The 57,671-nt window shown below is 62.6% G+C and carries 39 protein-coding genes and 2 tRNA genes (1 of these 41 running past the window's edge); 11 read left to right on the top strand and 30 right to left on the bottom strand.

Annotation, left to right across the window (positions count from 1 at the left end; translation table 11 throughout):
- The 11 genes from AB1792_00455 to AB1792_00405 form a co-directional block, all read right to left on the bottom strand.
- Positions 1-6: the beginning of a CBS domain-containing protein gene (locus AB1792_00455; protein ID MEW5700691.1), read on the bottom strand. It extends 552 nt beyond the left edge of the window; 6 of the gene's 558 nt are visible here — the first part of the coding sequence; the start codon lies at positions 4-6; its stop codon lies off the left edge, out of view.
- A 120-nt stretch (positions 7-126) separates the two neighbouring features.
- Positions 127-203, bottom strand: a tRNA-Met gene (locus tag AB1792_00450).
- A gap of 240 nt (positions 204-443) precedes the next feature.
- Positions 444-1,064 (bottom strand): SprT-like domain-containing protein, encoded by a 621-nt coding sequence (locus AB1792_00445; GenBank protein MEW5700690.1) that lies wholly within the window; start codon positions 1,062-1,064, stop codon positions 444-446.
- A 40-nt stretch (positions 1,065-1,104) separates the two neighbouring features.
- Complete coding sequence (locus tag AB1792_00440; GenBank protein ID MEW5700689.1) at positions 1,105-1,296, bottom strand: zinc ribbon domain-containing protein; 192 nt, start codon at positions 1,294-1,296, stop codon at positions 1,105-1,107.
- Positions 1,297-1,385: 89 nt separating this feature from the next.
- A complete protein-coding gene (locus AB1792_00435; protein ID MEW5700688.1) occupies positions 1,386-2,639 on the bottom strand; it encodes a hemolysin family protein in 1,254 nt (417 codons plus the stop codon).
- Positions 2,632-3,102, bottom strand: a complete 471-nt coding sequence (gene ybeY, locus AB1792_00430) for an rRNA maturation RNase YbeY (GenBank protein MEW5700687.1) — start codon at positions 3,100-3,102, stop codon at positions 2,632-2,634. Before ybeY ends, AB1792_00435 begins: the two co-directional genes overlap by 8 nt.
- Before the next feature lie 250 nt (positions 3,103-3,352).
- Positions 3,353-5,677: an HDIG domain-containing metalloprotein gene (locus tag AB1792_00425; protein ID MEW5700686.1), complete on the bottom strand. Its 2,325-nt coding sequence runs from the start codon at positions 5,675-5,677 to the stop codon at positions 3,353-3,355.
- 121 nt (positions 5,678-5,798) lie between these two features.
- Positions 5,799-6,797: a PhoH family protein gene (locus tag AB1792_00420; GenBank protein ID MEW5700685.1), complete on the bottom strand. Its 999-nt coding sequence runs from the start codon at positions 6,795-6,797 to the stop codon at positions 5,799-5,801.
- Between the two features lie 479 nt (positions 6,798-7,276).
- On the bottom strand, positions 7,277-7,849 hold the full coding sequence (locus tag AB1792_00415; GenBank protein MEW5700684.1) for a transposase: 573 nt from the start codon (positions 7,847-7,849) through the stop codon (positions 7,277-7,279).
- Between the two features lie 77 nt (positions 7,850-7,926).
- On the bottom strand, positions 7,927-9,120 hold the full coding sequence (locus AB1792_00410; GenBank protein ID MEW5700683.1) for a class I SAM-dependent rRNA methyltransferase: 1,194 nt from the start codon (positions 9,118-9,120) through the stop codon (positions 7,927-7,929).
- A gap of 91 nt (positions 9,121-9,211) precedes the next feature.
- On the bottom strand, positions 9,212-10,495 hold the full coding sequence (locus tag AB1792_00405; GenBank protein ID MEW5700682.1) for an alginate export family protein: 1,284 nt from the start codon (positions 10,493-10,495) through the stop codon (positions 9,212-9,214).
- Positions 10,496-10,678: 183 nt separating this feature from the next.
- Between AB1792_00405 and AB1792_00400 the strand changes: the two genes are divergently transcribed.
- A tRNA-Ser gene (locus tag AB1792_00400) sits at positions 10,679-10,763 on the top strand.
- Positions 10,764-10,940: 177 nt separating this feature from the next.
- On the opposite strand, the gene AB1792_00395 is transcribed toward AB1792_00400, so the two are convergent.
- From AB1792_00395 to AB1792_00380, 4 genes are all read right to left on the bottom strand, one after another.
- Entirely contained in the window at positions 10,941-11,141 is a 201-nt protein-coding gene (locus AB1792_00395) for a DUF2892 domain-containing protein (GenBank protein MEW5700681.1), read from the bottom strand.
- 160 nt (positions 11,142-11,301) lie between these two features.
- Positions 11,302-14,610, bottom strand: a complete 3,309-nt coding sequence (locus AB1792_00390; GenBank protein ID MEW5700680.1) for an efflux RND transporter permease subunit — start codon at positions 14,608-14,610, stop codon at positions 11,302-11,304.
- Complete coding sequence (locus tag AB1792_00385) at positions 14,607-15,653, bottom strand: efflux RND transporter periplasmic adaptor subunit (protein ID MEW5700679.1); 1,047 nt, start codon at positions 15,651-15,653, stop codon at positions 14,607-14,609. Before AB1792_00385 ends, AB1792_00390 begins: the two co-directional genes overlap by 4 nt.
- A 174-nt stretch (positions 15,654-15,827) precedes the next feature.
- Positions 15,828-16,562: a metalloregulator ArsR/SmtB family transcription factor gene (locus AB1792_00380; protein MEW5700678.1), complete on the bottom strand. Its 735-nt coding sequence runs from the start codon at positions 16,560-16,562 to the stop codon at positions 15,828-15,830.
- Positions 16,563-17,386: 824 nt separating this feature from the next.
- Here AB1792_00380 and AB1792_00375 point away from each other — a divergent pair.
- Positions 17,387-26,131 (top strand): VWA domain-containing protein, encoded by an 8,745-nt coding sequence (locus AB1792_00375; GenBank protein ID MEW5700677.1) that lies wholly within the window; start codon positions 17,387-17,389, stop codon positions 26,129-26,131.
- A gap of 226 nt (positions 26,132-26,357) precedes the next feature.
- On the opposite strand, the gene gdhA is transcribed toward AB1792_00375, so the two are convergent.
- Positions 26,358-27,713 carry an NADP-specific glutamate dehydrogenase gene (gene gdhA, locus AB1792_00370; GenBank protein MEW5700676.1) on the bottom strand — a complete coding sequence of 452 codons (1,356 nt, stop codon included), beginning with the start codon at positions 27,711-27,713 and terminating at the stop codon, positions 26,358-26,360.
- A 677-nt stretch (positions 27,714-28,390) separates the two neighbouring features.
- On the bottom strand, positions 28,391-30,085 hold the full coding sequence (locus AB1792_00365; protein MEW5700675.1) for a M2 family metallopeptidase: 1,695 nt from the start codon (positions 30,083-30,085) through the stop codon (positions 28,391-28,393).
- 873 nt (positions 30,086-30,958) lie between these two features.
- Here AB1792_00365 and AB1792_00360 point away from each other — a divergent pair.
- Genes AB1792_00360 through AB1792_00350 form a run of 3 tightly spaced genes read left to right on the top strand, consistent with a single transcriptional unit; the run spans position 30,959 to position 35,431 of the window.
- A complete protein-coding gene (locus AB1792_00360; protein MEW5700674.1) occupies positions 30,959-32,617 on the top strand; it encodes an aspartate:alanine exchanger family transporter in 1,659 nt (552 codons plus the stop codon).
- Positions 32,618-32,642: 25 nt separating this feature from the next.
- The gene (locus AB1792_00355; protein MEW5700673.1) at positions 32,643-33,923 is read left to right on the top strand and encodes an oligopeptide:H+ symporter; all 1,281 of its coding nucleotides are present in this window, start codon (positions 32,643-32,645) and stop codon (positions 33,921-33,923) included.
- Positions 33,924-33,940: 17 nt separating this feature from the next.
- Entirely contained in the window at positions 33,941-35,431 is a 1,491-nt protein-coding gene (locus AB1792_00350) for a DEAD/DEAH box helicase (GenBank protein MEW5700672.1), read from the top strand.
- 243 nt (positions 35,432-35,674) lie between these two features.
- On the opposite strand, the gene AB1792_00345 is transcribed toward AB1792_00350, so the two are convergent.
- The 3 genes from AB1792_00345 to AB1792_00335 form a co-directional block, all read right to left on the bottom strand.
- Positions 35,675-36,133, bottom strand: a complete 459-nt coding sequence (locus AB1792_00345) for a T9SS type A sorting domain-containing protein (protein MEW5700671.1) — start codon at positions 36,131-36,133, stop codon at positions 35,675-35,677.
- Between the two features lie 12 nt (positions 36,134-36,145).
- Positions 36,146-37,069 (bottom strand): hypothetical protein, encoded by a 924-nt coding sequence (locus AB1792_00340; GenBank protein MEW5700670.1) that lies wholly within the window; start codon positions 37,067-37,069, stop codon positions 36,146-36,148.
- A 65-nt stretch (positions 37,070-37,134) separates the two neighbouring features.
- Positions 37,135-37,680 carry a hypothetical protein gene (locus tag AB1792_00335; GenBank protein MEW5700669.1) on the bottom strand — a complete coding sequence of 182 codons (546 nt, stop codon included), beginning with the start codon at positions 37,678-37,680 and terminating at the stop codon, positions 37,135-37,137.
- Between the two features lie 162 nt (positions 37,681-37,842).
- Between AB1792_00335 and AB1792_00330 the strand changes: the two genes are divergently transcribed.
- Positions 37,843-38,259, top strand: a complete 417-nt coding sequence (locus tag AB1792_00330) for a hypothetical protein (GenBank protein MEW5700668.1) — start codon at positions 37,843-37,845, stop codon at positions 38,257-38,259.
- 405 nt (positions 38,260-38,664) lie between these two features.
- On the opposite strand, the gene AB1792_00325 is transcribed toward AB1792_00330, so the two are convergent.
- On the bottom strand, positions 38,665-41,265 hold the full coding sequence (locus AB1792_00325) for a hypothetical protein (GenBank protein ID MEW5700667.1): 2,601 nt from the start codon (positions 41,263-41,265) through the stop codon (positions 38,665-38,667).
- Positions 41,266-41,595: 330 nt separating this feature from the next.
- Between AB1792_00325 and AB1792_00320 the strand changes: the two genes are divergently transcribed.
- The 3 genes from AB1792_00320 to AB1792_00310 all read left to right on the top strand — a co-directional run bounded on the left by AB1792_00320 (position 41,596) and on the right by AB1792_00310 (position 43,295).
- Positions 41,596-41,934, top strand: coding sequence for a hypothetical protein (locus AB1792_00320; GenBank protein MEW5700666.1), 339 nt, complete (start codon positions 41,596-41,598; stop codon positions 41,932-41,934).
- A gap of 216 nt (positions 41,935-42,150) precedes the next feature.
- On the top strand, positions 42,151-43,137 hold the full coding sequence (locus tag AB1792_00315; protein MEW5700665.1) for a cytochrome c3 family protein: 987 nt from the start codon (positions 42,151-42,153) through the stop codon (positions 43,135-43,137).
- Positions 43,029-43,295: a cytochrome c3 family protein gene (locus AB1792_00310; protein MEW5700664.1), complete on the top strand. Its 267-nt coding sequence runs from the start codon at positions 43,029-43,031 to the stop codon at positions 43,293-43,295. Before AB1792_00315 ends, AB1792_00310 begins: the two co-directional genes overlap by 109 nt.
- A gap of 329 nt (positions 43,296-43,624) precedes the next feature.
- Here the strand turns inward: AB1792_00310 and AB1792_00305 are convergent, their stop codons facing one another.
- From AB1792_00305 to malQ, 7 genes are all read right to left on the bottom strand, one after another.
- A complete protein-coding gene (locus tag AB1792_00305) occupies positions 43,625-43,954 on the bottom strand; it encodes a hypothetical protein (protein MEW5700663.1) in 330 nt (109 codons plus the stop codon).
- 70 nt (positions 43,955-44,024) lie between these two features.
- Positions 44,025-45,017 (bottom strand): inorganic phosphate transporter, encoded by a 993-nt coding sequence (locus AB1792_00300; protein ID MEW5700662.1) that lies wholly within the window; start codon positions 45,015-45,017, stop codon positions 44,025-44,027.
- A 7-nt stretch (positions 45,018-45,024) separates the two neighbouring features.
- On the bottom strand, positions 45,025-45,657 hold the full coding sequence (locus AB1792_00295; protein MEW5700661.1) for a DUF47 family protein: 633 nt from the start codon (positions 45,655-45,657) through the stop codon (positions 45,025-45,027).
- Between the two features lie 22 nt (positions 45,658-45,679).
- Positions 45,680-46,303 (bottom strand): DUF1579 domain-containing protein, encoded by a 624-nt coding sequence (locus AB1792_00290; GenBank protein ID MEW5700660.1) that lies wholly within the window; start codon positions 46,301-46,303, stop codon positions 45,680-45,682.
- A gap of 342 nt (positions 46,304-46,645) precedes the next feature.
- The gene (locus AB1792_00285) at positions 46,646-49,084 is read right to left on the bottom strand and encodes a DUF3536 domain-containing protein (GenBank protein MEW5700659.1); all 2,439 of its coding nucleotides are present in this window, start codon (positions 49,082-49,084) and stop codon (positions 46,646-46,648) included.
- Positions 49,085-49,234: 150 nt separating this feature from the next.
- Complete coding sequence (gene glgB, locus AB1792_00280; protein MEW5700658.1) at positions 49,235-51,181, bottom strand: 1,4-alpha-glucan branching protein GlgB; 1,947 nt, start codon at positions 51,179-51,181, stop codon at positions 49,235-49,237.
- A gap of 16 nt (positions 51,182-51,197) precedes the next feature.
- Positions 51,198-53,345: a 4-alpha-glucanotransferase gene (gene malQ, locus AB1792_00275; protein MEW5700657.1), complete on the bottom strand. Its 2,148-nt coding sequence runs from the start codon at positions 53,343-53,345 to the stop codon at positions 51,198-51,200.
- 341 nt (positions 53,346-53,686) lie between these two features.
- Here malQ and AB1792_00270 point away from each other — a divergent pair, with 341 nt between their 5' ends.
- Positions 53,687-55,204: a carboxypeptidase M32 gene (locus tag AB1792_00270; protein MEW5700656.1), complete on the top strand. Its 1,518-nt coding sequence runs from the start codon at positions 53,687-53,689 to the stop codon at positions 55,202-55,204.
- 255 nt (positions 55,205-55,459) lie between these two features.
- The gene (locus tag AB1792_00265) at positions 55,460-55,822 is read left to right on the top strand and encodes a carboxymuconolactone decarboxylase family protein (protein MEW5700655.1); all 363 of its coding nucleotides are present in this window, start codon (positions 55,460-55,462) and stop codon (positions 55,820-55,822) included.
- Between the two features lie 196 nt (positions 55,823-56,018).
- On the opposite strand, the gene AB1792_00260 is transcribed toward AB1792_00265, so the two are convergent.
- Entirely contained in the window at positions 56,019-56,924 is a 906-nt protein-coding gene (locus AB1792_00260; protein ID MEW5700654.1) for a hypothetical protein, read from the bottom strand.
- A gap of 438 nt (positions 56,925-57,362) precedes the next feature.
- Positions 57,363-57,671: hypothetical protein (locus AB1792_00255; protein ID MEW5700653.1), on the bottom strand; the 309-nt coding region annotated here is incomplete at its 5' end.

Genomic DNA, 57,671 nt, shown 5'->3' with positions numbered 1-57,671 from the left:
TCCCATCGCGCCCTCTCAGGTTTTGATCTTACTCCACGGCATGAATTTGACGCAAACCAAGGTCAACCTTGGAAGAGTATCTATGACCGCTTGTCAAAAAGACAGGTGCCGGGGGTCTTGACGAGATGGTAGCGGTGCAGGGATTCGAACCCCGGACACGCGGATTATGATTCCGCTGCTCTGACCAGCTGAGCTACACCGCCCCGAACGGGAAAATTACCCCGCACCGTCACCGGAGTCAAGGATCGGCCCACCAGGGACGGAAGGGCCTGTTGAGAAAGGCGCGTTGGAAGGACCTCCGGCTTGCATAGCCGACTTCCTGATTAGAAGCGACCACGCCAAACGACGGTGGCGCAGGCATTCTTGCCTGCGCATGATCGTGGGCAGACAGGAATGTCTGCCCCACCGACGTCTCTTTCAACAGCACCGGAAGCCCCTTCTCCTCATCGTGGCAGTGAAGCGACGCCCGATGCGAACAAGTCGCCTAGCGCGGACTGTCGCGGCCGCCCGGGCCGACGGGAATGGGTGGCCGTCGCGGAGTGCCTCGATTTCTTGGCCGCCTTGGCCGCCTTTTGACCACGGGCCGCAGGCCGCAGGACCAGCATGAAGCGCTCGTCGAGCCGCGTTCGTGCACAGCGTCCGCAGAAGAGCCGCTCGTGGCGCACACGATGGTACACGGTTCGGCAATGCGGGCAGATGTAGGTGAGGCGGGCGCGGGGATGAAGCCCCGGGTATTCGCGGCAATGCACGCTGGCGCCGATACGCTCCGCCTCGGCCCGGAAGGCCGCGTCGTGACCGGCGTGCATCAGGTGGATCATCTCGTGTTTGAGCGTGTCGTTGACGTCGCCGGGGAACTGCTCATGATAGGCGCGCGACAGCCGAATCACCCGGTGCCGCCGGTCACAGGTCCCCGCAATCCTCATCCGGTTCGACCAGCCGACCTGCGCAGCCGGCAATTCAGAGGCAAAGAAGTCGGCATTGAACACGGTGAAGCGCCGCTGCAACTCCGCCTCATCCGGCAGGGCCGCTGTGGCGCCGTCGAACAGCTCGACCTGAGTCGTCATAGAAGCCGCACAACCGCCGGTTGTGTCAACGGGCGAGACGTCACCCGCCGTCGCCGGCACAGGAGCGATCCGGGCAGCCGGAAGCGACCGTCGTGGCGAAGGGGGACAACTGACGTACGATCTGTTCCGATCGGCAACGCGGACATCTCAGGGCCGCTTCCGCGGCCGCCGAGAACACCAACTCCTCAAAGCGATGGCCGCAGCGGGCGCACTGGTAGACATAGATCGGCATGGGGTCACAGGCCTCCTGACGTCGTCGATCCCACGATGACCTCGGTGTGCATAACGTAATCTGCCCGCGACCGGTTCCCGATGGCGCGTCTATCGCGCCGCACGCCGAATGCGCACCCGCCGGATGCGCTGACCGTCCATCTGCTCGATGGTGATCGCCAGCCCGTGCTCGGCGAACGACTGTCCGACTTTCGGAACGCCGCCGACACGATCATAGATGAGGCCGCCGATCGTCTCGAATCGTTCATCGGGCAATTCGATATCGAAGGCCGCGGCGATCTGGTCCAGCGATACAACGCCATCGGCGTGCAGGCTGCCGTCGGTATCGTGCTCGATCTGACGACGGCCAAGGTCGTGTTCATCCTCGATCTCGCCGACGATTTCCTCGAGGATGTCCTCCAGTGTCACCAACCCGGCGGTGCCGCCGAACTCATCCAGGACGATCGCGATGTGGACGCGCTCGCGTTTGAACTCCTCCAGAAGATCGTCGACCCGTTTCGTCTCCGGCACCACATACGCGCGCCGCACCAACGCTCCCAGGTCTATGGTCCCGCCCAACTGGGCACAGAACAAGTCCTTCACGTAGAGAATGCCGACGATCGAATCGAGGTCGCCGTCGAAGACCGGCAGACGTGAGTGACCGAACTCGGTCGTGCGGCGCCGGACATCCTCCACGGTGGCGTGGACGTCGACGGCCACGATGTCCACCCGCGGCACCATGACTTCACGAACCTCGGTCCCTTCGAGACCGATGACACCCTCGATCATGGCACGCTCATCGGGCTCAATCACCGGCTCATCCATCCCGGCCGATTCGGCCAACGTGTCGATGGCCCGTTCGACGATTTCCTCTCGCTCCGCCGGAGGTCGCTTTCCGACGCGCGCCCGGGTGATCCACCCCGCCAGCCACAACAGGGGACGAAACACCCAGTAGATCAGAGCCAAGCCCGCCAGACGTGAACGGTCCGATGAGTCCGCCGGCTCAATCGCCCGACGCTTCGGCAGAACGTCACCCAACAAAACCCGCAGCAGCCAGACGGCCAGAAGCGCGATGATCAGTGCCGGCAAAGTCGGCCAGGCCCGCTCCTGCCACAAACGGGAGAGCGACCAGATGACGACCGCCGTGATGGCGACAAAGACCAGCGAGTTGAGCAGCTCCGCCGCCAACAGCAGTTCGCGCGGGTCCTTGCTGAAGGCATCGAGGAACCGTTGGCGCGCCGTCCTCTTTCGCTCATCGGCAGCCGGACCCGATATCGTGAACACGCGCATCGCCGCGACGCTGACGCCGTAAATGATCGCGAACAACACCGCGACGACGGCCAGACTCAGGAAGAACTCAGTCACGGCCGGCTCTTCCTCCCCGTCGCGATGGCTGTGCCGACACCCGGCGCCCACGGAGGTCGACCAGCCCGGCCGCCGCCAGGCAGCGATTCTCGGCGGCGATCATCCGTCGCCGCTGGCCGACGGTGTGATGATCGTACCCAAGCAGGTGCAGGTATCCGTGCACCGCCAGCCGGATGAGCTCCGCGGCCACCGTGCCGCCGTGCTCCGATCGCCAGCGACGGGCATGATCGTAGTTGCAGTATATTTCGCCCCACGGACCGCCGTCGATTGCCCCCATCCCGTCGGCCAACGGAAACGCCAGCACGTCGGTCGGGCGGTCACGCCGCCGGAACCGTCGGTTCAGCGCGTGCATGTGCGGATCGTCGACGACGATGACGTGCACTGCGCCGCGGTGCGCCTCACGGCGTCCGATACGATTCAGGGCGCGCACGATGTCCCTGGCGGGGAGACGTACCCGGCTCACACCGCGCCACACTTTCACACGCAGACGACCCGATTTTCGGGGAGGATCGTCGTCCGGTGACGCGGGGCTGGTCGCGGCACAAATCATGACACAACAAAGCAGATCGACGCCGACGGCGTCAAGCGCGGAACCACTCCACAAGGCGTGTTGAAAGCGCGGGTGGCCACACAGGGCCGCCCCGATGAACACGTTGCGGTTCCATCGTAGGGGCAGACCTGTGTGTCTGCCCAAGGTGGTTCTTCAACACGTCCTACACGGGCGGACGCGATGCCCTGCGCCCCCGCGCCCCCTTGGCACCGTTCGCCAAGCCGCCGTTGGGAGTCGGTACCGTATCCTCTTCCTCTTCGCGCGTGACGGCGGACGGATAGTCGATCCGCTGGTGGAAGACACCCAGGAGGGTTTTCTGAAAACTCTCTTCGATCTTGTGGATGTCGCGCAGTGTGAGGTTGCATTCTTCCAGTTGACCGGCGAGGAACTTGTCCGCGATCACCTTCTTGATGGCGCTCTGCAACCGTCCCGGTTTGGGATCGTCCAAAGTCCGCGTGACCGCCTCGGTCGAGTCGGCCAGCATCACGATGGCGGTCTCCCGCGTCTGCGGCTTCGGACCGGGGTAGCGGAACTCCTCCTCAGGCACCGGCTCATCGGGACTCTGCTGCTGCGCCTTGTGATAGAAGAACTGCATCGTCGTCGTGCCGTGATGCTGTTCGATGAAGTCGATCACCGGGTCGGGGAGGTTGTACTCCAGCGCCAGTTCCCGGCCCCCCTTGACGTGCGATTCGAGTATAAGCGCGCTCATCGTCGGCGAAAGCTTGTCGTGCTTGCTCTTGATGTGACGCATGTTTTCCACGAAGTACTCCGGCTTCTCCATCTTGCCGATGTCGTGGAAGTAGGCGCCGACCCGCGCCAGGAGTGGATTGGCGCCGATCGCCTCCGCCGCCCCCTCGGCCAGATTGCCGATCACGAGCGAGTGATGATAGGTCCCGGGCGCCTCCAGCGACAGTCGCTTCAACAGCGGATGGTTGAGGTTCGACAGTTCCAGAAGCGTCAGATCGGTCGTGAAACCGAACAGCGACTCGAACACCGGGAGCACGCCGACCGCCAGCACCGCGCCGCCGATGGCATTGACCAGCCCATACCCCGCCGCCGCCAACATCCGGTGCGATTCCGTGCCGCGCAGCGATTCCAACAACACGATCGCCAGCAGATAGACCAGCGACCCGTACAGCGCGGGACGATAGAAATCATACCGTCGACGCACCACACGAAGACTGACCGCCGATACCAGACCGGCGGAGAGCCCGACCAAGAGGACGGTGTAGTCGAATCCGGTGACGATTCCGATCAGCAACGACAGGAAGACCGTCGCGATCAGACCGGTCGTCAGATCGACCAGGACCGTGACCAGAATCGCCGCCAACGGGATGGGAATCAGATACATCGCCGGCCAACCGGCGCTGTGCGCGAAACGCGTCGGGATCAGAACGATGGTCCAGACAACAGCCAAAAGCAGGATGACGGCGGTGCGCCTCAGGTAGGCGCGCCGAAAATAGCGGAAGTAGGCCCACATGCCGGAGACACAGAATCCGGCCAGAACCGCCCGCGCGACGATGGGAATCCAGCGCAGGAGTGGATTGCCGTACTCCTGCGATTCGGCCCGCACGCGTGCCAGCGCCGCCAGACGTTCCGCATGCACCGCGGAGACCCGCTCGTCCTTCGCCACGATCCGCTCGCCGCGAAAGATGCGCACTTTGTAGGGGCGAATCTCCGCCAGACGCGCCTGCCGTCGCTGCTCCGTGGTCTCATGATCATAGGTCAAGTTCGGCGCCAGCATGGTGCCGATCACGTGCACCAGCCCGGCCCGTTCGAGCGAATCGACACCGGGCACTTCGGCCAACTCGGCATCGAGACGGCTGCGGGCCGCGTCGACATCGAGAATCTGCTCGCGTTGGAGCGGCAGATCGCCGGCGCCAGGACGGCGCACCAGCACAAAGGGACTCTCGGAGGTGGGGAGGAAATGCCGGTCCGGAAAGAGCCCGGCGGAATATTCGCGCCGGATGACATCTTGCACCGCAAAACGCAGGGCCAGCCACCCACCTCCGATGCGCGGCGCGATCAGGCCGTCCAAGTCCAGCCAGGGAAACTCCTGCTCCAGCCGCTCCAGACGCAGCTTGGCGGAGATCGGCGCCGCCGCCACACGCTCGGCCCGATCAAAGAGAAAACCGATCGTCCGCTCCACCGAGTCGGCAATCGCCAGATCGTATGCCAAGACCGGCGGCGTGGCGCGTTCCACCTGACGCGCCTCGGCGTCGAGCTCCTCCGGAGTCTTCAGCACCGGGAAATCGAAGGGCGCGATAATGTCAGCCGCGGCGATGTCGCCTTCCCGCGGGAAATCGGGCGAATAGTACAACTCCTGCCGGGGGAACAACACGATCGACAGCGCGACAATCACGAGCGCCAGAAAGACATGGAACGCGGTCTGCACCCGGCGATAGCGCCGCGATTTCGACCAACGCTCCAGCCGCGCCCGCGACTTGGCGGCCAGCGACCGTTTGACCTTCAGCAGGAGTTGGAACATATGGACTGGCTCTGGTTAGGTGGCTGAATGGCCTCGCACATTGCGATATCCTGCACCGCACATGTCATCCTGAGCGCAGCGAAGGATCTGCTGTTTCTCCTGCTGAATCCAACAGCTGCGACTACGCTCTCGCCCCGCTATTCCCCGCATCCGCCCGCTTGTCGTTCTGTTCATGCGCCTCAAACGCCCGGATGATCGCGGCGACCAGTTTGTGCCGCACGACGTCGCGCTCGGTCAACTGCACAAAGCCGATTCCTTTGATCCCGCGCAGGATCTTCTCCGCCAGAAGCAATCCCGACGACGCCGGCTTGACCAGGTCGATCTGCGTGACATCGCCGGTCACCACCGCTTTGGAACGCTCGCCGAGACGCGTGAGAAACATCTTCATCTGGCCGACCGTGGTGTTTTGCGCCTCATCGAGAATCACAAAGGCGTTGTTCAAGGTCCGTCCGCGCATGAACGCCAACGGCACAATCTCGATCGTCCCGTTTTCCATCAGCCGGTGCATCTTCTCCATCGGCATCATGTCATAGAGCGCATCGTACACCGGGCGCAAATACGGATCGACCTTGGCACGGATATCGCCGGGGAGAAATCCGAGCGACTCCCCCGCCTCGACCGCCGGACGGGCCAGGATGATCCGGCTGACCAGCTTCGCCTTCCATTCGGCGACCGCCATCGCCACCGCCAGGTAGGTCTTCCCAGTCCCGGCGGGGCCGATGCAGATCGTGATGTCGTAGTTCTCAATGGAATCGAGATACTCCTTTTGTCCCAGCGTCTTGGGGGCAATGCGCTGCCTCGAGCCATTGGTGCCACCCGCGGCCTCCAACTGCGCCGCTGGGCCCTCGCCGCCTTCCATGACCACGGTGATGGCATAATGCAGGTAACGCTCCGAAAGTTCCCCAGTCTTGTCGATATGCGCCAACAGGTCGGCAAAGAGACGCGCCACGATATCCAACTTCTCCGGCTCGCCGACCGCAATCACCTCATCACCGCGCGCCGTGAGCGACACCCCCAGCCGCGCCTCCATCAAACTCAGGTAGACGCTGTGCCGCCCAAAGAGCACCCGCGGATCGGTCCCCTCGATCGATATGATTCTCTGGCTGCGCCGGTCAGTCATTCCCGTTGCCTAACCTGTAGCCCCGGTAAACAAGGGGCTTCAGCCCCTTGCACCTCAAGGTCCGCCATGCTGCCTACACCCTATCCGAACAACCCATCGCGGACAAGGGGCTTCAGCCCCTTGCACATCAACCCTCGCGGACAGGGGGTTTCTAACCCCCTGCGCTGTCGCCTCGCGCTGTCCCTGGGATTGCCTGTGCTCAACACGTGGCTGATGGGGTCTGACTCACCTCATCGATCCCCTGATCGGGGCGCCGGAACACTCCCTGTGGAACCGAGAGTGCCCTTGGCATCGTTTCCCCTTATATCGGTCGCCCCGCAGTGGCAATGATTGCATGCCAACACGATCAACAGGCAGCCGATGTCCGGGTGGGGAGAATATACTGCCGGGCGGACATTGTCGCGGCCCAATCTTCGCCCATCCTGTTAACCCTATTTCCCCAAATGCCTTATGCCTGGCTGGCGTGGCCCTGACCTTGGTCAGGGTATACGAAGGTCGCTGCCCGTTCCCGAGAACGCTGACTCAAGTGAGTCCACATGCAACGGCGCGTGCTTGTCCCCCTGACGCGCGCGAGCGCTTGACCATGTCCACTCTCCCGGTTCCTTAACGTACCCGCGGCGGACAGGATTGTACTCGATGTATTCGACAGCGCGACGAACCGCGCCCATGTCGGTCAGATTGCGATCGAATCCGCCTCCTGCCTGCCAGAAGCGATGAACCTCGCGGTTGCCGAAGGACGCCTTCAGAAGATCGAGTTTCTTCGGAGCAGTCTCGCGCCAGAGGGTCACAACACGGCGGGTGGAGGGTTCCTTGATGCGTCGGAGAATGCTGGGAATCGAGTGTTCCGCCCGCCTCGGATGAAGCAGCAGGTGCACATGATCCGGCATGAACACGTACGCCCAGAGGTCGAATTGCTCTATCTCCCGGGCGGCGTCAAGAGTCTCGACCAGGAAGTGCCGCACAGTGTCGTTGGTGAGGAGTTGCTGATTGCGGTGACAGGAGAATGTGAGGAAATGCGCGTGGCCGGGATCGTTGTAGGCATGGCGGCGCATCGCGTTTCTCTGGTGTCCTTGGTACACCCTGACCAAGGTCAGGGCCACCGGTCAGGGCCACCGGTCCGGGCAACGAATCACACCGCCCGACACAACAGCCCCTTCAGATACTCCGACTCGGGGAATGAGACGAGGATCGGATGATCGGCGGCTTGCGAAAGGCGACGGAGGATTTGCACGCTGCGGGCGGCATCGGTTGCCGCCCAGGCGATCATTTCCTGGAAGGCGGCGACACTCACCGCGCCCGAGCAGGAGAAGGTGGCGAGGATGCCACCGGGACGCAGCAGCTTCATCGCCAAGAGATTCAGGTCCTTGTAGGCGCGCAGTGCCTTCTCCAACTGGGATCGATTGGCCGCCAGCTTGGGCGGATCGAGAATCACCATGTCGAACGACCGCCCCTGATCGCGGAACTTGCGGAGAACCTCGAAGGCATTCCCCTCGATGGTCGACACGCGGTCGACGGCGATGTCATTGAGCGCCACATTCTGCGCAAGCAGCGCCAGCGCCGGCGCCGATGAATCGACACAGGTCACCGCACGCGCCCCGGATGCCAATGCATACACCGTGAAACCACCTGTGTACGCGAAACAATCGAGGACTTCGCGATCACGGGCATGCGTTGCGACGAGCGCGCGGTTGGCCCGCTGATCGAGATAGAATCCGGTCTTCTGCCCTTCATTCAGATCGACGACGAAGCGATGCCCGTTCTCGACGATCTCCACAGTCGGCGGCACGGAACCCGACACAACGCCGCGCGCCTCAGCCAATCCCTCCAATTCACGTGCCGAGCCCTCACTGCGTTCGATGATCCCTCCCGGATGCAGTTGCGCGTTCAGCTCGTCGACGAGAACCGCTTTCACCGCATCGATCCCGGCGGCCTGCGATTGGATCACGAGGCAGTCGCCATACTTGTCGACGATCAATGCGGGTAGGCCATCGGCCTCGGCATGGACCAAACGGAAGGCGTTGGTCTGTGGATCGGCGAAGAGATCGCGCCGGGCGGCGATCGCATCCCTCAGTCTCCCACGCCACCATGACTCATCGACCGAAACCGCCTCATTCCATTCCAGAAGACGGATCGCAATCTGGGAACGGGGATTGTAATATCCGTGGGCAAGGAACGCCCCATCGGCTGTCATGACCCGGACAATTTCCCCCGAGCCTGGCCTGACATCGCCGTCGATCCGCGCAATGGCACCGGAAAAGACCCAGGGGTGCCGATGGCGTGCGGCCTTGTCTTTGCCGGGTTTGAGGATGATGCGCGGTAGCATAGGGCCATGGTGGGCAGAGCCCACCCTACAAGGGACAACTTCGACAATATCGTAGGGTGGGCTCCGCCCACCAAGTCACTCCACATTGAAATCAAGCATCGAATAGAACCAATTCCCCGCGGTCTCGCCGCCCTTCACGCTTGAGCGCCTCGGTCGGCACCACATGCGCGTAACCGGCCGACAAGGCGACGCTCTTCATCAGCGGAAATGTTGCTCCGATGTCGATTTCCATCCCCAACGCCTTGTCGCGTTTCTCATCCGGCTGCGCAAACCAGAAATAGTGCAGATCGCATTGCCCGGACACCGGGCCGATGTTTCTGATGGTTATCTTGAGTGCCAAATCCTGGAGGCCGCGTTGCCTGGTGTCGTTCGGGATGTCCTCAAAATAGTCGGCCCAGCCGTAGAACTCGTGATTGGACGGATACGGTGCATCGAATGCTCTGTAGGCAGAGGAGTCAGAACGGTTGCCCGAGAGATAGTCGTACCACAGCCCGAGCTTGACTGCGCCCAAGTCGTAAGTGACAGATGAGGCAACCATGAAGGCGTTGACATCGAGGGTATCGGCGATCGAAGGACCCGGGTAGTACCATGTGCTCCTTTTCAGGCGCCCCAGTTGCCAATGAGCTTCTAGCCGGAGCCCGAATCTCTCAAGCGCAGATTCAAAACGCGGACCGAAAGAGAACCGCGACGTGTATCCCAACATGTCCCGCATTTCCCAATCGTGGTCGTACAGGAGGAAGAAGCTCTCTTTCCATCTTCTTGTCTGATGTGAAATCCACCACATCGCCAGACTCTTGTAGTCCCAATTGCCGTTCTCAATGTAGATGCTGTAATCTGATGTCAACGGCTGGCCCGACTCATTGTGCGCCCACGCGGTCTGACCCGTCCAATGTCCCCTCTGCCATTGCAGACATATGGCATCATGAGCCCTGGCCTGCTGCAGCCAATCCGAGCTACCCATGATGCGCTCTTCCTCGCACGTGAGCTCCTGCCTACCGCACCGGAGAGACCAGTGTCTCCATCTCAACTCAATGAAAGCGCGGTACGTATCCAAGAGGGCTACTGACGAGCGAGTTCCCCACGCTTGACTCCCTTCATCTCCCCACGTGCGGGCATCCTGGAACTGAACAAATGCGGTCACTTGGGGATTGACTATGCAACGGATCCCAAGCCGGGTGCGTTGCGAAAGAAGGAGCACTGGGCCCTCATCCCTCATCAGCGGCCGTCGATAGCCATCGCGAATCTCCAGCCGCGGACGGACTTGGGCACTGAACTCCCAACGTATGTCCTCGGCCGGAACGGGTCTGGCAATTCCGAAGATGGTCGCCGCGAGGGCAATTGCAGCGAGAAGATCGTATGGCCGACGCACAGGCATTCCTCTTGCTGGGCATGGTAGACCAAGCGTCCGTCCAATCTGTGCTTGTGAAACACGAGAGGCAAGGAGTTTGCTGCGCCGGCATGGTCATGAACACACCGCATCACCCCGGTTGACAAGGGGGCGACGGCGTCCAATCTTGGCATCGGATACGACAGCCGGGCGGACATCCGGCGTGTTCACGGAGGGGTAGACCTAACTGGTAAGGCAGCGGTCTTGAAAACCGCCGGGCCAAAAGCCCATCGGGGTTCGAGTCCCCGCCCCTCCGCTGATCCGCCGCCAGGAACCGATGTGCCACAGGTCTTCAGACCTGTGTTACCTGTTGCCAACGAGATTCACGGGTCTGAAGACCCGTGGCACACCCGCCCACCCCTTTGTTCGGCACGCACAGCCACGGGAGCGACTCGCCCCGCCGCCGAACCGAGCTTGCGACCGTCAATCGCCCTCACGCCGTCTGACGGCGCGCAAAGACCGTCTTCCTGAGGATGTCCTCCATCAGGCACCACTTCGTGAACGCCGACTGCAGGAGATTGGCGCCGACGAAGGCGGTGAACAGAAACCAGTACGGGCTGACAAACCAGCCCAGCGCCACGCTGGCGAGAACGAATGTCCCGGCGATGGCGCGAATGGTGTGTTCCAGTGACATGATGCGTTTCCTCCTTGTGTCTGAATCCATCTACAAGTCAAGAAACGGTGGGCGGAGCCCACCCTACAAAGCACGAGTTCGGATATCAAGGGTGGGCTCTGCCCACCAAGTTCGCAGATCAGGTACCCTGCGCACCTGATGACATCCGCGGACAAGGGGCTTAAGCCCCTTGTTGGCCCATCGAGCTTGCCGACGACGTCGATTGCGCAACCGCCTGGTGCCTTCTCCGGTTCCCGGCATAGTACAGAATGGGCACGGCGACCCGGCTGATCAAAAGGGACGCCACTTCGCCCGCCATCAGCGAAATCGCCAGCCCCTGAAAGATCGGATCGAAGAGAATCACGCCGGCGCCGACGATCACCGCCCCCGCGGTCAACAACATCGGCCGGAAGCGGATCGCCCCGGCGTCGATCACCGCCTCGGCCAACGGCATCCCTTGATGCAACCGCAGTTCGATGAAATCGACGAGGATGATCGAATTGCGGATCACGATCCCGGCGCCCGCCATGAACCCGATCATCGAGGTGGCGGTGAAAAACGCACCCAACAGGCCGTGCGCCGGGAGAATCCCGATCAGCGAAAACGGTATGGCGGCCATGACGACCAGCGGCGTCAACAACGACTGAAACCACCCCACCATCAGAATGTAGATCAGTATGAGGACCGCCGCGAAAGCCATCCCCAGATCCCGGAATACTTCGATCGTGATGTGCCATTCGCCGTCCCATTTCAGCGCCGGTTCCAGCGTCGTGGACGGTTGTGAGGCATTGAGAACCGAAAGCCGCGCCTGGCTGCCGCCGAACCGGGTCATATCCAGTTGCCGCAGCGTCCGGTTCATATCGCCGATGGCATAGACCGGGCTTTCGCGGACACCGGCGACGTCGCCGATCACATAGGTCACCGGCATGAGGTTCTTGCGGTAGATCGTCTTGTCGACGATCCGCTCATCGACACGGACCAACTCGGAGAGCGGCACCAACGCCGGTCGTGCCGGATCGCCTGTCGACCGGGCCAGGGGCGAACGTACCTGCAAGGCCAGAAGGTCGCTCGGCCCCGTCTTGCGACGGCGCGGCAACTCGACGACCAACGCGATGTCTTCCCGTTCGTCGGCGCGATGACCGATGTCGACCTGCAGTCCGGTGACACCCACCTGCAACGTCTGTGCGATCATCCCGGCGCTGATGCCGTGCATGGCGGCTTTCTCATGATCGACGACGAAGGTCAGCTTGCGCTGATCCTCCTCCTCATAGGCGTCGATGTCGACGACTCCCGGCGTGGAAGCGAATATCCCTCGCACGGCGCGCGCCAGTTGTGTTCGTGACGAATCGGTCGGACCGTAGATTTCCGCCACCAGGGTCTGCAAGACCGGCGGGCCCGGTGGGACCTCGGCCAGTGCCACCCGGGCGCGATAGCGACCGGCGATGGCATCGACCCGGGGTCGCACGCGCTTGACGATGTCGTGACTCTGATCCGAACGCTCGCCCTTGGGCAAGAGATTGACCTGGATGTCGGCCACGTGGGCGCCGCGACGCAGAAAGTAGTGCCGCACGAGGCCGTTGAAGTTGAATGGCGCCGACGTCCCGGCATAGATTTGATAGTTTGTCACTTCCGGCTCGACCCGGACCGCGGCGGCGATCTCGCGCGCCGCCTGGGTCGTCCGCTCCAGCGAACTCCCCTCCGGCATATTGATCACAATCTGAAATTCGTTCTTGTTGTCGAAGGGGAGCATCTTGACCTGCACCCATCCGATCGCCACCAATCCCATGGCCCCCATGAGGGCCAGCGTGATCACCAGCAGGAACATCTGCCGCGCCCGCGTTCGGTGGATCAATCGCCCCATCAGCTTGCGATAGACGCGGGTCGTCCATGCTTCCCGGTCGCCTCCATGCCCGCCGAGGGGGGACTTGCCGGATTTCCAGCGCAACACCCGCACCGCCGCCCAAGGGGTCACGATAAAGGCCACAATCAGTGAAAAGAGCATCGCCGCGGTCGCGCCGATCGGAATCGGCCGCATGTACGGCCCCATCAATCCACCCACGAAGGCCATCGGGAAGACGGCGGCGATCACCGCCCAAGTCGCCAGGATCGTGGGATTGCCGACCTCCGACACCGCCTCGACCGCGATCGCTCCCCATGACCGGCGCTGCTCGGCCGGCAGATGCAGATGGCGCGTGATGTTCTCGACCACGACGATGGCGTCGTCCACGAGAATTCCGATCGAGAAGATCAGGGCAAAGAGCGTGATCCGATTCAGCGTGAAGCCGGTGAGGTAGAAGACCAGAAGTGTCAGGGCCAGCGTCGACGGGATCGCCAACGCGATGATGATCGCCTCCCGCCATCCCAGACTCAGCCAGATCAGCACCGCGACGCTGACGACGGCGATCATCATGTGCCACAACAGTTCGTTGGACTTCTCGTCGGCGGTCTCGCCGTAGTGGCGGGTGATCGTCATCGTGACATCAGACGGGACCACCCGGCCGCGCAGATGCTCGATCTTGGCGAGAACGCGGTGAGCCACCTGAATGGCGTTGGTCCCCGGACGCTTGGCGATCGACAGCGTCACCGCGGCTTCTTCCTCCTGCGCAGGACCGTCGGCCGCGCCCCTGCCGAAGAGAACGACCTGCGCCAACTCCTCGGCACCATCGACCACCTGCGCCACGTCGCGCAGGTAGACCGGGGACCCGTTGGACACGCCGAGAACCACCTGCTCCAGATCGGCCGCCTCGCGGAGGAAACCACCGGTCTCGACCACGATTTCCGCATCCGAACGAATCAGCGCCCCGGCCTTCGACTGCCGATTGGCCTGCTGCAAAATCGGGATCACCGCTACAGCGTCGAGGTTCCGCGCCGCCAATGCCCCAGGGTCGAGTTGCACGCGGAACTGCCGCCGCAGGCCGCCGATGATGACCGTCTCGGAGACATCCTTCACCTGTTTGACTTGATCCTCGATCTCCGCCACCACTCGTCGCAACGCGTAGTGATCCGCCGTGGCGCTGTGGAACGTCAACGCCAGGATCGGCACATCATCGATCGACCGCGGCTTGAGCAGCGGGAACGACACGCCCGGCGGAATCCGATCGAAGTTTGACTGCAGCTTCTGGTTCAGCTTGACCAGACTGCGTTCCACGTCCTGGCCCACCAGATAGCGAACGATGACCAGCGACTGTTCCGGTTGCGAGATCGAGTAGACATACTCGACGCCGGGGATTTCCCAGATCAGCTTTTCCATCGGGGCGGTGACACGGTCGGCCACTTCCCCGGCGGAGAATCCGGGCACCCGGACGAGCACGTCGATCATCGGCACGCGGATCTGCGGCTCCTCCTCGCGGGGCAAAAGCACAACCGCGAGCGCCCCGAGAAGAACCGAGGCGATGATCAGAAGCGGCGTCAGCTTCGAATCGATGAACGTCCGCGCGAAGGCGCCGGCCAACCCCTGTGACTCCCGGGAACGGGAATGGCGCGACGTCACGATGGCTCCTCAATCGCGTCGCCGTCGGACAGACCGGCGGGGGGGTTCACGATCACGCGTTCCCCGTCCCGCAATCCGGCGAGCACTTCGATCTGATCCGTCGATCGCCGACCGGTGCGAACAAATCGTAGTCCGGCCCGATGTTCGTCGCTCGCCACGTACACGAGTTCCAATTGCCCGCGACGCACGAGCGCCGACAGCGGGATCGACGCCACCGCTTCCTCGCCCGTGGGGAGGAGCAGATGCCCGTACTGTCCGGCCCGCAGACCGGACGGATCGGGAAGCGCCAGCTTGACCACGAACGTCCGGCTGCCGGGATCGGCACTCGGCGACAACTCGTCGACAACCGCCGAGTACTCGACGGCGGCGACGGGCACGGAGACGCGAAGCGATTCGCCGAGATTGACGCGTCCGCGATATGCCTCCGGCACGGCGGCGACAAACTGCAGCGACGCCCCATCTTCCAGGGTGAAGAGCGGGCGACCGGGCACGGCCAGGTCGCCGACATTGACCGCGCGGTCTATGATGGTGCCGGAGAACGGAGCCGTGATCTGCGCATAACTCAACATCGCCTCGGCCTCCGCCCAAGAGGCCTCCGCGACCTCCTGGCGCGCCTTGACGCCGTCATACTCCTGCCGGGTGACGGCACCACCGGCCAGTAGAGTCTCGTAGCGCGCGAAATCTTGCGCCGCCTGCTCCCGCAGCGCCTGTGCCTGCGTCAACCGGGCCCGAATCTCGCGCGTGTCCAATTCGGCCAACAGTTCGCCGCGCTGGACCCGCGTGCCGATGGCGACGCCGATTCGCTCCACGCGCGCCTGTACCTTGGTTTCGATGTCGGCGCGATGACGCGCCGCGACCGTTCCCGCCTGCTCCACATGCTGCGTTCGCGGTGATCGACCAACCACGGACACCATAACCTTGCGCGCGGGATGGTCCTGTCCTCCTCCGGCCGAGGGCGTCGAGTGCCGGCATCCTCCGCCCAGCAACACGGCGGACACGAAGAATGGGAGGAAGAACCGAAGTGAGTAGATTTCTCTCATCATTGTGAAACTCCATCCTTAACCAACTGCATCCACCAATTCGATCAGGTCAACTACAAGTCACTTCCCCTCTCCCCACAGGGGAGAGGGCGGGGTGAGGGGTGCTGCCGCCTCGGATACACCGATGTTCCATCCGGCATCCATCGCCTCTTGCGCTCTGCCGCAGATCTCCGTAGGTCAGAAGCCCTGCGCTCCTGACGGGCGGGCCGATTCCCCCTCTGCGACTTGCGGTCCGTCCTCCGTTCGGTCCGTGGGCCGTCCCGCCGCCCGCCATTCCGGGAGTCCGTCAATCAGACGGCGCGCCCGAATGCCGTGACGACGCAAGAGCTCCACCGCCTCCACCGAGAGAAGACAATAGGGGCCGCGACAGTAGGCGACCACCTCACGATCGCTCGGAACCTCACCGAGACGCTGGGGCAATTCTCCCAGAGGAATCGACAGCGCCCCGGAAATATGACCGGCCTCGTATTCCCACAAGGGACGTACGTCGATGACGACGGCGTCTCCCGACTCGACCCGCTTCACCAACTCATCGTGCTCCACCGATTCGAACGTGTCACGTTCGTCAATGAAAGAACGGACTAACTCGCGCGCCTCGGCCGAGACATCGATGGCCAACGCGCGCAACGCGCGCCAAAAGGCCGCCACCTGCTCGCCCGCAATGGAGTAATGGACATACAGCCCCTCCTTGCGGGACTCCACCAGACCGGCTTCGCGCAAGGCGTGCAGATGCTGGGAGACATTGGAGACTGTCGTCCCGATCTCTCCGGCAAGGAGTTCGACTGTCCGTTCACCTTGTGACAGCAGATCGAGAATCTCCAAGCGGCGGGGATTGGCGACCGCCTGGCCGACGCGGGCGAATTGACGGTAAAGATCCGTCTTGTACCGAGTGGATGATCGGTTGGCGGCCATACTTCATTAGTTAAGCGAATACTGTAATAATCTCAAGCAGAAATACGAGGAGCGCAGAAGGTTGTTTGTTGATTCTTGGGATAATTGTATAATTTATTGTACTGCAATGTCTTAATTGACTACCCCTGCGGTATCCCACGGCCCAGACGTCATCGGTCAGGTGGTTGACAGCAGTGACACGCCCTCAGAATCCTGATTTGACTTTGCAATTCATCATCAGAACCACAATTGCCCCCGATCACGCCGGGAGACGGTCACTCCTCCGTTCGCGACCAGGTCGTCTGCGAATCCGGTCTTGAAAACTCGTTATGGCTCTTGACATTGTGACAGGTCATGGCGTTCATCCGTCGCTCGGGCTCGCGCCACAGCGCCAACCTCATCGTAGCTCTTTGAACCTCCGGCGATTCGGTGCCCGAGTCTCCATGACGAAATGCTCGGCATGGATCCCAATACCGACCCTCAGCACGACCAGAATAGCGTTGATTCTCCCCCCCGCGAGGCATCGCGATGGGGGAATCCTGTCCCGTACAGAGCCTTAACCGGGAAATCACTTGACTTTGGTCAAGGGTCTTATTCATTTGCACGTAGAGGATCCGTTGCGGCTGCCGTCAGCGGCGTATCCGCGCTGATCCCAAGTCATATCACTTGTTCTTCTTGTACGGCAGTTTGTCAGACACAAGACTGGGCTGAGGCGTTGCGTGACGACGCTTGAGGAACGCAAGCCGCGCTCAGACAGGGGGGCAGACACGAACGCTGTTTGTCTCCGTTTCACTGTCAACCGTGGTATGGACATGTAGTATGAGCGAGTGAGAAAGGCCTTTTACATGAAAACGCTGTTCATCTTCCTCGCGCGGGGGCGTGGTCTGTCCCGTCGCGCATGTTGCCTTCGTGCACTGTCCACGGTTCTCCCTCTGCTGCTCGTCATCAACGTTCTCGCGCCTCCGGCGGCGTGGACGGCGGGACCCGGGCGCATCAATCTCGGCACCGACGACGACCCCTATTTCGTCGAGGACAGTCTGACCGCTGAGGCCCTCAAGGCCTCGGCGCTCTCGCCGTCGCCGGCGTCGATCGCCGCCAATGTCGTGCGGTTGGGGAGTTGGACGACCGGCCTGACGCACACCGCGGGTGTCGGCAGCAGTCGGCTTCTGATCTTCGCGGTCGGATACGAGAACGGAAGTGACGTTGGCGTCAACGCCGTCAGTTACGGCGGTCAGTCCCTGACACGCATCGGCGGCGTGGCCGCCGGAACCTCGTCGATTGTCCGCACCGAGTTGTGGTATCTCAAAGAGGCGGGAATCACCGCCGCGGGCACGAACACGTTTACTGTGACCTGGGGCGGCTCGGCGCCGGCGTCGCCGAAGTACGGCGCGTCGACCTACGCCAATGTCAATCAGACGACACCGATCGGCCATTCGGCCGGCACCTCCGTCAACTCCAGTTCCCCGAATCCGATCACCGCGACGCTGAACGTCTTTGCTGGCGGCATGGCGGTCGCCGACGTCTTCTGCGGCAAGACCGGTTCATACACTTGGAACAACGGATACAGCGAAGGTTTCGATCAGTCGGGCAGTTCCAGCAACATGTCGGCGGCCGACCATTCCGAACCGGCCACCGGCACATCGGTTCCCAGCGCCACGCATTCGCCGAGCCCCAATCGGCATGTGCTGTTCGCCGCCTCCCTCGTACCGGAGGAGGCCGCCAGCGCCTTCGATTCGCTGAATATCTCGCAGCTCGACCCAAGCCAGTTCCCGCACATCTGCACCTATGTCGAAGCGCTCGATCAGTTCGGATATCCCGTCGGCGGCCTGACGGCCGACAGCTTCTGCGTGTATCAGGACAACAACCAGATCAACGGGTTCACGGTCCAGCAACTGACGCTCGATTCCTGTCGCACTGCCACTTGCCTGGTGATCGATGTCTCCGGCAGCATGGCCAATGGCGGGAAAATGACGGCGGCCAAGAACGCCGCGGCACAATTCGTGCGCAACATGGACATCTACGACCGCGCCGCGATTGTCAAGTTCTCCACTTGCTACACCGTCGTGCAGAATTTCACCGGGGACACCACGCTGCTGTTGGCCGCGATCAACGGTCTCAGCACGGGCGGATACACGGCGTACTTCGATGGCGTCTGGGCCGGTGTCGGCCTCACCGTGCCCGAGCTGGGCAGCAAGGCGGTCATCCACTTGACCGATGGGATGGAGAACAACAGCCAGAACTGCGGCGGTGGGAGCTCCCCCGATGGCTTGGGGGACGGCTTTGCCGATGATTCGGCGTTGATTGTCAACCTCGCCTTGGGGGCGGGGATTCCGCTTTATGGCATAACATTGGGTGGCAGTTTCGATCCCCAATACGTGCAGAAGCTCTCGTATGCCACCGGCGGCGCCTACTACAATGCTCCGACCGGCGCGCAACTTGATGCGATTTACACGCAGATCAAGACGCGGCTCTGCAGCCGCTATTTGATCTGCTACGACAGCCCCGACACGATCCAAAACGGCGACTGCCATGACGTCATCATCTGCCACCATCTGGGCAGCGGACAGTGCGTCGATTGCGACACCGCCAACTATTGCGAGAAGGCCCCGCCGGTGATCGTGCGCACCCCGGCGACGATCGCGCTCGACAACACCTGCCAGCGCTGGGGCACCACGGTCCAGCTCTGCGCCTACGTCACCGACGAGGACACGCCGCTGAACCAGTTGACGGTGAATCTGTTCTATCGCAACTCCGGCTCGTCGCCGTACACGTCGGTGCCGACCACGCGCACCGACAGCACCTTCTGCGCCTCGGTGCCGGGAAGCCAACTGGTCTGCGGCGGCGACAGCATTCAGTACTACTTCACCGCCTCGGATGGTTCGGTGACCGTGGCCAGCCCGGCGAACGCGCCGACCGGGCATCACGCCTTCCCGATCTGTCCCAACCATGCGCCCGTGTGTAGCGTGCCGAACGATACGACGATCTTCCTGTGCAATCCGACCAGTGTCTGTCTTCCGGTTTCGGGAACAGACCAGGACAACAACCTGGAGGGATGTACCAAGACCGCCGGGCCGGGCACACTGTCCGGTGGCCAGTGGTGCTATACCCCGTCGGGCAGCGAGACCGTCGGCGTGACGATCCGCTGCACCGACTCATGCGGACTGTACTGCGAAGACAGTTTCAATGTCACGTTCACCTTCAACGCCACGCCGGTCTGCAACATTCCGAACGACACTACCATCTTCCAGTGTACGCCGACACAAGTGTGTCTGCCGGTCTCGGCGACCGGCAATAACCCCGTCTGCGCCATCACCAGCGGACCGGGGACCCTCTCCGGCGGCAACTGGTGCTATACGCCGACCGGCGACCAGACCGTAACGGTGACGATTCGCTGCACCGACGCCTGCGGCGCCTACTGCGAGAAGACGTTCCATGTCACCTTCGACATCAACGACGCGCCGGTCTGCAACATCCCCAACGATACCGCGTTCTTCCAGTGCACGCCGACACAGGTTTGTCTCCCGGTCTCGGCCACCGACCCCAACGGCAACCTGACCGGATGTGCCATCACCAGCGGACCGGGGACATTGTCGGGTGGGCAATGGTGCTACACACCGTCCGGCGACGAAACCGTCACCGTGACCATCCGCTGCACGGACGCTTGCAGTCTCTATTGCGAGAAGACGTTCCATGTCACCTTCGACATCAACGACGCACCGGTCTGCAACATCCCGAACGACACCGCGTTCTTCCAGTGCACGCCGACACAGGTCTGTCTCCCGGTCTCGGCCTCCGACCCCAACGGCAACCTGACCGGATGTGCCATCACCAGCGGACCCGGTACCCTCTCCGGCGGCAACTGGTGCTACACACCGTCCGGTGACGAGACGGTCACCGTGACGATCCGCTGCACCGACGCCTGCGGCCTCTATTGCGAGAAGACATTCCATGTGACCTTCGATATCAACGACGCGCCGGTCTGCAACATCCCGAACGACACCTCGTTCTTCCAGTGCACGCCGACCCAGGTGTGTCTCCCGGTCTCGGCCACCGATCCCAACGGCAACCTGACCGGATGTGCCATCACCAGCGGACCGGGAATCCTCTCCGGCGGCAACTGGTGCTACACACCGTCCGGTGACGAGACGGTCACGGTGACCATCCGCTGCACGGACGCTTGCAGTCTCTATTGCGAGAAGACGTTCCATGTCACCTTCAACATCAATGACGCACCGGTCTGCAACATCCCGAACGACACCTCGTTCTTCCAGTGCACGCCGACGCAGGTTTGTCTCCCGTTCTCGGCCACCGATCCCAACGGCAACCTGATCGGATGCGCCATCACCAGCGGACCGGGCACCCTCTCCGGCGGCAACTGGTGTTACACGCCGTCCGGCGATGAGACCGTCACCGTCATCATCCGCTGCACCGACGCCTGCGGCGCCTATTGCGAGAAGACCTTCCATGTGACCTTCGATATCAACGACGCGCCGGTCTGCAACATCCCGAACGATACCTCGTTCTTCCAGTGTACGCCGACACAGGTCTGTCTCCCGGTCTCGGCGACCGGCAACAACCCCGTCTGCGCCATCACCAGCGGACCGGGCACCCTCTCCGGGGGCAACTGGTGCTATACACCGACCGGCGACCAGACCGTAACGGTGACGATTCGCTGCACCGATGCCTGCGGCGCCTACTGCGAGAAGACGTTCCATGTCACCTTCGACATCAACGACGCGCCGGTCTGCAACATCCCCAACGATACCGCGTTCTTCCAGTGCACGCCGACCCAGGTGTGTCTCCCGGTCTCCGCCACCGATGTCAACGGCAATCTGACCGGTTGCACGATTACTGGTGGACCGGGAATCCTCTCCGGCGGCAACTGGTGCTACACGCCGACCGGCGATGAGACAGTCACTGTCACTGTTAGGTGCACGGACGCCTGCGGTCTCTATTGCGAGAAGACGTTCCATGTCACCTTCGACATCAACGATCCGCCCACGATCGCGCTGGGCGACGACATCTCGCTGCCGCAGACCATCCCGCAGAATCCCGTCTGCATCACGTACATCCCGAACGACGTCAACGGCATGGCGGGCCTGATCGAATCGCTGGTGAGCGGACCTGCGGGGACGACGATCGACACGGCGCTGAACCAAATCTGCTTCACACCCCCCGGGACGGGGACCTACACGATCGTGGCCCAAGTCGTGGATCCCTGCGGTGCCGGCGACCGCGACACCGTGATGGTGACCATCTACCAGACCGCGCCGCCGAATTGCTTCATTCCCAACGACACGACGGTCGTGCAGTGCACGGCCGCCCAATTGTGCCTGCCGGTCTACGCCACCAGCCAGCATCCGCCGGTCACCTGTGTGATCGAAAACGGGCCGGGGACGCTGTCGGGCGGGCAGTGGTGCTACACACCCTCGGGCGATGAAACCGTCACCGTCGATATCCGCTGCACCGACACACTCGGCGTCAGTTGTCCCGGATCGTTCACGGTCGTCTTCGACATCAACGATCCGCCGGTCTGCAGTGTCCCGAACGACACCACCATCTTTCAATGCGCGCCGACCCAGGTCTGTCTCCCGGTTTCGGCCACCGATCCCAACGGCAATTTGACCGGATGTGCGATCACGAACGGGCCAGGGACGCTCTCCGGCGGCAACTGGTGCTACACGCCGTCCGGCGACGAAACCGTCACCGTGACCGTCCGTTGCACCGATGCCTGCGGTTCATATTGCGAGAAGACCTTCCATGTCACGTTCGACATCAACGCCGCGCCGGTCTGCACCGTGCCGAACGATACCACGATTTTCCAGTGCTCACCGACGCCGGTCTGTCTCCCGGTCTCGGCGACGGATGCCGACGGCAACCTGACCGGGTGCACGATCGTCTCCGGCCCCGGACAACTCAACGGCAACTGGTGCTACACACCGACCGGCGACGAGACCGTGACAGTGACCGTCCGTTGCAGCGACGCCTGCGGGGCCTTCTGCGAGAAGACCTTCAACGTGACGTTTGTCATCAACGACCCGCCGGTCTGCAACGTCCCGAACGACACCACGATCTTCCAGTGCGCGCCCGCGCAGGTCTGCCTCCCGGTCTCGGCGACCGATCCGGACGGCAACCTCACGGGATGCGTCATGACCGGCGGCCCCGGCATTCTCTCCGGCGGCAACTGGTGCTACACGCCGTCCGGTGCCGGCACGGTGACCGTGACGATCCGCTGCACCGATGCCTGTAATGCCTACTGCGAAGGGACATTCCACGTGACCTTCGTCATAGGCCAGCCGCCGCAGATCACCTGCCCCGGGAATCTGGCCGTCCAATGCATCGCAGAAGTGCCGCCGTGCAACCCGAGCGACGCGACTGTAACGGGCGGCACCGGGACTGTGACAGTCACCTGCTCGAGCACCAACAACGGCGCCGCCGGCTGCCCAGGCAGCCCGTTGGTTTACACGTACACCTACACGGCTACCGATTCCTGCGGAGCAACGGCCCAATGTCAACGGACAATCACCGTCATTGACGACACTCCGCCACACGTCGTAGGCACCTGTCCGCGCGACACGACAATCCAGTGCGGCGATCCCATTCCGCCGCCGGCGACGGTAACCGTGGCTGACAACTGTGATCCGAATGTCACGACGACCTTCCTCGAGCAGCCGAATCTCAACGGCTGCGGCGGCAATACCGGAACGATCACCCGCCGGTGGGTCTCGTACGACGTCTGCGGCAACACCAGCGTGTGCATTCAGGTGATCACGATCGTCGACACGCAGTCGCCGGTGTGCAATCTGCCGACCGAGCCGGTCAACTTCTCCCTCTGCGAGAATACCGACATCTCGGTTCCGGTCTCGGGCACCGACAACTGCGATGCGTCAGTGATGTGCTGGAATACCTCCAGTTACGGTACCGTGGTCAACGGCTCCTGGGTCTACAGAGCTTGGAGGACTGAATCGTTCACAGTCACGATCCGCTGCGCCGACGAGTGCGGCAACACCTGCCAGAGCAGCTTCAATGTCAATATCCAGATGAATGACCCGCCGACCATCGCCTTCGGGTCTGACCAGTCGGTCTTCCAGTGCGCGCCGGAGCAGATCTGCGCGACGTACACGGTGAGTGACCCGAACGGGATGAGCGGGCTGATCGAGGCGCTGGTGTCGGGGCCAGCCGGCGCCACGATTGACACCGCCGCCAACAAGGTCTGCTTCACGCCGTCCGGGACGGGTGCCTACACAATCATCGCGCGCATCACCGACACCTGTGGCGCCGCCGATCAGGACATGATCGTCTATCAGGTGACGATCAACACGCCACCCACGATTTCGTTGGGCAACGATACGACGGTGTCCCAATGCGCCCCCGCGTCGATCTGCAAATCGTACACGGTGGTCGACCCGAACAATGGTCCGTTGTTCGAGTTCTTGGTCGCGGGTCCACCCGGAGCGACGATCAACACCGATGCCAACCTGGTCTGCTTCACTCCGGCCGGCTCCGGCGTGTATACAATCATCGTCAAGGTGACCGATTCCTGCGCCGCCTCGGACTACGACACAGTCAACGTCACGGTCGCGCTGAATACGCCGCCGACGTGCCTGGTCCCCAACGACACGACCGTCTTCCAGTGCTCACCGACGCAGCTTTGCCTGCCGGTCGGCGGCAGCGATCCCGAGGGCGGCCCGGTGACCTGCCAGAAGATCAACGGTCCCGGCCAACTGGCCGGCGGCATGTGGTGCTACACGCCGACGACGGAGCAGACGGTGACCGTGACGGTCCGCTGCACCGACACCTGCGGCGCCTCGTGTGAGAAGTCGTTCAATGTCACCTTCGACGTCAACAGCCCGCCGGTGTGCAATGTCCCCGGCGACATGACGATCCGTCAGAACTGTGTCCCGCAAGAGGTACAACTGCCGGTCGGCGGCAGCGACGTCGACGGCAATTTCACCGGTTGTCAGATCGTCAGCGGCCCCGGGATGTTGAGCAACGGCAAGTGGATCTACACGCCCGCCGGTGACGGCCAGGTTTGCGTCACGATTCGTTGCTCCGATGCCTGCGGTGCCTCATGCGAAAAGTCGTTCTGTGTGACGTTCCTGATCGATGAGGACAACTGCGGCTGCCGCATCATCGTCTCGCTGGGCGACAATGACGGCACGATTCAGACGCTCAACGGCCAGCGCGTCAGCATACCGGTCAACTTCGACAGTCTCTTCACCGACATCGGCGGCTTCGACCTGTTGATCTGCTACGATCCCAGCGTGCTGGTCTTTCTGGGAGCCGACAAGGGGCACGTCATCGACTCCCTCCAGTGGGAGTACTTCACCTATCGCTACGGCGCCCAGGGCAATTGCACCGGCGGATGCCCGTCGGGCTATCTCCGCCTCGTGGGCATCGCCAACCTGGACAACGGCGTTACGCCCCCGGAGGGCGCCTATCATCCGATCGGGGCGATCGCCACGCTCACGTTCGACGTCTCCTCGGATCGCAACCTGATCAACCAATGCGTGCCGATCAACTTCTGCTGGTTTGACTGCACGGACAACGTGATCTCCAGCCGGTCCGGCGACACGACGTTCGTGGAAAGCCACATGGCGATCGACACGTGCCTGTCCAACGCCAAGGAGAATCCCGTCCCGGCCATCTGTTTCATCGGCGGGTGGATCTGTATCATCGAGCCGCCCGATGACCGCGGTGATATGAACCTCAACGGCATCGCCAACGAGGTCGGCGACGCCGTGTTGTTCACCAACTACTTCATCTACGGCGATGGGGTGTGGTCGGACGTCTGCGACGATGACGACCCGCCGAACTGCTACAAAGACGTCCAGATCCTGGCCTCCGACGTCAACGACGACGGCATCGTGTTGACCGTGGCCGACCTGATCTACATGATTCGCATCATCACCGGCGATGCCCAGCCCTATCCACCGGGCGGCCATCCGAAAGCGGCCACCGGCACAGTCGCGGACGTCCGCTATTCGATCGAGAACGGCATGCTCCGGGTGACCACAAACTCTCCGGTTGAGATCGGCGGCGCGCATCTGGTCTTCCACTACTCCGATCTCGATCTCGGCACTCCGACGTTGTCCGGCGCCGCTGCCGCGATGGCCATGAAATCGAACAGCACCGCCGACGAGCTGCGCATCATCGCCTACCCGTGGGAGCGGGGCGTCCACTTGTCCGCCGGCACGCACGAGCTGCTCAGCATCCCGGTGACCGGAGGTGGCCGCATCGATCTCACCACGGCAGAATTGTCGGATGCCTCCGGCGCCGTCTTGCCGGTGCGCATGGCCGCACGGTTCGTGCCGACGGAGTTCGCGCTCCAGCAGAACTACCCGAACCCGTTCAACGCCGGCACGGTGATCACCTTCGATTTGAAGGATGAAGCCGACTGGACTCTGGCGATCTACAACGTCCTCGGTCAGCAGGTCCGCGAGTTCAATGGACACGAGCCTGCCGGACGCGTGGCGGTGACTTGGGACGGAACCGATCGCTCCGGCCATGCGGCGGCTTCCGGCATCTACTTCTACCGGCTGCACGCCGCGTCCTTCACGGCGACGAAGAAGATGATGCTGGTGAAGTAGTCCTCTCTCCAATCGAGACCAACAGCCCCGCCCGGAGGATCTTCCGGGCGGGGCTTTTTCATGCGACCCTGTACGCGAGCTTGTCGAGAGAGGCAATCAATGCCATCGTAGAATCGGCTTCACGATCCCTCAGGTGTGCGGTCGCTCTTGGTCATTGCGCCGGAGGAAGAAGAACCGGGGGGAGTCTTACGACTCCCCCCGCTCACAAACGTGCTGTTCTTGAGCGTCAGACCAGCCCCTGATCCATGATGGCATTCGCCACTTTGATGAAGCCCGCGATGTTGGCGCCGAGCATGTAGTTCTCGGGCTGGCCATACTCCTCGGCGGTCGTCCGACAGGCGTGATGGATCGACTTCATGATACCGTGCAGGCGATTGTCCACTTCCTCGCGCGTCCAGGACAGGCGCATGCTGTTCTGCGACATCTCCAGTCCCGAGGTCGCCACGCCGCCGGCGTTGGCGGCCTTGCCGAGGCCGTACAGCACCCTGTTCTGCTGGAAGACTTCGATGCCCTCGGGCGTCGTCGGCATGTTCGCGCCCTCAGAGACGCAGGTGCACCCGTTCTTCACCAGCATCTTGGCGTCCTCGCCGGAGACCTCGTTCTCCGTGGCGCAGGGCAACGCGATGTCGCATGGGACAAACCACGGGCGCTTGCCTTCATGGTATTCGCATTTGTACTTGTCGGCGTACTCTTTGATGCGTCCCCGCTTCACGTTCTTCAGTTCCATCAGGAACACCCACTTCTCGGCGTCGACGCCGTTCTTGTCATAGACGGTCCCATTGGAGTCCGACAACGTGATCACCCTGGCGCCCAGTTGACGGGCCTTCTCGGCCGCATACTGCGACACGTTGCCCGAACCGGAGATCGCGACGGTCTTGCCCTGGAACGATTGCCCGCGCGTCTTCAGCATCTCTTCGGCGAAGTACACGCAGCCATACCCGGTGGCCTCGGGACGAATCAGCGACCCGCCCCAGTTGAGCCCCTTGCCGGTCAGGACGCCCTCGAAGGAGTGCGTCAGCTTCTTGTACTGTCCGAACAGATAACCGATCTCCCGACCGCCCACGCCGATGTCCCCGGCAGGCACGTCGATGTCGGCGCCGATGTGGCGATAGAGCTCATTCATGAACGCCTGGCAGAACCGCATCACTTCGTAGTCCGACTTCCCCTTGGGATCGAAGTCGCTGCCGCCCTTGCCGCCGCCCATGGGAAGCGTCGTCAGACTGTTCTTCAGTATCTGCTCGAACCCGAGGAATTTCAGCTTGCTGAGATTGACGCTCGGGTGAAAACGCAATCCGCCTTTGTAGGGACCGATGGCGTTGTTGAACTCCACGCGGTAGGCACGGTTGACGTGAATCTCACCCTTGTCATCCTGCCAGGTGACACGGAAGATGAACACGCGATCCGGCTCCGACATGCGTTCGAGGATCTTCGCCTCGAGATACTCGGGATGCCGTTGCAGGCACAACGACAGGGAATCGACCACTTCCCGCACCGCCTGGTGAAACTCCGGCTGGTTCGGATGAGTCGCCGTCAAGTTCGCCATGAACTTGTCGGCAAACTCCTTGGGATTGAACGCGGACATGCAGACCTCCTTGAATCATGACATAATGTGATGTGAAACGACTATCCCATGCAGGCGAACTGGTACAACGGGGCATTGCAGGTCACTGCGCGGACACCAACTCTCTCCGGACAAGTCAACCGACGCCGGGTCGTTCGGATGGCTGGGAGCGTTTCTGTCCGTCATGTGACAGATTTCCCGACCCAAGCCGTCGCCCACCATGTACCGGCCGCCGCCCCAAGTCAAGGCGGATCACCGAACGCGCGTCCATTTTGACACTTATTGATCCTTACATTGCCAAATGGAACAGCGTCCGTAGGTCAGGAGCCCTGTGCTCCTGACGAGCTCTTATTTCATTCATTTGGCAATCCTCAGCAAACGATCTTTTCATGGTCGACGGGCGGCGCGGAACAACCCGCGATGAGACCGTCGACCGACAGAAGACGCGCAATCACATGATGCGCTGTCGGCTGCCGTGTCTTCTACGTTCGTCCTTCGGAGTCCGGATCGAATGTGCCGACAAAAACCGTGTGATACCTGACAAAAACCCACTTGGCACAGACTGGGACACGTGGCCTCGGCGACGACCGCGCCCACCGGCAAACAAGGGGCGTAAGCCCCTTGTTCACCGTCGCTGGAGTGGGATCTATCGATTGCGAAACCGTGCCGATCCTCAAGCAACCCGAGGATACGCGAGTCTACCGGGCGCTGACGAATTGACGGGCGAAGGCGGCCGATGAGAGCTTCGATCCGGTCGCCCGCGCGATCATCTCATTCCAGGGATGGCGGGCCCCCGGACGGTAGACTGTGTCCATGAAGAACCGGCCGATCCGCGGGTCATTCGCGAAGCTCGCACTGTGCGGATCGTTGCGACCCAGCACGTTTTGACGCAACGTCTCGGCGAACTGCGCCGCCAGCAGTTCTCCCATCAGGTAGCTGTGATAGTAGACCGGCGATGTGGCGATGTGAATCTTCGATGCCCAGTCCGGTTGATTCCGTCCCGCCGGACGGGTCAGCAGTTGATACTTCTCGACCAAGTCCCACCACAGCGTGTTGAGGTCCTGCTCCGGATTCCCGTACAACCCGCGCTCGAAATGCAGCATGACCTGCGACCAGCGGCTGAAGATCAGCTTCTCGGCGCGCATCGACTGGGCACACGCCTTGGCCACCCGGTCGACATCCGCCTTCTGCGCGCCGGTCTCATCGATCAACCATTGGGGATTCCCCGCCAGTGAGCCGAAAAAGAGCGCCACCGCCTCGGTGGTCAGCGAATGCGCGGCGTCCCGCAGAAGCCAGGGGAGCGACGGATCATTGTAATACGAGTAGGTCGCATGACCCAGCTCGTGCTGGAGCGTGTTCATCCAGTTGTAATCGGGACGAATGTTGCAGACGATGCGCGCGTCCCCTTCGCGATCGATGTCGGTGCTGTAGGCGTGCTGGTATTTCCCCGGCTTCTCATAGAGATCGCTGTGGGCGAGGATCGTGTCCACCGGCATGCCGATTCCAGCGAAGTACGCCTTGGCGATCGCCACCGGGTCCTTTCCGGTGAAGAACCCATCCAGATTCACATCGTAGACTGACAATGCCTCCTGGAAGAACCGGTTCTGATAATGCCAGGGTCGCAGTTGGTCGCGGGGGATGCCCAGACGAACCGAGAGCACCGAGTCGATCTGGGCCTTCAACTCGATGAAGGCGCCGCGCGTCAGGCTGTCCAACTCAACGAACAGCCGCTCCAGCTCCTCCGGCTCGATCTCGGTGAGCTTCAGTTGCATCTCGTAGAAATCGGCGAAGCCGACCGAACGGGCGGCTTGGTTGCGCAGCCGGGCCAACTGACGCAGATCCGCCTCCACCACCCCACCGATCGCCTTGCTCGCCGTCCAGACCGCTTCCAGCTCACGGGAATCGGTCGACGCGCGCAGGATGCTGTCCACCGTGTTGTCCGAGAGCTTCCGCCCGCCCACGTCGGCGCGATAGGTGTTGAACTTCTGCTCGATGCTGGTCTCCAGCGCCGTGATTTGCTCCAACAACGTCCCAGCGATCTGGTTGCCCATGTACCCGAGGTACAGGAGTTCCAACTGGCGACGCAGCAGGGAATCGGTGACCTGTCCCCCGTCGCGGAACGCCTTGATCCGCGCGAAGGCGGCCGTATCGGAATGCAGGCGACGGTATTCGAGCTCCAGTGCATTGTATCTCTCGTAGGCGCTGTCGGCGCCCGAAGTCGACGCAATGAAGTATGCCAGACTGCTGGCGCGACTCAGCGGGATGGCCTTCGCCTCGTATTCGGCCAGAAACGTCTTGAAATCGTCCTGTGTCACTCCCGTTCCCATGGCGTGGATCGCCGATACGACCACCACAACAACGCCAACTCCTACTGCCAAAGCCACTCGACGCATCTCTCCTCCATTCTCCCCGGCCTGCCTCTCTGGGCAGATACAGCCTATTAATCACACCATATCATCCATCCCGGTCAACCGCAATCGTGCCGCGCCTGACATCATGTTGATTTCCGCAACGCCCCGGCAGCGTTGACTTCCCCAACACTCGGGTGGCACGCACAGGCCCTTCGACGCCGCATGTCGAAGGGCTTGTGCGTGGGATTCCAGCAGGGGCTGTCCCAAAAGGCCCTAACGGGCGACCGACCGCCTTGTCGGTGCGCGCCACCCGCCCTCGGGGGGCGCATGTATGCAAAAAGCTACGCGACGCGGGGGCGCATGGCGTGCACTCTCTAAACTTGGGTCTTTGGAGCGTCTATGAGAATGAGAAGCTCAAGGTACGTCGGGGGTTTCGGCATGTGTAATGCGCCGCTGACGACCCCTCACCCCTTCGACTTCGCTCAGGGCAAGCCTCCCCTCTCCCCAGAGGGGAGAGGGGAAGAATCTGATCCCCCTCTCCCTTCCGGGGAGAGGGATGGGGTGAGGGTCCTGGAATGCTCCGTTCATATTGTTAGGAGGCTGCTGAAAAACTCAGGAAATGCGGATCGACCCCACCATTGTCATCCTGAGCGAAGCGAAGGATCTGCTGTTTCTCCCTATGAGAACAACAGCGGATTCTTCGCCCCGCCAGAGAGCGGCGGGGCTCAGAATGACATGGATTGGCCTTTTTCAGCATCCAATTAGACGCTCTCAAGGCTTGTTGAATACTGCCAGAAGGCACAATCGCCCTCGACATTTCCCGACCCGGTCAACACCCCCTTGCCGCCGCCGTTGATTCTCCGTATCTCTATCTCGACGCCGTGGCCGCCAGGCCCTGTATCCGGACGACCAACGATGTCCCCTCTCCTCGACCTGCTGGCAGCAAACAACCTCCTGCTCTTGTTCACGGTCATTGGGTTGGGATATCTGATCGGCAACATCCGTATTCACGGCTTCAAGCTGGGCGTGGCGGCATTGCTGTTCGTCGGCATCGCTTTCTCCGCCGTCGATCCGCGATTGGTCCTGCCGGAGCACATCTACGTCATCGGTCTGGTGTTGTTTGTCTATGCCATCGGCCTGCAGGCCGGGCCGGGGTTCTTCGCCTCGTTCCAGAAACGCGGGCTCGGCGTCAGCACGATGGCTGTCCTGATCCTACTGGGCGGCGCCGTCGTGGCCGGATTGACCGGCCGCCTCTTGGGATTGTCGGCGGCCGCGACCGCCGGTCTGTTCTGCGGCTCGCTCACCAACACACCGGCGTTGGCCGCCGCGGTGGAGGCGATCAAGAACATGTCCCCGGCGCTGCCGCCGGACCAACTCGATTTGCTGCTGAACAGCCCGGTGGTGACCTATGGCTTGGCCTATCCGCTCGGCGTGTTGGCCGCCATTCTCTGGATGTTCATCTTCGCACGGGTGTTCAAGATCGATTTCGCCCGCGAGACCGCCGAACGCGCCCATGAAGCCGAGGCCGATGCGGTCACCAGCCGCACGTACCGCATCACCAATCCCGCCGTGATCGGACGCACCGCCGATCAATTCCTGGCCGCGCTGGAGAATCCCAATTTCGTCCTCAGCCGGATCAAGAAGGGTGACACCGTCCAAGTCGTCGAGCCGGATACTATTCTGGGGGCGTGTGATTCACTTGTGGTGGTCGGTCCGGCCCGGGCGCTCAAGACCGTCCACCTCTTTCTCGGCGAAGAATCGACGGAGCGTGTCGCCGAACGGCGGGACGACACGGCCTACCGCTGGTACTTCGTCTCCACTCCGGCGGTCGTCGGCACCGCTGTGGGGGAACTGCGACGGCGCCGCGCCTATGTCGGCACGATCACCCGTCTCCGCCGCGGCGACGCCGAATTCGTTCCCTTGCCGGCCACAACACTTGAGATGGGCGACCGCATTCTGGTGGTCTCGCCCCGCCAGGAGGTCGACCGCATCACCGCCTTCTTCGGCGATTCGCTCCGATCCTTGTCCGAGACCGATTATCTATCGTTGTCTTTGGGCATCGTTTTGGGCGTTTTTGTCGGTATGGCGCCGATCCCGCTGCCGAACGGCACCACCTTCCGGCTCGGCTTTGCCGGCGGTCCACTGATCGTCGGCTTGATTCTTGGGCGCCTGGAGCGCACCGGCCCGATCCAATGGGGACTGCCGTTCAATGCCAATCTCGTCTTGCGCCAGATCGGTCTGGTCTTCTTTCTGGCGGCCATCGGCACCAAGGCGGGACGGGGGCTCGGGGCCACGATCCAGACCGGCGCGTTCGGCATGGTGATCGCCGCCGTCCTCATCGCCTCGTTTGTCGCGGTCGGGACCCTGTTGTTCGCCCATCGGCGCCTGAAACTGCCGATGTCCGCGGCGATGGGAATCCTCTCCGGCGTTCAGACCCAGCCGGCCTGTTTGGCCTACGCCAATCAGCAGGCGCAGAACGACCTGCCGAATCTCTGGTATGCCGCCGTGCAACCGGCCTCGATGATCGCCAAGATCATCCTCGCCCAGATCATTGTCACGACACTGTTGTTATAACCATCCAACGCCGAGGTCCGATCACATGACAACCGAGGACAATCGCCATCCCCGCGGGTTCTGGTTCATCTTCTGGGGCGAGCTGGCGGAGCGTGCCTGCTTCTATGGCATGAGGACTCTGCTTCTGCTCTATATGGTCCAGAAGCTGGGCTATAGCGACGCCAACAGCGCCACCGTCGCCTCCCTGTTCACCGCCTCCTGTTACATCCTGCCGCTCGTCGGCGGGTACATCGCCGATCGCTGGCTGGGAAAGTTCAAGACAATCATCTACTTTGCGATCCCCTACCTGATCGGACAGATCATCCTCGGCACCTGGTCGACCGAAGTCGGGCTCTATGTCGCTCTGTTCCTTCTCGCCGGTGGCTCCGGATCGATCAAGCCGAACATCAGCACGCTGATGGGCCTGATGTATCAAGAGCAGGGCAAGAGCCACCTCCTCTCGCAGGCCTTCTCCTGGTTCTACATGGCAATCAACATCGGCGCCGCCTCCACGACCCTGACGTTGCCCTTCATCCGCGATCACTACGGGTACCGCACCGCGTTCATGGCGCCGACGGTGCTCATGGCGGTGGCATTGGCAGTCTTCTACCTCGGCAAGAAACACTACCCGAAAGAAGTGATCCGTCGCGGCGCCCGTGCCGAGAAGACGCCCCAGCAGCGTCATGAGGAGCGCACGACTCTCGTGCGCCTCTCCGGCTTGTTCGTGCTCGTGATCTTCTTCTGGTCGGTGTTCGATCAGTCGTACTCGACCTGGACCTTGTTCGCGCGCGACTACATGGTGCTCGACACGGCCTTCGGCCGCATCGCGCCCGATGCCATCCAGGGGATCAACCCAATCCTGATCATCGCCCTCACCCCGCTGTTCGCCTGGCTCTGGTCCCGGACCGACCGGAGTGAGACGGTCCGGCTGTCGTCGCCGAAGAAGATGCTCATCGGCTTCTTCCTGGTGATCCTCTGCATGGGGACGATGGCGACCGCCGGCTTCATCTCCGCCACGACCAAGGTGTCGATCCTGTGGGAGGTCGGCGCCTACATTCTGATGACGATGGCGGAATTGTGCATCTCCGTGATCGGTCTCCAGTTGGCCTTCGAGGAGGCCCCCAATCACATGAAGTCGTTGATCACCGGTGTCTGGCTGTTCACGATCTTCGCAGGCGATGTCCTGGCCGGCTTCTTCTCCCGCCTGTACACGCAGACGACACCGGGCATGTACTTCAGCGGGCTGACCATCATGATCGTGATCGTGACCGTGCTCTTTGCCTATGTCGGGCGGCGCTTCGAGCACAAGAAGACGGCGTCGGCCTGACATGAGATGACGTCCCAATGCGTGCCGCCGGCATCGGCGGCCCAGAGGTGAATGTGAACCCCATGATCAAACCCCCGCCCGGCGGAGCGCGTGAATCGCATGGTCCCGACGAATGCCCGTTCTCGTCGTTTGCCCTGCACGCCGATCTATTGCGCGGCGTGGCGGAAATGGGCTTCACGCATCCGACGCCGATTCAGCGGGATGCCATCCCGCCGGCGTTGGCGGGGCACGACATTCTGGCCTGCGCCATGACCGGCTCCGGCAAGACGGCCGCCTTTGTGCTGCCCATTCTCCACCAACTCCTGGGGAAACGGCGCCACACCACCCGCGCGCTGATCCTGACGCCGACGCGGGAGTTGGCGGCGCAGATCGCCGACCATCTGGAATTGCTGGCCACCCACACGCCTCTGTCGGGCGCGCCGGTGTTCGGCGGCGTCGGCATGGGACCACAGGAGCACGCGTTTCGCCGCGGGGTCGACGTGATCGTGGCGACACCGGGACGGCTGCTGGACCATTTCCAGTATCCCTACGCGCGGCTGAAGGGGCTGGAGATCCTCGTTCTGGATGAAGCCGACCGGATGCTCGACATGGGCTTTCTCCCCGACATCCGCCGGGTGCTGGAGCATCTGCCGCCGCGCCGGCAGACGCTGCTCTTTTCGGCGACCCTGCCGCCGCCGATCGTCGCGCTTGCGAAGGAAATGCTGAATCGTCCCGTGGCGATCAACATCGATCGCCAGTCCGCCCCTGCCGTGGGCATCACCCAGGCGGTCTATCCCGTGCGCAAGGAGCTCAAGCCGGTGCTCCTGCTGGAACTGTTGCGCCGCGGTTCGATCCGAAGCGCGCTGGTCTTCACGCGCACCAAGCACCGCGCCAATCGTGTGGCGGAATTCCTCAAGCGGCGCGGCGTCGCCTGTGAACGCATCCACGGCAACCGCAGCCAGGGCCAGCGCACCGAGGCGCTCAACGGATTCAAGCGCGGGCTCTTCCCGGTCCTGGTGGCCACCGACATCGCCGCGCGCGGGATTGACGTCGAGGCATTATCCCACGTCGTGAATTTCGATGTTCCCAGTGTGCCGGATGCCTACATCCACCGGGTGGGACGGACGGCCCGCGCTTCGGCGCTCGGCGATGCCTTCACGTTTGTTTCCGGGGAGGAAGAGGCGGATTTGCGCGCCATCGAGAAGGCGTTGGGAACCCGTCTGCCGCACCTGACACTCGACGGCTTCGACTATTCGGCGAAGCCGTCCGAGAAACTCGAAGTGCCTATCGCCGAACGGATCGCGGCCATCAAGACGCGCCGCGCCGAAGAGCGTGACCGCACCCGGCACAAGGCCGTACGGCGCTCATCCGCGCAGACGCTCCCGCACGCACCAACCAAGACCAAAGCGGTACCGAGAACCAGACCTGCGCCGCCGGTGCCCAAGCCGGAACCGCCCGGAGGCGGCTATGGCCGCCGTTCCCGCCCGACCACGAAGACGACTCCGCCGAGACCCCGACGCCGACGGTGAACACACCGACGCATTGCGTGCACGGACACAGGGGCAGGCGATCCCGAACAACACGCAACGGATCGCATGCCGCGTCCGGCGATGAATGTCGTTCCCACAAACGGATTCACAGCCCCATCCCTGTGCTGTCGGGTGCCCACACCCGACAGCAGCGCCGGGTGTGGGCACCCGGCGCCACATGGTTTGCCGCCAGGTATGCCGGTTATGAAACTGATTCTACGGGATCCTTGATACGTGGAGAATCTATCGGACCACGACCAGCTTTTTGACCGCGGTATGTCCCCCGGCCCGGATAACGTAGAAGTAGACGCCGCTGGCGATCCGGTTTGCGCGGTCATCTTCACCATTCCACTCGACAATCCGCAGACCGGCCGTCTGATACTCATTCACCAGCGACCGGACCTTCTGCCCCAAGGTGTTGTAGATCGTCAGCTCCACGTGGCAGTCGGCGGGCAGTCCATAGCGGATGACCGTGCCACCGCCCACCGGATTCGGATAGTTCTGCTGGAGTTCGAATTCTCCGGGAACGGGCAACTTCGGAACGACGGTGACCATGACCGCCACCGACGATGCCGGCGGGGGCGATTCCGGGGCGCGTGAGGGCGGGCCGCCCCGCAATGCCAATGTCGACAGCGAGCTGCCGAGAAAACCGATCCCCAGCCCGACGAAGATCGCCACGCTGCGCCTGATGCGGATATTCATAACGGCTGCCGCCTATTTCGTGGAGGCGTAGAGCCGGGAATAGACGCCGGCGATCACGCTCTCACCGGCCGTGTAGGCATGGATCACGAACATGTACCGCCCACCGGCGTATTCCGTCCGGGCGGGAAACTCCAAATACATCTTGACGATCCGGGTGGCACGTGGCGGCAGCGTGATCTCGCTTTCGCTGAACCGCAGGAACGAGGCATCGGGCGCATCGGAGAATCCGCCGGTGAGCGTCGCCAGCGAGTTGTCTACCGTGCGGCTGGCCAGCCGGATTGTCTCGATGTGTTCGCTGCGGTTGGTGATCTCCAGCAGAACGCCGGCGGCCTCTGCCACGTCATAGACGCGGCCCGGCTCGATGCCGGTCAGCGTGATCTCCTCCGGTTTGAGGGTGAAATCCGCGCTGGCCGTCGAGGCCACGACGGCTTCAACCGGGTCGGCCTTCACCGTGTCGGTGCTGAACAGCACGCGGGTCTTCAATCCGTAGGCGAGGCACATCCCCCCGTCGTTGCCGCCCAGCGTATGCGACCAGATCGAGGCCTGGTATTTCCGGCCGAGATACCGCTCGTCGTCCGGGACCGTGATCAGGATGTCCGATGTGGCCTTGGCGCCCCTTTCCAGAGTGAAGGTCGTCTGCGTCAGCGTGATCCAGCCCGTTGCCGGCACCGGTTCCGAGCCACCCTTCAGCTCGCTGGAGTCGGGCGCTTGCACCTCCATCACCAGCTCGACGGAAAAATCGCTGGTGTTGGTGACAATCAGACTGAGGTTCGCCAACTGCTTGAGGTTGTAAGTCTGGCCGATCTGGAGGTTCTCGATCGCCACTTCGCCCAATTGCGTGCTCAGCCCCCCGGCGTGGGAGGGGTACGGCGACATCACCACAGCCGCCGGCGCGCACAGCACCGCAAGGAAGAATCCGATTCTTCTCATTCTCATCGACTGCCCCATGACTTCCCGGCCCACGGGAGTGAGCCGATTTCAGACCGATGGACCGCCCCGGCTCAACCGGCCGCTGCCGTGACCGTGACCACGATCGTCTGCTGTGTCGTCACCGCCGTCGAAGTCGGCGCATTGAACCGGAACCAGAGCGAACGCGTGCCCGACACCGCGACAGACAACCCGGTCTGATTCCCGGCGAATTTGGTGCCGCTGCTGGGGGTCGACGAGGTCGAGAGCGCATGGTTGGCATAGGTGAAACTCACCGCTGTGGGCCCGGAGGAGTTGAACTGCGCCAGGAGCGCGAACTCCTCCGCGCCGGAAGGCGCCGCCTGAACCGCCGTCCATCCGCCCGGATTGGCCAATGACAACGAGTAGGTCTCGGTCACATTGCCGTCATTGGTCACCGTCGACGCCGAGCCGGATACCGTCTCGCTGCTCGCCAAGACAGTCCCAAAGGCAATGGGTCCCGTGGCCGACACACTCAGGTTCTGGATCATCACGGTCACATTGATCGTCGCCGGATTCGCCGCCTGTGCCGACGAAACCCAGAGTCCCAGCAGCGCCAATGCGATCACAGGGATGAGACCTGCTGCGGTTCGTTTGCTCATCACCCTTCCCCCTCCGTTATGCGATCATCGAATCCTCTTGCTCTGTAATGGCTCTATCGGATGAATTCCCCACATTAGAAGGCCGGATCGAGACGGTTCCGTTAAGGCATTGTCGCCGTTACGGTTAATGTAGCAGAGTACTCGCTGTATGAGGTCGTTGTCGTGGGTGTCTGGATCCGAAACCAAAAGTTGATGCTGTCGTTGACGGCCAGATTCGTGGCGATCGAAAAGTCCGTATTGTATGCCGAAATATTATTCCACGGTCCGGAGACGCTCGTCGTCGACCATTGCGCCCGAATCGAGTCGGCGCCGTTCGTCGTGGCACTGAGCGCCCACGTGTTGACGCCCGCCGTCAACTGGCTGATTCTCGCCGCGAAATTCTCCAACTCCGTGCCGTCATTTCTGATGATCGTCGTTTGCGAGGTCAGCCAGGTGTTCGGCGGCTGGGTACCGAATGTAAAAGTCGAGTTGCTGACGATCACGCTGATCGTCGTCCGCGCCGTCATCGGCAGCACGGCGAGCAAGGCGACAGACAGCCCGATCGACAATTTCCCGATGATCGGTGCCCTCCGGCCATGATCGTGAACATCGCGCACGTCGAGATCCCCCCGTCACTCACTGTCGCAGCATCGCCTTCGGGAGTGCACCGTATTCAGTATCGACAAACAACGATGCGGGGTTGATGCGAACCGGCGGATCCTCACTCACGTCCTCGCATCAAGAGAGAGCCGGTCGGACGGGGGACCGCACAGACGATTTCGCAGCCCCCATCAAGTGCTGTGAAGTACCCTCGTCCGACAGCAGCGCCGGCCATGTGCGCCCGGCGCCACCGAGTCGTCTGTTGGGTATTCTGTTGGGTATGGCGACTATGAGACCGATTCTGTGGAGATGAGGTTCAGCGGTCCGCCGCGGCGATTTGCCCTCTGGATCGCCATGCGACGAGCCGGCAGTTACCGCGTTCTGACATGGACATCCAAGACACCGCTACTTGATAATCACGATCTTCCCGACCTGCGATCCCAGCTTCGAATCGACGCGGTAGATGTAGATCCCGGAGGTCACGGCCTGCGTGTTCCGCGACACCACATCCCACGAGATCTTTGATGAGTACCCGGAGAGGTTCTCATCCGGATGATCCAGCGTTCGAACCAGGTCCCCGTCCAACGTGTAGATGCGAATCCTTGCGTCGTGGGGAACATTGATGAAGTGTATCCGCCGGTCGCGCTCATCCAGCGGTTGACCCGAGCTGCGCTGCCCGACAGTCCCCTCGTACCCCTGCTCGTAGTAGCTGGTGCGATGCCCGTCCGCATCCAAAAACGAGATCTTATAGGGATTGGGATAGACCATCACGCGCACCGAATCGTGACGCGCCCCGCCGGAGTCCCAGTACGCTTCCACCACGTCCGCCGAGTAAATCGGCAGCCCGTCCACCCGGCACTGCCCGGGGGTGATCTCCAGTGACGGCAGGCTCTTCACCGGATCACCATAATCAAAGGCCGTGATGGACACAAAATAGTGCTTCGCTTGCAGCAGGTTGTCCAGCGTCACCTCGTATTCGCCGTACTCTCGTCCGGATTCATCCGTCCGGGTCGCCACCCTCCGGATCAGGTTGCGCACCGTGTCCCCGGCGACCACGTACTCGTTGCCCATGTTGAATCCCGCGGGCACGAAGTAGGCACACCGTTCCACGACGGCACCCTCCGGATCGCGATCCGCGTAGCGATAGCATGACTCGAAGGACGGTCTCGCATGTGCCTCCGGATCGAACCCAGCGTCCTGAAATTCCCCCCGCCACTCCGACGCGGTCTTGGGCGACGAAGTCGGCCGCCACGCCTCGCCCGCCGGGTCCCAGGTATAGCGGCGAAAATCCATCTTGTCCCAACTGGCCAACAGCGTGTAGTCCTCCGGCGCCGGGATATCGTCCCGCGAATTGCGCTCGGCATAGTACACTTTGTAGCCTTCGAAATCCTGTTCGAGCAACTGGGGATCGGTCGCCAACTCCGTCACCTGACCCGACCAGCGAATGGTCAATTCCTTGGGACGCGAGATCAACTCCAGGTGCGGACAGGGCGGCGAGCTCGGCCCCGAAAGATCCGGGCACCCGTCTCCCGACGTGTACACCCGCTCCCCCGAGACCGAATCGACGAACGATTCACCGCTGTATCCGTCGTTGTCGGTATCGACGCCGAAATTGTCAAAAACGAATGCCGCCCACCAGGCATTGCGCGCCAGGTCCGTGAAGCTCAACTTGTTGTAGTACGCTTGGGGATTGCCGCAGTCGTAGCGGTTCGTGGGATCCTGGTGCAAGCTGTCGCCCAAGATCAAGGCATACGTGAAGGGGATTTCCTCCCCCGGTTCCAGACGCGGGATCGGGCCGACGGAGAGGCACAGATACGTATCCCAGCCGTCGCCCAGGTTGCACGAGAACGGCCGCGCCGGCGGCGGCCTCCAACCCTCCGCCGTGTAATCCACGGGCGTGAACAACTGGCCGTAGTCGATTTCGTCGTTCGACATGAAGTGATACATGGCCCGATCGCTCTCCGGCGATCCGGTCCCACCGTGTCCGAGGCCGCGCAGGTCCCGGACATTCCGTGGCCCCCAGTCGAAGACGGCATTCCCATCCACGGTCCACCAGTTGAAGTTCACATGTGTTCCTGCCGGCGCGCGCAGGATGCGAAAGCCCATCGCCCCACGACAGGAGGAACGCACATACTCCCCGCCCACGGGGTCGGCGTCGTTGTCCGCCGCCCACGCCACGTTCAGTGTGTCCATGTACGTCGGCGCGGCCGGATTGGGCCACAGGTGCAGGAACCCCGAAACGTCGTCGAGGGACTGCCAACTTCCCAACTGGTACCAGATGTCGTTGTCGGCGTGAATCCCCAGCCAGACCTTCTCGATCGCATGATCCGAAATGTTCTTGATGCGCTGATCGACGATGATGAAACCCTGCGTGTACGGATCGGACCCGGCGTGCGACACCTGCGTGATCTCCAGCCCGATCGGCAGATGCGGACCCGAACGCTCCGGATCGGTCGAACCCCCCGCCAGCACCATCGTATCGTAGTACACGCAGTTGTGGACCTCCTGCAGCCCGCGCGTCACCGTGTCCCGGGGCTTGCAGTCCCACGGATACCCGTTGGGAATCCCGTCCTGCATGCGCTGAAAACCCAGCAACTCCTGGGACGCCCAACCACCATGGCTCAGACTGACCAGCGTGTCATTGGCCACGATGGCGCCAATCCAGATCGACCCCATGTAGAGGTAATCCAGACGCGAGCCGCTGGGGAATTCAAACGATGGCGCATACGTGATCTGCAACGTCTGCATGTCCCACGGATCCCCGAGCAAGGTCTCATGGCGCGAACCGAGCGTGCCGTCGTTTCCGAGCGACGCCCAGACGCGCCCGGCATGATGAATGCGCCGTGATTCCACCGGTGCCGTCGCCGATCGGACCTGCATCGGCCGATGATACGCGCCGGAATCCGCCGACGGGTTGAAGGCCCATGCCTCCGGCCAGCCCACCGTCACGAAAGAAACCAACAGTGCGGCACCGACCGTGCCCCGACTCTTCCAGGATTTCTTCATGTCGAATCCTTCCAATTCGCCCAACGGGAACATACGTTGACACGCCCGCCGATTCAAGCGCCCGCGTTCAAGCGCGACCGTGTCAAGGCGCCGACACATCCGGTTTACCCGCCGGGACGGTGGTTATTCCCAGTCCCCGCCCCCGATAGCGCCCCGCCCGAAACGCCTCCGGCAAGAAGACAAACGTGCGCCGTTCCGTTATTGGACAACGACTTCGTGGTCCGAGGTCCCGCGATGCTGGAATCCCTCAGCGCAACCACGTCCCGGAGAGAGGGAAGGACAACATCTCCCGACCACAAAGGCACTCCGAGCGGTCGGGATCAGACGAGGGTGCGGCCCTTCCGGCTGTGCCCGGAACTCGACGTCCTGTCGTCGCTGGCACGTTTGGTGCCGGTGTTCCTGGGAATCTATCTGGCCGCCAAGGTCATTGATCTGACCCTTCGCGGCGTCTGGCCGCTGGCGTTCGATGGTTCCCTGCGGGGGATTCTGTTTCTGCTGGAGTTGGCGCTGGGCGTCGCTCTGCCGATGATCCTGCTGGCGCAAGAGCGTGTGCGACGCTCGACGACCGGTCTGTTGGCATCGGCGGCGTTGGTTGTGGGCGGCGTCGTCTTCAATCGCATCAATGTCTTCCTGGTGGCCTATCAGCCCCTGTACCCCGTGAAGACATAGTTCCCGTCACCACTGGAGATCGCTGTCACTCTGGGGCTGGTCAGTGCGCTGATTTTGGTCTACCGCTGGATCGTGATGACGTTCCCCGTGATCACGGTGCCGGCGGATGCCGGAACCCGGAACGAGGACGTCGTTCGCATCGTGCATCGGAGGTTCGGCCCGGCCCAGGTCCTGTGACAGCCGCGCCCGACGGAGTCCGACCGGAGATCGACAGTCATGAATCGTATCATCCCGCCGCTGACACTCATCGCCCTCGCCGCCGTGACGGCATCCGGCGTCGGGCGCGCCGCGGATTCAACCGGCCTCGCGGTGGAGATGCCGCATCTGGATTGCGCCACCTGCCACACCTGCGCCGCGCCGACGACCGCCGATCCCTGCCTACAGCCGTGCACGCGCCTGATGATGTCCCATGCCAGCGGCGCGCACGGTCTGGCCGAGGCTTCTGATTCCGCCTTGTTGGGCCAATCGGCCGATCTGTATCAACCCGTCCATTTCAATCACAAGATTCACGCCGGCATGGCGGAGATGGCCAACGACTGCGCCACATGTCACCATTTCAGCCCGCCCGGACGCATCCCCCCGTGCCGGGAATGCCACGGCGGCGAGACCAACCCCAACAACCTCCGTCAGCCTGGGCTCAAGGGCGCCTACCACCGCCAGTATCTCGGTTGTCACCGTGAATGGAGCCATGACACCGGCTGTGTCCTTTGCCACCTCCCCCAGCCGGGGAAACCGACGGAACAGATGACGCTCGATTCATCGGACATCATGGGGATCGCCCATCCGACCATCACCGAGCCGGAGAAGAAAACCTACCAGACGCCCTATGTCGCCGGACCCGTCGTGACGTTCTACCACAAGGAGAACATCGATCTGTTCGGGCTACGCTGTGTCGACTATCATCAGCAGGAGAATTGCAGCCGCTGCCATGATCTGCAGAAGACACCGAACCTGGCCAAGACCCAGGAAGTGATCCACGCCACCTGCAACAACTGCCACGTGAAGAACCGCTGCGCCAAATGTCATGCACGGGTGAGCGACCCGCCTTCACACATGCGTCGACCGGCTGGGAATCGAGCCACTACCACCGCGGGCTGGAGTGCCGTGCCTGTCATCCCACTGGGAAACGCATTGGGCGCCTCACCATGGCCTGTGCCGCCTGTCACGCCGGCTGGAATCAGGAGAACTTCTCCCATGCTGTGACCGGTCTCCAGCTCGACGAGACCCATGTCCAAGTTGACTGCACCGACTGTCATCCCGGACGCCATTACGACACACCGCCCAACTGCGCCGGTTGTCACGATGATGGGCGCGCCGCCAAGGATGCTCCCCCCGGGACTCGCGTGACCCCGCGCGGCTGACACGCACGAGGGCGAACACAAGGATCGCGCCTGCAACCGGGCACCAATTGTCCCGCAGGAGAAAAGCTCGTCTTCGCCCCTCTCTTGTGGACAGATCCATCGCGACTACAGTGGGTGTCTTAACCTCGAAGGGGATATGAGCATTTGGTGCCACGGGCCTATAGCAGGTTGCTGAAGAACCCAAGAAATGCGGACCTGTCCGACCATTGTCATCCCGAGCGGAGCGAGGGATCTGCTGTCTCTACCTATGAAACCGACAGCAGATTCTTCGCCCCGCCCAACATCGGCGGGGCTCAGAATGACATGGATTGACCTCTTTCAGCAGCCTGTTAGGGCTTGTTGAGAAACCTCCCAATTCCGCACATGTGCGGTCGGGTGCCCACACCCGACCGTGATGTGGCGAGGACTTGCGCCGGGTGAGGGCACCCGGCGCCGGGGTTGACCGGTCCCATCCCGCCGAGGATCATGGCCGCATTGACCAATGCGTCGATCCACGGCATCCCTTCGCACCCGTGGTACCCAACCACCCCGATTCCCAGCGATCCGGCAATCATCCCAGTCGCCATCAGCGCGTGCCGAACCAGCCTCGCGGCAAAGGCCGTCCGGGCCAACAACGGCTCATGCCGATGCTCGAACATGAGAATACCCCCTGTCCTCATCGGCACGTCATCCGCCCTCCGACGCGCGCCAGACGACAGCAGGAAGACGAAGACATATGTTCATCCCCGTTCAGGTCGGCGGGAAAACGGCTTTGATAAGTAGCGACGCCAGGAAGGCGAGGGCGGCGCAGATGGGAAACGTGAGCAACCACGCCCAGGCCACCTTTTGCGCGATGTCCCAACGGACCCGCGAGATTCGCCCGGAGGCCGCCACGCCCATGAGAGACGTCGTGATGGAGTGCGTCGTGCTCAGTGGAATCCCGAAATGCGAGGCGGAGAAGATCGTGAGGCCGGCGGCCGTCTCGGCACAAAACCCCTGCCACGGCTTGATGTCGACCATGCGCATGCCCATTTCACGAATGATTCGCCATCCGCCGATCGAGGTCCCGATGCCCATCGTCACCGCGCAGAGAGCCACGACCCAGAGCGGCACGCTGAAGTGCGGCAACACGCCGCCCAGAACCAGCACCATGGCGAATACCCCCATAAACTTCTGCCCGTCGTTCGAGCCGTGATTGAACGCCATGAACGCCGCCGAGACAACCTGCCAATGCCGAAACCGCCGGCCCGTCGCGGCCGGAGCCGTGGAGGCAAACGCCTTCTTGACGAGCGTCGCCAAAAGGAAACCGCCGCCAAGACCGACGGCGCTGGACATCACCAGACCGATCAGCACTTTTCTCCATCCGCTCCAGACCAACGCCTCCGGCCCCGCCACGCCCAACGCCGCCCCGGCCAGCCCCGCCACCAGCGCATGCGATTCGCTGGTCGGAATCCCGAAACGCGCCGCCACCGAGCCCCAGACAATGACGCCGATCAGACTGGCGGCAATGGTCGGCGGATTCACCACCGCCAGATCCACGATCCCCTTGCCGATCGTCGTGGCCACGGCGGTGCCCGACAGCACACCGATGACGTTGAACACAACGGCCAACGCCACCGCCTGCGTGCGCGACAGGACCTTGGTCGAGACGACCGTGACGATGGCATTCGGCGCGTCGGTCCAGCCGTTCACGAATTCGGCCAGCAGGACCAGCGCGAGCACGAAGACAAGAAGAGCGGACATCGCCGGCTCAACTCTCCTTGCGGACGATGGACACGGCGACGGAGGTGACATGATGGCAACTGTCCGTCACCTCCTCCAACATCTCCAACAGCCCCTGCCACTGGATGACCGCCTTGGCATCCGGCTCTGATTCAAAGAGCGTGGCCAGACTGCTGTAGAGCAGAAGATCCGCCTCCTCCTCCAGTCTGTCGATACGTGCCACGGTTTCCCGGATGGCCGCGACTTGCGGCTTGGCCAGACCGGCGATCACACCGACGAGCAGCTTCGTCATCTCAACGACGATGCCGCAAAACTCCACGGCTTCGGCCCGGCTGCCGGTCAGCCGATAGGCCCGGACATACAACGCGACCTTCTTGATGTGGTCGACGACACGATCCATCTCGTGGATCAGCTTGTCGATATCGCCCTTGTGAAGACGCGTGATGAACGACCTGTCGACGGTCGAGTGGATTTCTGCCTTGTACCGGTCCCCGACATGCTCCATCTCCACGAGCTTCTGGACCACGCCCGTGACATACTCGCTCCCGCGGTCGAGGTTCGTCAACAACTCCCGCAGCAACTCCGCCGATTCCACGGTGTTGCCGATGTGGCGCTCAAACCGTTCCTGGATCTCGTCGTCCCGCGATCGTCCGAACAGCATGCGACTTCTCCGACGCCGCCCGCTACTTGGCGCGGGTGTAGTGGATCTCCATCACTTTGACTTCACCCTGGCCGGGAATGGTGCTGTACATCTCCTCCACGTGCGCGTCGGGCCCCGTCACCCGCAGGACCGAGCGGAACTTCTTGTCTTTCTCCCCGGTCGCCGGATCATCCATCGTGCCGCTGCATGTGAGCACCGTCCCGGTCGTGTCCAGCGTGCCGTACGACAGCATCGTGCCGGTGCTCATGTCGTCCATCCACAGGGAGACGAACCGCTGACGGAAGTTGTCGTAGCCGACAAGCCACATCCCGGTGAACGGCTGCCCCATGAAGTCGCTGTGCACGTCCTCTTTGAGCCAGCGACCACCGAGGAGCATCTCCCGATGCGACGTTCCCTTCGTCTCGGTCGGCGGCGCGGCGGGATCCATCCACATCTTCAAATCGCCGGTCCAATGGCCGGTCAGTTTCTCGAGAAACTTGTGCTCCGGGCCGGGTGTGCTGTACTTGAGCATCGCCTCCATCATCGCCGCCATCGCGGCGCTGTCACCCGGCGCGCCGGACTTGCCGGATTCCTGCGCCATCACCGTTGCACCCGCCAGTGGCACGACCAGGGCGATCGCGATGCACTGCCATGTCCGTGTTCTCATCTTCAATTCCTCCTTGTCGGTTTTCGTCCGCGATATGTCGCGGCCCGTCGATCATGTATGCCGCGCCCTTGACACGCGCGGACTCCCTCCAACTCTCGTCCGCGGGGCCCGCGCCGACAGAATCGCCCCAATCTGACGTCACGGGCCCGCCATGTCAAGCGCCGCGAAGACGCAGCTCTTGTGTGATCCGGTCGCGTCCCGCTCGCCACGCTGGGTCTTCGCACCAGACCCCATAGAACTCTTCAGTGAATTTGTCACAATGGGAAATACTGATGTCGCGCCGTCGGGAAGAAGGCGGGTCACGGTCTCAAGCCGGACCTGCGTCGTTGCGGATCGACAGGATCACGGGGCCGCGGAATCAACTCTGACGGACAATTGCTCCCCCAGCGCGGCGAATTGCTCCACCCAGCGTTGCGCGTCGCGATCCCCCCGCTCGGCCCGGGCGTGGAAACCGGCATGGACCGCCTGGCAGAGATCGTAAAACATGTTCTGTACCTCCCACAAGTCGACGCGGAATGGGAGCGCCTGGATCTGCTCGACGACGCCGATGAGCCGTGTCAACTGGGCGTTTTGATCGAAGGCCGCGCCGAACTGACGCATCGCCCGCTCCGTGGCGTGCTTGAACAACAGGGCCAATCCCGGTTCGTCGAGCACGATCCCCGTGGCCAGCGCCTCCGTCACCAGCGCTCCGACCCGTTCCCAATCGGGTTGCGCGGCGCCCAGTTCCCGTTTCAATGCCGCCTTGAAGGCAAATCGCGACGCCTCGTGGAATCCCTCCGGGGGCGGAATCCGATTGTCCTTCAGAAAGCGCAGGATCTCGACCGAGCGCTCGTAGAAATCCCGATACACCGCCTCCGCCTCCGCCAGCGTCGGCTGGAGAATCTCATTCAGAATGCGCCGCTGCTCGTCGCGAAACAGGGACGTGAGCGAATAGGGAAGCCGGCGGAAGTGATGATCGCAGAGCCGGATGACTTCCAGAAGATCACCGTCTGCTGCCGCCCGCTCGATCGACCCGCACAGCGTCTCGTATTCCGCCTCGGTCAAGTCGTCGGAGACGCCACCGGAGAGATTCAGCCCTCCGAGGTGCAATACGCCATATGTCAGCGTCGTCTCTTCACCGGTGATCGATGACGCCACCGCGGCGCGTCCCAAAGCCAGCCGCCCACGACCCACGTCCAATCGCAACCGTTCCTCGCGACGCACTTGATAGCAATACAGCGTCGTCGTCTGTCCCGCGTTGGTGAACAGCGAGCGGATCGCCGCGTGTGCGCACACCGCCTTCAAGTCGACCACCGCCGGCGTCACCATGCGCCGATAGATTTCCGCCGCGTTTCCCAACTCGCGGACGTTGCTGGCAGCATCTTCCAACCGACGGAGCAGTCCATTCTCGGGTGAGGTCGCAAACAGGTCCGCGGCCAACTGGATCGCCCGGGCGGCGCACTGCATCACGCCGACAGTCTCGATCCCCGAAGGGTCATCGAAGAACCACCCGCAACTGTGATACATCAGCATGAGATGCCGCTGCATCTCCAGAAGCTTGCGCACCCGGACCTGCTCACTCCCCGACAGCGGTCGGGCCGCCTGACCAGCCAGGAACTTGTCCCATGTCTCCGGACTGCGGTCGATGACGACGCTCACATACTCGTTGCGCGCGACCCAGGGATCATTCAACAGCTCGCCGGCCTCTGTCTCATAGCGCGTCGCCAGCTCATCCCGCAGCCAGTCGAACGCCGCGCGCAACGGTTCACGCCAGGCCTGCTGCCATCCCGGATGGCTGCCGGAGTTGCAGCCGCAATCCGAGCGCCAGCGCTCCACGCCATGCGCGCACGACCACGCCGTGTTCTCGATGATCTCAAGCTCATGGCTGGGTGGATGTGTGGCCAGGTACTCTCCGTAATTCGTCAGTCGGGCCAGACCACGCCGCGTGATGTCTTCCAGCGCGAACGCCAGCGCCATGTCGCCGAAGCGGTGATGGTGGCCGTATGTCTCGCCGTCGGTCGCGATGTTCACCAGTTGATCCCGCTGCGCTGACGGGTCAAACCCTGCCATCAACCGCGCCACGAAGTTCTCGCCCTTGGTCAGCAGGCGCTCGAACGCCACGGCCCGCGAAGTCGGACCGTCGTAGATGAACACGGCGATCGTGCGTTTGGACGGCAGCCGTACCAGATAGGGCATCGTCGGGTCGACCGACCCGCTGTCCACGTCCCGCCATTTCTGCTCCCCGATTCGTTTCACGCGGCGCGCCTGATGGGCCGCCAGAATCGTGAACCGAATACCCAACTCCGCCAGCACATCGAGAGTCGCCAGATCGACCGCCGTCTCCGGCAACCAGACACCTTCCGGCCAGCGATTGAACCGGTGCAGAAAATCGCGAATCCCCCACAAGGCCTGCGTGTAGCGATCACGCGGCGTCGCCAACGGCATGATCATGTGATTGTAGACCTGGGCCAGCGCCGAGCCATGGCCCGAGTACGCGCGTCGGCTCTGCCGGTCGGCGTCGAGAATCGCCGCGTACAGCGTCGGCGCCTGCCGTTCCAGCCAGGTCAGAAGCGTCGGGCCGAAGTTGAAGCTGATGCGGGAATAGTTGTTGACGATCTTGACGATGCGTTGCTGATCGTCGAGAATGCGCGAACGCGCATTCGGCGCATAGCATTCCGCCGTGACACGCTCGTTCCAATCGTGATACGGGTAGGCGCCGTCCTGCGTCTCCACCGCCTCCAGCCAGGGATTCTCCCGCGGCGGCTGGTAGAAGTGCCCGTGGATGCAGATGAATCTCGCCATGGCCGGATCGGAACCGCAGTCAACAATCAATCGGGCGAAGACGAGCTTCGCCCCTACGAACCGGTTGCGATTCCATCGTAGGGGCGATCCTTGTGATCGCCCATTCGGGGGCTTTCAACAGTCGTCCCGCCACGTCCTCGAAATACGCCGTCACACCTCCGCCGGCTTCAGGAACACCACGCTCAGAGGCGGCAACGTGAGCGACAACGAGTACGGCCGCCCGTGCGACGGCTGCTCCACCGCGACAACGCCGCCGAGATTCCCCATTCCACTGCCGCCGTAGACGCCGGCATCACTGTTGAGAATCTCCCGCCACACGCCGGGATGCGGCACCCCGACGGTGTGCGCCACGCGCGGCACCGGTGTGAAGTTGCACACCACGAGGATCGGCGCCCGACCGTCGCGCCCCTTGCGCAGGAACATCAATGCACTGGCCGCCGCGTCATCACAATCGATCCACTCGAATCCCCACGACTCGCAGTCCCCCTCATGCAACGCCGGTTCATTCCGGTAGAGCGCGTTGAGATCCTTCACCCATTGCATCACACCCTGGTGCGGGGCATACTGCAACAGATGCCAGTCCAGACTCTCCTCGTGATGCCACTCGCGCCACTGGGCGAATTCCGCGCCCATGAACAAGAGCTTCTTTCCGGGTTGGGAATACATGTATCCCAACAGCAGACGCAGATTCGCCAGCTTCTGCCAGTTGTCCGCGCCCGGCATCTTGCCGAGCAATGACCCCTTGCCGTGCGTGACCTCATCGTGCGACAACGGCAGGATGAAGTTCTCCATGAACGCGTAGACCATGCGGAACGTCAAGTCATGGTGGTGAAAGCGCCGGTGCACCGGGTCCTTGGTCATGTACACCAGCGTGTCATGCATCCACCCCATATCCCACTTGTAGCCGAATCCCAACCCGCCCACGTACGTCGGCCGCGACACCATCGCCCACGCCGTCGACTCCTCCGCGACCGTGTGCACGTCCGGATGCGCGCGATACACCTGCTCGTTGAACCGTCGCAGGAAATCGATCGCCTCCAGGTTTTCCCGTCCGCCGTGGATGTTCGGCATCCATTCCCCCTCGGCGCGCGAGTAGTCGAGGTACAGCATCGAGGCCACGGCGTCGACGCGCAGCCCGTCCACGTGGTACTTCTCCAGCCAGAACAGAGCGCTGGAGATCAGGAACGACACAACTTCATGACGGCCATAGTTGAAGATGAAGCTCTTCCAATCGGGGTGGAATCCCTTCTGCGGGTAGGCATGCTCATACAGATGTGTGCCGTCGAAGAATCCCAGTGCATATTCATCGGCCGGGAAGTGTGACGGCACCCAGTCGAGAATGACGCCGATTCCCTGCTGATGCAGATGGTCGATCAGGTACATGAAGTCTTCCGGCGTCCCGTATCGCGCCGTCGGCGCGAAGTACGCGGTCGTCTGGTACCCCCACGATCCGTAGAATGGGTGCTCCATCACCGGCAGAAACTCCACGTGCGTGAAACCCAGGTACCGGACATGCTCCGCCAGCATCGGCGCCAGTTCCCGGTACGACAAGGGTGCGTGTCCCGCCTCCGGTTTGCGCCGCCATGATCCCAGGTGGACCTCATAGATCGACACCGGCGCGTGCAAGGCGTGATTCCGCGCCCGGTCGGCCATCCAGGCCTCATCCCCCCACGTGTACCCGAACTCCCACACCCGCGCCGCCGTCCGCGGCGGTTCCTCACAGGAGAAGGCGAACGGGTCTATCTTGTCGACTGTGTAGCCCCGATAGCGCGAGACGATATGGAACTTGTAGAGATCGCCGCGCGTCACACCGGGAATGAAACCCTCCCAGATTCCGGACCGCTCGCGCGGACGCAGGGCGTGGCTGGTCTTGTTCCAGCCGTTGAATTCCCCCATCACACACACCTGCCGTGCGTCCGGAGCCCACACCGCGAAATACGTCCCCGCCTCACCGTCGACTGTCAGGGGATGCGCGCCGAGCTTTTCGAAGAGGCGGTAGTGCGTGCCCTCATTGAAGAGATGGAGGTCATCGGCCGACAGCAGCGTCGCGTCGATCACCGCCGGCCGCTTGCGTTCTCCCGTCTTCGGCTTCACCATCTGCGCATAGACTCCGTTACCGCTGTTCCGCCCGTGCCCGGGAACGGGCCTCGCGGCGAAGATCGTCAATCGTCGTCAACATCTCAATGATTTCCGGTTGCGCCGTGAACTCCTCCAACGACAGGCGCGTCTTTAACTGCCAGTTCGCGTGCTCGTCCGTGGTCCCGGGGACATTCTGGGACACCGTCTCCAGCCAGAGGTCCTCGATGTTGACCAGCACCGTCTGCACGGCGCTCCGTGCCAACAGAGACAAAATCGCCCGGAGGATTTCCCGCTCACCGGCGCCCTCCCCCAAAAGACCCATGCCGCGCAGATACGCCGCCAGGCGCTCCCGTTGGCCGGGACGCTCCCCGCGCGCCCAATTCGCCGCATCCGATGTGATGATCCCCAGACGCTCCCGCTCTTGCAAGTCGATGTCGCGCCAATAGGCCGCAAATGGGTACATGTCGTGCGTCCCGAGGCAGACGACGGTCCGCGGCGAGCGTGCCAGCCGCCGCTTGGTTCCCTCCGGGTCTGTGACCATGTCATGCAATACGACGCTGATCCCCGCCATCCCATGGCGATGCATGGCCCGGTTCACGTATCCCGGGACGGTCCCGAGGTTCTCGCCGATCAAGATCGCTTGGTGTCGATGCGATTCCACGCTCAGAACGGCATAGATCTCATCGCTCGGGTAGCGCACATAGACCCCGTCGTTCCCGTCGCCGCCGCGCGGAATCCAGAAGAAGCGATGCAGACCCATGATGTGGTCCAATCGCAGCATACGGGCGTGTCGCAGGTGATGGCGCAGGCAGGCGATCAGATAGGCATATCCCGACTGCCGCATCGCCTGCGGTCGCCACGGCGGGAAGCTCCAGTCCTGCCCATTGGGAAAGAAGGCATCGGGCGGCGCGCCCACCGAGACATCGGTGGCGAACAGATCCTGATGGCGCCAGATGTCGTACCCATCGGCATGCACGCCGAGCGGAAGATCGAAATACAGGCCGACGTTCCGTTCTGTGGCCCGCTGCGCCCATGCCGCCACCTGTTCTTCGGCGACGAACTGAGCATACACGTGGTATTGCCATTCCCCGCGATCACCGCCCTGATCGGGAAGCTGGCCATCGCGCTCCGCCGATGGCCATTGTGGCCAGCGCGTCTGACGCCGGTGCATCGCGGCCCGAAACCGGGCGTAACTGTCGAGCTCGGGGTGCGTTTCCAAATGCCGCCGCAACTCCTCCCGTCGTCCATTGTCCCGCGAAAAGAGGTAGCGCGACAGACAGGCCAGCACTTGCCGCTTTCGCGCCATCTGGCGGCGATAGTCGACCGTGGGCGCGGCGTTCCATTCCGCCAGTTCCCGCTGGAATTCGCCCTCCGCGATCATCGCCTGCGCCTCGGGGCAAGACTCCAACTCCGGCAGACGCGTCACATCGATAAAGAACTCGCTCCAGAACATCCGGGACGCCGGTGTGTACGGGCTCGGATCGCAGGGGAAATCGAGGAATGTCGCCAGGAGCGGCAACGTGCCGACCAGTGCCCCGCCGTGCGCCGCCGTCCATTCCACCAGCGCTTCACCATCGGTGAAGTCACCGCTCCCCCAACTGCGCGTCGAATGCAACGCGTAGAGGGGCGCAAACACGCCCCATTGGCTTCGAAAGCGCTTCCCGCGCGGGGAATAGACGACCTCTGGTGCGGCGACGACCAGTGCTTCCGCCCGCTGACCCGCCCACTCCAGGATCAATCGATGGTACCCCCAGGGGAGTCGCCCTGGAGGTTTCCAAGCCAACAAGACATACCGTCGCCCATCGACCGTCTCGGCAGCCGTCACCATCGGTGCGGAAGTGTCGACCGCGACCGATCGGGGCTCCCCATTCTCAAGTTCCCATGTTCCGGCAATCCGATGCGCGAGGTGCTCTTCGGGCAGGCGAAGCGACAGTGTCACCGGGTTCTGTCCCCAAACGACTGTCACTGGCTCCAAGACCCGCTGCCAGCGATCCCGCCGGTGTTGTCGTCGCGCTTCGGTCAAGTCGTCCAGACCGGCAACCTGCGCCCCCAGAGCGCGCAGTGCCGCTAGCAACCCGTCCGGAGTGGCCCATTGACGCTCGTGTTTGACGTTGTGAAACGACGTCTGGACACCGTAGAGCCGGGCCAGTTGCTGCAGTTGTCGTATCTGCCGACCATCCATGGCTTGTGCATTCCATGCCGCTCGTATGGGGGGGCGATCCCCTGATCGGTTCGCGGCCCTTCTTATCAATGAAATCGGCTCCACCGGCGCAAACACAAGACGGAATCCATGCATTCCTGGCCTTGCTCCCCCGATTGTATCGACGTAGGGCGGCCCGTTGGGTCACCCGAGGGCGAGACGACTCCTCGCCCCTGCCGACATCGACCCCACCGGTATCGTACCCGATGTAGGGCGGGCTCAGCCCGCCGTTGACCCCGCAGATGTCACACCTCCCACACACCTTGATTTCCCCTGGTCCATTTCCTAAGATCATTGCGCTCGAAACGACAAAGGAGCACCCTATGTCCCTCACACCACAAGCCGCCCTCGATGAGCTCAATGCAAAGACGCGCGCCATCGCCATGCTGAACTCGTGCGCCTCGCTGCTCGGCTGGGATGAACGCACCTACATGCCGCCCCAAGGCGGTCCGCATCGCGCCGAGCAACTGGCGTTGCTCGCCGGGATGACTCATGAGCGGCTTGTTGACCCCCGCATCGGTGAATTGCTGAGCACCCTGAGAAACTCGGACCTTGTCACCGACCCCGACGGTGACCCGGCGGTCATCGTGCGCGAAGTGGGCCGGTCGTACGATCGCGCCGTGAAGATGCCGCGGTCCCTGGTGGAGGAGATCACCCGCACCGCCTCGCTCGGGCAGACGGCCTGGGAAGAGGCGCGCGCCAAGGCCGACTACGCCATCTTCAAGCCCTGGCTGGCGAAGATGATCGACTTGAAAAAGCAGGAGGCGGAGGCGGTCGGCTACCAAGTCGATCCGTACGATGCCCTGCTGGACGACTACGAGCCCGGCGCAACAGTCGCGATCACCGGAACGATTCTGACCCAGTTGCGCACCGAACTGGTCGGCCTGCTGGAGAAGATCCGCGGTTCATCCCGCCGCCCCCGCCTGGAGATTCTCAATCGCCGCTATCCCATCGAGCGCCAGAAGGAGTTCGGCCGCCTGTGCTCCGAGGCGATCGGCTTTGACTACCAGAAAGGGCGTCTCGACGTCACCACCCACCCCTTCTGCACCGGCATCGGCCCCGGCGATGTGCGTCTGACCACGCGCTACAACGAACAGAACTTCGCCCATGCCCTCTTCGGTACGCTGCATGAATCCGGCCACGGCATCTACGATCAGGGGCTCGACCCGCGCCATTTCGGCACGCCGCTCGGTGATTTTATCTCCCTGGGAATCCACGAATCGCAATCCCGGCTGTGGGAGAACCTGGTCGGCCGCTCACGGTCATTCTGGGTGCACTTCTTCCCCCGGGCGCAGCAGGCGTTTCCCGAGGCGCTCGCCGATGTTACCCTCGATGACCTCTTCTTCGTCGTCAATGACGTCCGCCCGTCGTTCATCCGCGTGGAGGCCGACGAGGCCACCTATAACCTCCATATCCTCCTGCGCTTCGAGCTGGAACGCGCCTTCTTCTCCGGGCAATTGTCGGTCGACGACATTCCCGCCGTCTGGAACGAGAAGTTCCGCGCCTATTTCGGTCTGACGCCGCCGACGGACCGCGAGGGCTGCCTGCAAGATGTCCACTGGAGCGCCGGATATATCGGCTACTTTCCGACATATTCGTTGGGGAACCTGTATGCCGCGCAGCTCTTTGCCCAGGCACAGAGTGACCTCGGCGACCTCGATGCCATGTTTGCCCGCGGCGAGTTCGCCCCAATCAAAGAGTGGCTCGGCCGCAAGATTCACTCCCAAGGACGGCGCTTCCGCGCCGCCGATCTCGTCCAACGGGTGACCGGGAAGCCCTTGTCGTCCGCCGCGCTGATGAGCTACATGAACGCCAAGTTCGGCGCGTTGTACGGATTCTAACGGGTCCGGAGGAGCCGCTTGGCACGGGACGTTGATTTGTCATTCCGAGCCAGTCCCGCCCACCGGGCGGGACGCCCGCGAGGAATCTGCTGTTGCCGTCATAGGAAGAAACAGCAGATCCTTCGCTTCGCTCAGGATGACATTGGTGGGCGGGATCCTCATCTTTCGCGTTATTCGACAACCTGTCAGAATATTCTCTGATGAGGACAAGGGGCTTCAGCCCCTTGCACAACACCGAAACAAAGGACGGGACCCATGCCCCGCAAATCCCTGACCGAATTCCAGACCGAACGCCTCGCACTCAATGAGCTCCTGCTGAAGTCGCAACACAAGTACATCCAGCGCTTTTTCAATGTCGATCACGGCGTCTATCAGGACGGTGTCCTGCCCGCAAAGACCAAGGAAATGCTCGGCCTGGTCGCCTCGCTGGTGCTGCGCTGCGACGATTGCATCACCTACCACATGATCCGCTGCGTGGAGGAAGGGGTGACCGACACGGAACTGGATGAGATCTTCTCCGTCGCCCTGGTTGTCGGCGGGTCGATCACGATTCCACACGTGCGCCGGGCCACGGCCACCCGCGCCGAACTCCGCGGCGCTGGCAATCCCTCTACATGAGATCGCTCCAATAGAATCGGTTTCACAACCGAGATGGATGGTCAGAACACGTCCTGGCGCCGGGTGCCCTCACCCGGCGCTGCGGTCGGGTGTGGGCACCCGACCGCACAGGAACGAGGTTGTGAAACCAATTGTAGGCAAACAAGGGGCTGAAGCCCCTTGTTGACCTGTATGTGCTGTTGTAGAAACGACGTGGTTACGGACACGGATTGGTGATGTTCGCCGACGCGCTGCCGCCGCGAAAGGCGACATTCACCATCAACACCACGTCCGAAAGCGTCGTGTTGCCGTCGCAGTTGAGATCCGTAGTCGGATATGGGCATTGCACCAGAGAATCGGCAATCGGCGTGCTGCCGCGAAATGCGACGTTGACGCACTGAACGACGTCGGCCACGCTGGCCAGACCGTCGCATTGCGGGTCGCCGTGACATCGGCAGGCACAGACCGGAGCCGTGGTCTCGCCCATGGAAAACAGAACCATGTTGGGGAATGCCACCGACAGGTCCTGCCATCCCTCACCCCAGTCGGTGTAGCTGCGGCACGCAGCCGGGTTGAGCGTGTCCGCATCGAAGATCAGATCCGCCGTGTACGAGGGGACGACGTCGGGGAGATAGACGCAGGCAAAGAACGTCTCATTCACACTACAGGACATATTCAACGGAAGCTGTACCAGCCACGCCCCGGCCGGAAGATCGATCGTGCTCGCCTCTCCCAGACAAAGCAGTATTCCCGGATAGGGACACTCCGGCGTTCCCGCGTTCGAGGCGATGACGGGCTGAAGCGCCAGCGAGATGTCATAGTCGACCACGACCGCCCAGAAGACGTCGGTGATCGTGAACGGATACGGATTCACGCATCCGGTCTCGGTCGGGTCCTGGTACGAGGCATAGACCTCCTGCCCGAGAATCCAACCCACGGAACGCATCTCCGGCGCCCCCTGCCAGTACCCGTCGCACGTGTCGATGTCCATGCCGGCAGCGAGAACACGCGTGGCCGTGGGTGCCTTGGAGGTTGCCCTGAGCCGTCGCGGCGGGGACGCCAGCGGGCGCACATGCACCGTCAGGTCCCTGGACGGATGGGACGGCGCGGCCGCTTTCGGCATCTGGGCCCCGAAGAATGAGGGTCGCTTCTGAGTCGGCTGTGCACTCCACACAGTAACGGTGAGAAGAAACACGCCGACGAGAATGATCAGAACGATCGATGGGCCAGGGCGCGCCCATCTGGGACTCGGCAAGCCGGAAGCAGCCATGTTCGTGCACCTCCCATACATGTCTTGTCGGCAGACACGTTCAAGGCCGCGAGAGATGGACATGGTCACGGATCGCGCCAGCGGCGATTCATGCTTGGCCATCCCGCTCTGGGCACCTCCCGGCTCGTGGCGAAAGCCACAGAACATATTGGCCGACAACAACTTATGAGCGTTCACGCCCGCTCAGACTTTGGCCCTGAACCCAACTGGCGCGGAGCATCAACAAGAAACGGGGCGCCCCATCCCGGAGCGCCCCGTTGTTCATGGCCGCCTGGCGCGACCATTCGCCCATTACGGGCAAGGGTTGCAGAACTCCGTCGCCGGGTCCGCACCGCGGAAGGCGACGTTCACTTCCTTGACCACGTCGGTAATCGTCGTCACACCGTCGCAGTTGACGTCTGTCGGCGCTCGCGGGCACAACGGATTGGGATCTGCTTCCGAGATCCCCCCGCGGAATGCCACGTCGACCGTCGTGACGACATCCGACACGTTCGACCGGATCCCGTCGCACTTCGGATCACCGTGGCAGTCACAGGCACAGCCGAAGGCGGCCGTCGGCGGCGTCTCGGCGATCAGGCGGATGATGTTCTCGAGGTCCGC

This window comes from Candidatus Zixiibacteriota bacterium (genome assembly GCA_040752595.1).
Classification (GTDB): domain Bacteria; phylum Zixibacteria; class MSB-5A5; order WJJR01; family WJJR01; genus JACQFV01.
This window is presented reverse-complemented; position numbering and strand designations above follow the sequence as displayed.

Coding starts and splice junctions, on each gene's coding strand:
- AB1792_00300 (MEW5700662.1), bottom strand. CDS start 45,017: ATGTCCGCTCTTCTTGTCTTCGTGCTCGCGCTGGTCCTGCTGGCCGAA.
- AB1792_00440 (MEW5700689.1), bottom strand. CDS start 1,296: ATGCCGATCTATGTCTACCAGTGCGCCCGCTGCGGCCATCGCTTTGAG.
- AB1792_00295 (MEW5700661.1), bottom strand. CDS start 45,657: ATGCTGTTCGGACGATCGCGGGACGACGAGATCCAGGAACGGTTTGAG.
- AB1792_00345 (MEW5700671.1), bottom strand. CDS start 36,133: ATGAATATCCGCATCAGGCGCAGCGTGGCGATCTTCGTCGGGCTGGGG.
- AB1792_00380 (MEW5700678.1), bottom strand. CDS start 16,562: ATGGCCGCCAACCGATCATCCACTCGGTACAAGACGGATCTTTACCGT.
- AB1792_00395 (MEW5700681.1), bottom strand. CDS start 11,141: ATGTCACTGGAACACACCATTCGCGCCATCGCCGGGACATTCGTTCTC.
- AB1792_00365 (MEW5700675.1), bottom strand. CDS start 30,085: ATGCGTCGAGTGGCTTTGGCAGTAGGAGTTGGCGTTGTTGTGGTGGTC.
- AB1792_00340 (MEW5700670.1), bottom strand. CDS start 37,069: ATGAGAATGAGAAGAATCGGATTCTTCCTTGCGGTGCTGTGCGCGCCG.
- AB1792_00375 (MEW5700677.1), top strand. CDS start 17,387: ATGAAAACGCTGTTCATCTTCCTCGCGCGGGGGCGTGGTCTGTCCCGT.
- AB1792_00285 (MEW5700659.1), bottom strand. CDS start 49,084: ATGGCGAGATTCATCTGCATCCACGGGCACTTCTACCAGCCGCCGCGG.
- gdhA (MEW5700676.1), bottom strand. CDS start 27,713: ATGTCCGCGTTCAATCCCAAGGAGTTTGCCGACAAGTTCATGGCGAAC.
- AB1792_00350 (MEW5700672.1), top strand. CDS start 33,941: ATGCGTGCCGCCGGCATCGGCGGCCCAGAGGTGAATGTGAACCCCATG.
- AB1792_00265 (MEW5700655.1), top strand. CDS start 55,460: ATGCCCCGCAAATCCCTGACCGAATTCCAGACCGAACGCCTCGCACTC.
- AB1792_00410 (MEW5700683.1), bottom strand. CDS start 9,120: ATGCTACCGCGCATCATCCTCAAACCCGGCAAAGACAAGGCCGCACGC.
- AB1792_00315 (MEW5700665.1), top strand. CDS start 42,151: ATGAATCGTATCATCCCGCCGCTGACACTCATCGCCCTCGCCGCCGTG.
- AB1792_00305 (MEW5700663.1), bottom strand. CDS start 43,954: ATGAGGACAGGGGGTATTCTCATGTTCGAGCATCGGCATGAGCCGTTG.
- AB1792_00445 (MEW5700690.1), bottom strand. CDS start 1,064: ATGACGACTCAGGTCGAGCTGTTCGACGGCGCCACAGCGGCCCTGCCG.
- AB1792_00270 (MEW5700656.1), top strand. CDS start 53,687: ATGTCCCTCACACCACAAGCCGCCCTCGATGAGCTCAATGCAAAGACG.
- AB1792_00360 (MEW5700674.1), top strand. CDS start 30,959: ATGTCCCCTCTCCTCGACCTGCTGGCAGCAAACAACCTCCTGCTCTTG.
- AB1792_00260 (MEW5700654.1), bottom strand. CDS start 56,924: ATGCCGAAAGCGGCCGCGCCGTCCCATCCGTCCAGGGACCTGACGGTG.
- AB1792_00415 (MEW5700684.1), bottom strand. CDS start 7,849: ATGCGCCGCCATGCCTACAACGATCCCGGCCACGCGCATTTCCTCACA.
- AB1792_00420 (MEW5700685.1), bottom strand. CDS start 6,797: ATGACTGACCGGCGCAGCCAGAGAATCATATCGATCGAGGGGACCGAT.
- AB1792_00325 (MEW5700667.1), bottom strand. CDS start 41,265: ATGAAGAAATCCTGGAAGAGTCGGGGCACGGTCGGTGCCGCACTGTTG.
- AB1792_00425 (MEW5700686.1), bottom strand. CDS start 5,677: ATGTTCCAACTCCTGCTGAAGGTCAAACGGTCGCTGGCCGCCAAGTCG.
- AB1792_00405 (MEW5700682.1), bottom strand. CDS start 10,495: ATGCCTGTGCGTCGGCCATACGATCTTCTCGCTGCAATTGCCCTCGCG.
- AB1792_00355 (MEW5700673.1), top strand. CDS start 32,643: ATGACAACCGAGGACAATCGCCATCCCCGCGGGTTCTGGTTCATCTTC.
- AB1792_00335 (MEW5700669.1), bottom strand. CDS start 37,680: ATGAGCAAACGAACCGCAGCAGGTCTCATCCCTGTGATCGCATTGGCG.
- glgB (MEW5700658.1), bottom strand. CDS start 51,181: ATGGTGAAGCCGAAGACGGGAGAACGCAAGCGGCCGGCGGTGATCGAC.
- AB1792_00290 (MEW5700660.1), bottom strand. CDS start 46,303: ATGAGAACACGGACATGGCAGTGCATCGCGATCGCCCTGGTCGTGCCA.
- AB1792_00385 (MEW5700679.1), bottom strand. CDS start 15,653: ATGATGAGAGAAATCTACTCACTTCGGTTCTTCCTCCCATTCTTCGTG.
- malQ (MEW5700657.1), bottom strand. CDS start 53,345: ATGGATGGTCGGCAGATACGACAACTGCAGCAACTGGCCCGGCTCTAC.